General features: G+C 36.5%; 46 protein-coding genes and 1 other RNA gene (1 of these 47 running past the window's edge). 25 read left to right on the top strand and 22 right to left on the bottom strand.

What is annotated here, in order from left to right; all coding sequences use genetic code 11:
• Nucleotides 1–81 precede the first annotated feature (81 nt).
• On the top strand, nt 82–513 hold the full coding sequence (gene tnpA / locus I6U49_RS08770) for an IS200/IS605 family transposase (protein WP_150314237.1): 432 nt from the start codon (nt 82–84) through the stop codon (nt 511–513).
• Nucleotides 514–526: 13 nt separating this feature from the next.
• On the opposite strand, the gene I6U49_RS08775 is transcribed toward tnpA, so the two are convergent.
• From I6U49_RS08775 to I6U49_RS08785, 3 genes are read right to left on the bottom strand one after another with little or no spacing between them, the layout of a single operon-like run.
• Nucleotides 527–3,109 carry a M16 family metallopeptidase gene (locus tag I6U49_RS08775; RefSeq protein WP_198628396.1) on the bottom strand — a complete coding sequence of 861 codons (2,583 nt, stop codon included), beginning with the start codon at nt 3,107–3,109 and terminating at the stop codon, nt 527–529.
• A gap of 9 nt (nt 3,110–3,118) precedes the next feature.
• Entirely contained in the window at nt 3,119–4,522 is a 1,404-nt protein-coding gene (locus I6U49_RS08780; RefSeq protein ID WP_198628397.1) for a RagB/SusD family nutrient uptake outer membrane protein, read from the bottom strand.
• Between the two features lie 9 nt (nt 4,523–4,531).
• The gene (locus I6U49_RS08785) at nt 4,532–7,525 is read right to left on the bottom strand and encodes a SusC/RagA family TonB-linked outer membrane protein (protein ID WP_198628398.1); all 2,994 of its coding nucleotides are present in this window, start codon (nt 7,523–7,525) and stop codon (nt 4,532–4,534) included.
• Nucleotides 7,526–8,725: 1,200 nt separating this feature from the next.
• Here I6U49_RS08785 and I6U49_RS08790 point away from each other — a divergent pair.
• Nucleotides 8,726–9,988, top strand: a complete 1,263-nt coding sequence (locus tag I6U49_RS08790; protein WP_198628399.1) for a MutS-related protein — start codon at nt 8,726–8,728, stop codon at nt 9,986–9,988.
• A gap of 324 nt (nt 9,989–10,312) precedes the next feature.
• On the opposite strand, the gene I6U49_RS08795 is transcribed toward I6U49_RS08790, so the two are convergent.
• On the bottom strand, nt 10,313–11,572 hold the full coding sequence (locus I6U49_RS08795; protein ID WP_198628400.1) for a site-specific integrase: 1,260 nt from the start codon (nt 11,570–11,572) through the stop codon (nt 10,313–10,315).
• A gap of 248 nt (nt 11,573–11,820) precedes the next feature.
• Nucleotides 11,821–12,223, bottom strand: a transfer-messenger RNA (tmRNA) gene (ssrA, locus tag I6U49_RS08800).
• A gap of 121 nt (nt 12,224–12,344) precedes the next feature.
• Between ssrA and I6U49_RS08805 the strand changes: the two genes are divergently transcribed.
• Nucleotides 12,345–13,571 (top strand): NAD(P)-dependent oxidoreductase, encoded by a 1,227-nt coding sequence (locus tag I6U49_RS08805; protein ID WP_198628401.1) that lies wholly within the window; start codon nt 12,345–12,347, stop codon nt 13,569–13,571.
• A 53-nt stretch (nt 13,572–13,624) separates the two neighbouring features.
• Here the strand turns inward: I6U49_RS08805 and I6U49_RS16990 are convergent, their stop codons facing one another.
• The 5 genes from I6U49_RS16990 to I6U49_RS08825 form a co-directional block, all read right to left on the bottom strand.
• Entirely contained in the window at nt 13,625–14,074 is a 450-nt protein-coding gene (locus tag I6U49_RS16990; protein ID WP_232804679.1) for a hypothetical protein, read from the bottom strand.
• Between the two features lie 83 nt (nt 14,075–14,157).
• Nucleotides 14,158–14,334 carry a hypothetical protein gene (locus I6U49_RS16995; protein WP_232804680.1) on the bottom strand — a complete coding sequence of 59 codons (177 nt, stop codon included), beginning with the start codon at nt 14,332–14,334 and terminating at the stop codon, nt 14,158–14,160.
• Nucleotides 14,335–14,366: 32 nt separating this feature from the next.
• Complete coding sequence (locus tag I6U49_RS08815; RefSeq protein WP_198628402.1) at nt 14,367–14,651, bottom strand: hypothetical protein; 285 nt, start codon at nt 14,649–14,651, stop codon at nt 14,367–14,369.
• Nucleotides 14,652–14,720: 69 nt separating this feature from the next.
• Entirely contained in the window at nt 14,721–15,029 is a 309-nt protein-coding gene (locus I6U49_RS08820) for a winged helix-turn-helix domain-containing protein (protein WP_193712185.1), read from the bottom strand.
• The gene (locus tag I6U49_RS08825) at nt 15,026–15,658 is read right to left on the bottom strand and encodes a hypothetical protein (protein WP_198628403.1); all 633 of its coding nucleotides are present in this window, start codon (nt 15,656–15,658) and stop codon (nt 15,026–15,028) included. The genes I6U49_RS08820 and I6U49_RS08825 overlap by 4 nt, the downstream gene beginning before the upstream one ends.
• Before the next feature lie 119 nt (nt 15,659–15,777).
• On the opposite strand from I6U49_RS08825, the gene I6U49_RS08830 reads away from it, so the two are divergent.
• Nucleotides 15,778–16,608, top strand: coding sequence for an endonuclease/exonuclease/phosphatase family protein (locus I6U49_RS08830; RefSeq protein ID WP_198628404.1), 831 nt, complete (start codon nt 15,778–15,780; stop codon nt 16,606–16,608).
• A gap of 188 nt (nt 16,609–16,796) precedes the next feature.
• Here I6U49_RS08830 and I6U49_RS08835 read toward each other — a convergent pair whose 3' ends face one another.
• From I6U49_RS08835 to kdsA, 4 genes are all read right to left on the bottom strand, one after another.
• On the bottom strand, nt 16,797–17,654 hold the full coding sequence (locus tag I6U49_RS08835) for a universal stress protein (protein WP_193712188.1): 858 nt from the start codon (nt 17,652–17,654) through the stop codon (nt 16,797–16,799).
• A gap of 12 nt (nt 17,655–17,666) precedes the next feature.
• A complete protein-coding gene (locus I6U49_RS08840) occupies nt 17,667–19,292 on the bottom strand; it encodes a BCCT family transporter (protein ID WP_198628405.1) in 1,626 nt (541 codons plus the stop codon).
• Nucleotides 19,293–19,315: 23 nt separating this feature from the next.
• Nucleotides 19,316–20,470 (bottom strand): hypothetical protein, encoded by a 1,155-nt coding sequence (locus I6U49_RS08845; RefSeq protein WP_232804681.1) that lies wholly within the window; start codon nt 20,468–20,470, stop codon nt 19,316–19,318.
• A 313-nt stretch (nt 20,471–20,783) separates the two neighbouring features.
• Complete coding sequence (gene kdsA / locus I6U49_RS08850) at nt 20,784–21,602, bottom strand: 3-deoxy-8-phosphooctulonate synthase (protein ID WP_198628406.1); 819 nt, start codon at nt 21,600–21,602, stop codon at nt 20,784–20,786.
• Nucleotides 21,603–21,748: 146 nt separating this feature from the next.
• On the opposite strand from kdsA, the gene I6U49_RS08855 reads away from it, so the two are divergent.
• From I6U49_RS08855 to I6U49_RS08865, 3 genes are all read left to right on the top strand, one after another.
• Complete coding sequence (locus I6U49_RS08855) at nt 21,749–22,234, top strand: DinB family protein (RefSeq protein ID WP_198628407.1); 486 nt, start codon at nt 21,749–21,751, stop codon at nt 22,232–22,234.
• Nucleotides 22,235–22,607: 373 nt separating this feature from the next.
• On the top strand, nt 22,608–24,407 hold the full coding sequence (typA, locus tag I6U49_RS08860; RefSeq protein WP_193712192.1) for a translational GTPase TypA: 1,800 nt from the start codon (nt 22,608–22,610) through the stop codon (nt 24,405–24,407).
• 145 nt (nt 24,408–24,552) lie between these two features.
• A complete protein-coding gene (locus I6U49_RS08865) occupies nt 24,553–24,813 on the top strand; it encodes a YgjV family protein (RefSeq protein WP_193712193.1) in 261 nt (86 codons plus the stop codon).
• Between the two features lie 124 nt (nt 24,814–24,937).
• Here I6U49_RS08865 and I6U49_RS08870 read toward each other — a convergent pair whose 3' ends face one another.
• Entirely contained in the window at nt 24,938–25,621 is a 684-nt protein-coding gene (locus I6U49_RS08870; protein WP_193712194.1) for a cell division ATP-binding protein FtsE, read from the bottom strand.
• 160 nt (nt 25,622–25,781) lie between these two features.
• On the opposite strand from I6U49_RS08870, the gene I6U49_RS08875 reads away from it, so the two are divergent.
• The 5 genes from I6U49_RS08875 to I6U49_RS08895 all read left to right on the top strand — a co-directional run bounded on the left by I6U49_RS08875 (nt 25,782) and on the right by I6U49_RS08895 (nt 34,781).
• Nucleotides 25,782–28,799 carry a tetratricopeptide repeat protein gene (locus I6U49_RS08875; RefSeq protein WP_198628408.1) on the top strand — a complete coding sequence of 1,006 codons (3,018 nt, stop codon included), beginning with the start codon at nt 25,782–25,784 and terminating at the stop codon, nt 28,797–28,799.
• Between the two features lie 40 nt (nt 28,800–28,839).
• Entirely contained in the window at nt 28,840–30,564 is a 1,725-nt protein-coding gene (locus I6U49_RS08880) for a TonB-dependent receptor (RefSeq protein WP_317191856.1), read from the top strand.
• 398 nt (nt 30,565–30,962) lie between these two features.
• Entirely contained in the window at nt 30,963–32,090 is a 1,128-nt protein-coding gene (locus I6U49_RS08885; protein ID WP_198628410.1) for a hypothetical protein, read from the top strand.
• Nucleotides 32,091–32,168: 78 nt separating this feature from the next.
• Nucleotides 32,169–33,797, top strand: a complete 1,629-nt coding sequence (locus tag I6U49_RS08890) for an amidohydrolase (RefSeq protein ID WP_198628411.1) — start codon at nt 32,169–32,171, stop codon at nt 33,795–33,797.
• Between the two features lie 51 nt (nt 33,798–33,848).
• Nucleotides 33,849–34,781, top strand: coding sequence for a peptidylprolyl isomerase (locus tag I6U49_RS08895; RefSeq protein WP_198628412.1), 933 nt, complete (start codon nt 33,849–33,851; stop codon nt 34,779–34,781).
• A gap of 249 nt (nt 34,782–35,030) precedes the next feature.
• Here the strand turns inward: I6U49_RS08895 and I6U49_RS08900 are convergent, their stop codons facing one another.
• Together I6U49_RS08900 and I6U49_RS08905 are read right to left on the bottom strand one after the other, a co-directional pair.
• Entirely contained in the window at nt 35,031–35,672 is a 642-nt protein-coding gene (locus I6U49_RS08900) for a peroxiredoxin (RefSeq protein ID WP_198628413.1), read from the bottom strand.
• Nucleotides 35,673–35,799: 127 nt separating this feature from the next.
• A complete protein-coding gene (locus I6U49_RS08905; protein WP_198628414.1) occupies nt 35,800–36,369 on the bottom strand; it encodes a thioredoxin family protein in 570 nt (189 codons plus the stop codon).
• A 170-nt stretch (nt 36,370–36,539) separates the two neighbouring features.
• Here I6U49_RS08905 and I6U49_RS08910 point away from each other — a divergent pair, with 170 nt between their 5' ends.
• Nucleotides 36,540–36,875 carry a tRNA-binding protein gene (locus I6U49_RS08910; RefSeq protein ID WP_198628415.1) on the top strand — a complete coding sequence of 112 codons (336 nt, stop codon included), beginning with the start codon at nt 36,540–36,542 and terminating at the stop codon, nt 36,873–36,875.
• A 357-nt stretch (nt 36,876–37,232) separates the two neighbouring features.
• On the opposite strand, the gene I6U49_RS08915 is transcribed toward I6U49_RS08910, so the two are convergent.
• From I6U49_RS08915 to I6U49_RS08925, 3 genes are all read right to left on the bottom strand, one after another.
• Nucleotides 37,233–39,755 (bottom strand): M14 family zinc carboxypeptidase, encoded by a 2,523-nt coding sequence (locus I6U49_RS08915; RefSeq protein ID WP_198628416.1) that lies wholly within the window; start codon nt 39,753–39,755, stop codon nt 37,233–37,235.
• An 82-nt stretch (nt 39,756–39,837) separates the two neighbouring features.
• Nucleotides 39,838–40,218 carry a PUR family DNA/RNA-binding protein gene (locus tag I6U49_RS08920; protein WP_193712204.1) on the bottom strand — a complete coding sequence of 127 codons (381 nt, stop codon included), beginning with the start codon at nt 40,216–40,218 and terminating at the stop codon, nt 39,838–39,840.
• Nucleotides 40,219–40,293: 75 nt separating this feature from the next.
• The gene (locus I6U49_RS08925) at nt 40,294–42,051 is read right to left on the bottom strand and encodes an ABC transporter ATP-binding protein (protein WP_198628417.1); all 1,758 of its coding nucleotides are present in this window, start codon (nt 42,049–42,051) and stop codon (nt 40,294–40,296) included.
• Between the two features lie 135 nt (nt 42,052–42,186).
• Here I6U49_RS08925 and I6U49_RS08930 point away from each other — a divergent pair, with 135 nt between their 5' ends.
• From I6U49_RS08930 to yajC, 4 genes are all read left to right on the top strand, one after another.
• Complete coding sequence (locus I6U49_RS08930; RefSeq protein ID WP_198628418.1) at nt 42,187–43,290, top strand: Glu/Leu/Phe/Val family dehydrogenase; 1,104 nt, start codon at nt 42,187–42,189, stop codon at nt 43,288–43,290.
• Nucleotides 43,291–43,372: 82 nt separating this feature from the next.
• Complete coding sequence (gene nusB / locus I6U49_RS08935) at nt 43,373–44,317, top strand: transcription antitermination factor NusB (RefSeq protein WP_198628419.1); 945 nt, start codon at nt 43,373–43,375, stop codon at nt 44,315–44,317.
• 48 nt (nt 44,318–44,365) lie between these two features.
• Nucleotides 44,366–44,830, top strand: coding sequence for a DUF1573 domain-containing protein (locus tag I6U49_RS08940; protein WP_198628420.1), 465 nt, complete (start codon nt 44,366–44,368; stop codon nt 44,828–44,830).
• A 3-nt stretch (nt 44,831–44,833) separates the two neighbouring features.
• The gene (gene yajC, locus I6U49_RS08945) at nt 44,834–45,160 is read left to right on the top strand and encodes a preprotein translocase subunit YajC (protein WP_193712209.1); all 327 of its coding nucleotides are present in this window, start codon (nt 44,834–44,836) and stop codon (nt 45,158–45,160) included.
• 183 nt (nt 45,161–45,343) lie between these two features.
• On the opposite strand, the gene I6U49_RS08950 is transcribed toward yajC, so the two are convergent.
• Both I6U49_RS08950 and pepT read right to left on the bottom strand, forming a co-directional pair.
• Entirely contained in the window at nt 45,344–45,937 is a 594-nt protein-coding gene (locus I6U49_RS08950) for a YdeI/OmpD-associated family protein (RefSeq protein ID WP_198628421.1), read from the bottom strand.
• A 128-nt stretch (nt 45,938–46,065) separates the two neighbouring features.
• Nucleotides 46,066–47,307, bottom strand: a complete 1,242-nt coding sequence (gene pepT, locus I6U49_RS08955; RefSeq protein WP_198628422.1) for a peptidase T — start codon at nt 47,305–47,307, stop codon at nt 46,066–46,068.
• Nucleotides 47,308–47,405: 98 nt separating this feature from the next.
• On the opposite strand from pepT, the gene ggt reads away from it, so the two are divergent.
• The 8 genes from ggt to I6U49_RS08995 form a co-directional block, all read left to right on the top strand.
• Complete coding sequence (gene ggt / locus I6U49_RS08960) at nt 47,406–49,106, top strand: gamma-glutamyltransferase (RefSeq protein WP_198628423.1); 1,701 nt, start codon at nt 47,406–47,408, stop codon at nt 49,104–49,106.
• A 70-nt stretch (nt 49,107–49,176) separates the two neighbouring features.
• Entirely contained in the window at nt 49,177–50,202 is a 1,026-nt protein-coding gene (locus I6U49_RS08965; protein WP_198628424.1) for a quinone-dependent dihydroorotate dehydrogenase, read from the top strand.
• Nucleotides 50,203–50,212: 10 nt separating this feature from the next.
• On the top strand, nt 50,213–50,827 hold the full coding sequence (locus I6U49_RS08970; RefSeq protein WP_198628425.1) for a LysE family translocator: 615 nt from the start codon (nt 50,213–50,215) through the stop codon (nt 50,825–50,827).
• A 121-nt stretch (nt 50,828–50,948) separates the two neighbouring features.
• Complete coding sequence (locus I6U49_RS08975) at nt 50,949–51,812, top strand: hydroxymethylglutaryl-CoA lyase (RefSeq protein ID WP_198628426.1); 864 nt, start codon at nt 50,949–50,951, stop codon at nt 51,810–51,812.
• A gap of 129 nt (nt 51,813–51,941) precedes the next feature.
• Nucleotides 51,942–53,144 carry a DUF4856 domain-containing protein gene (locus tag I6U49_RS08980; RefSeq protein WP_198628427.1) on the top strand — a complete coding sequence of 401 codons (1,203 nt, stop codon included), beginning with the start codon at nt 51,942–51,944 and terminating at the stop codon, nt 53,142–53,144.
• 60 nt (nt 53,145–53,204) lie between these two features.
• Nucleotides 53,205–54,317 (top strand): imelysin family protein, encoded by a 1,113-nt coding sequence (locus I6U49_RS08985; RefSeq protein ID WP_198628428.1) that lies wholly within the window; start codon nt 53,205–53,207, stop codon nt 54,315–54,317.
• A 3-nt stretch (nt 54,318–54,320) separates the two neighbouring features.
• Nucleotides 54,321–55,685: an HTTM domain-containing protein gene (locus I6U49_RS08990; protein WP_198628429.1), complete on the top strand. Its 1,365-nt coding sequence runs from the start codon at nt 54,321–54,323 to the stop codon at nt 55,683–55,685.
• On the top strand, nt 55,666–57,671 hold the 5' portion of the coding sequence (locus I6U49_RS08995) for a TonB-dependent receptor (RefSeq protein ID WP_198628430.1). 427 nt of this gene lie beyond the right edge of the window; the window shows 2,006 of its 2,433 coding nt (coding positions 1–2,006); the start codon lies at nt 55,666–55,668; its stop codon lies off the right edge, out of view. The genes I6U49_RS08990 and I6U49_RS08995 overlap by 20 nt, the downstream gene beginning before the upstream one ends.

Here is a 57,671-nt window from a genome sequence, read left to right on the forward strand (position 1 = left end):
ATTGGTCTCAAAAAAGGGATTTAAACCCTGCAATTTTATTGCAGTACTTTAGTAGTGCGAAAAAATCTATATTTTGGTACTATGAGTTATCAAAGAAAAGGCTCTCATACGGTAAGTTATTTAACGTGCCATATTGTTTGGGTTACAAAATATCGGTACAAGGTACTTCGAGGAGATGTTCAAACTCGTTGTCGTGAACTTTTAATCCAAATATGTGAAGCTGAAGGTATAGAGATACTGAAAGGAGTAGTGAGTTCGGATCACGTTCATATGCACATTGAATATACTCCAAAATTGAATGTAAGTAGCATATTGAAAAAACTCAAAGGACGAACTTCAAGGAAACTTCAACAAGAGTTTCCAAAACTGAAAGAGCGTTATTGGGGGCAACATTTTTGGGCAAGCGGTTATGGAGTTTGGAGTACTGGGAATATTACGGATAAAATGGTCAATGAATATTTGGAACATCACCGTCGAGATTCGAGTGATAATTCCAATTTTATATTGGAATAGTAAAAGGGGACTTTCAGTCCCCAGTATTAATAAACCTCTGCACTTTTAGTGCAGAGTTGTTTAGTTTATAAAGCCTGGAGGTTTCATTATAGCTTCCCCCTGCCCCGGTGGTGTAAATAGAATAACCTTTATCAAAACGTAAGTTCCAAACTAAGTTATCGATTACTGCCCCCAAAGCTTCCACTTTTAATTTTTCATTCCAATCTGCTTCCTGAACCCTTATAAGGTGTTGGGGTATATACATGGAATTTTCCTTTTTATAATTTTCTGGAAAATAAAATTCCGTATATACAGGGCCTATAGGTAAATTCCCATATGCTCTAATATATTTGTCCTCAGTTTGCACTTTTTCTCGGGTAGGTAGATTTCCCAAGTACTTATTAATTACAGGTAAATATTTTTCAATGGAAAAATTACCAGTTAGAATAAATGTGAAATCATTTGCATTATTATAGAGCTGTTTATAAATAGATAGTACCTTTTGTATATTAATTTTTTCAATGCCTTTAAATTGTTCTGTACCAAAAGAAGCTCCGGAGTAATCATTAATAATTTTTTTGATATTATTTGTTAAATCTTCGTATTTTAAATCACCATGTTGATTTTCATACCGTTTTCGTTCATTTAGCTTCCAGTCCTCAAAGGCTTCTTTGCTTGTATTCGGATTAGTGAATAATAAATATACAACCTGCAACATTGCTTCCAAATCTTCAGGTTTGCCATTTATTTCAATACCTGTTTCTTGGTTTTTAATGTATGGCTTGATGCCGTACCACCATAAACTATTCCCTGAAGTATACCGTTGAAATTCAAATTTATTCAAACTGCCTATACCACTATTTTTTATGATTCCCGGTGCATGAATAGCTGAAAAGTAATCTTCATCAGGAACGTTTAGAGCACCATTAGAATTGAAGCCTTTTAGTAAAATTTTTTTCTGATGAGGCCCTGCCGAGGGCTCAAAAGAATGTAAAACTAAACTTAGCCCATTTTTCAGTTTAAATTCGCGTACCTGCCTATTTGAAATTTTAATTTCCATATATTGATTTTCACCAAGCTGTTTTACTTCATTAGAATCCATTATAAATTCGGGAATTACAGAAGGAGAATATGGGCTAACCGGCTTTTGGTAGGTTTCTTTAATCCAGGTTCTTACCTTATTTTCTGTGAAAGATAGTGCCTTGTGAACTGGTGGAGCCGCTATACCGATATCTTCGGGCATTTCTAGGGGCAGGGATTTTAGGAAGCTATTAAACTCATTAATTGTAAAATCCGCCAACCACTTTTTCTCCTGTTCAATTTGATCGCGTGTAAATAATTTTCCATCGATAAAATGTTCTTCAATTCCACTTAACCAGAATGAAATTTGACCATTCTGCAGGTTATCCAGGTTATCCAAATGTTGGTTTTTAATTTTTTCAAATTCAGACATTAAAACTCCTTTCTTATTTAATTGACTGACAGTGCTGACGGTATTAATTATTGCTTCCTTTTCCTGATTATTCTCTGATTGAATTATAACTCTGATCGCAGATGGATTCTGTGCCTTCCTAATGGTATGTTCTGTTCTTATTTTATAGAAGTTATTGTACTTATTTGTACGTTCACGAAGTCTGTTATTCAAAATATCGATAAATATCGATAATTTTCTCCCTCTCATAACCCCATTGAAGTTATGGTTATTTTTGGAAGAAACCGGATCTCGGTAAAGCATTTCAATATCTACTTTGTCGATTTCCGAAATACCATCAGGTACTTTTTCAACATTTACAAAATGGGGTTCACTATTAAAATAGATAGAGTCACAATGGGGTGACTTCGTTTTATTTAAACTAGGATTTATATCAGCAAATGATGTTTTAATTTTGGTTTCCAAACTATCTAAATCGTTGATATTACCTACAGCCACTATTGCCATTAATTCCGGCTTGTACCAATCACGATAAAAGCGCCGTACGATTTCCGGTTTGAAATATTTATGATGTTTAAAAAAGTTGGAGTAATCCTGATTACAGGGAACCAGCCTACTCATTATCATATTGGTATTAAGCACTTTTCCGGCATTATCACTACTTCTAGTTATAGCTTCTTGAATCAATACACCTCTTTCCTCATCTATATCCGTTGTTGTTAATCGTAATCCCTGGGCGATATCCTTAAACCAAAGTAGCCCAGTCTCCAAAGTAGGATTACTATTGGCCGGGGCATTAAATTTATATATAGTTTTATCTGTACCTGTTGTGCCATTAATATTAAACTTAGTAATATTCCCTTTCAAAAAATTATCCAAATAAAAATGTATACCATTTGGGAAATGTTCGCTTGATTTAAAGGCCATATGTTCAAGAAAATGGGCAATATTTAATTGATCTTTATCCTGGTTATTTACACCCGCTTTGACAAGAAGTCTCAATTGTATTTCAGATTTTGCTTTCGGTAAATCTTTGATATAATAAGTCAGGCCACTTTTAAGCTTTCCGTGTCGAATGGAAGCATCCAAAGGTGGATCATCTGTTAAATGTTGTGATTTCTGTGCTTTTAAAGGCAGAATAATGAACAATAAAAGGACTAAAGTTATCTTTGATATTATTTTCATACTTAAAGTTTAATAACCGGGATTTTGAGTTAAATTTGGATTTTTCATTAGTTCTTGCGCCGGTATAGGATAATAGATGTCTGTATTTTCCCAATCTTCGGATGATGGAGGAAGAAAATAGTCTGCTTTATTTGTCCTTTTTAAATCCAGCCAGCGATGTCCCCATTCAGTAAATAATTCTTTTCTTCGTTCTTCCAGGATAGTATCAAGCAATTCTTCTTTACTTAACTCCTCATTATTTGCCGATAGTATAGGTAATCCTGCTCGTACTCTTAGAACATCTAAATCCGCTAATGCACCTGCGAAATTATTTTTCATAACCCTAGCTTCAGAGCGTATCAGATATTGCTCTGCAAGTCTTAAAACCATAGAGAACTCCAGTATCTCATTTATACTTCTCCGGTCTTTATATTTATTGACAAAATAATTTTGGGTGTCTTCATTAAAGCCTATCCAATCGTGTAATCTTTGATCCCTTTCCACAAAAGAATTTACAAGCTCCTCGGTAAGCGCAACTTTTGTAATGCCGGGTGCAATGGAGAGAAAAAGAAAGATACTACCTTCATTAGTGAACCCTAGGGGGCCACCCCTTCCTTCTGGGGTTATTTGCCAAATGGCTTCCTTGCTGTTAGCAAGAAATACCTGATTTGGATCGCTAATAATTTCATATTGCTGGGTGTTTGAAATTACTTCGCTACTGGCCAAATCTGCCTCCTCCCAATTTTCCTTATATAGGTGAACCCTAGCTAATAGTGCTAAAGCGCATGATCGATTTACACCCGTACGATCTCCATGCCTGTAATTGTCATCGAGTAAATCTCGCGATGTATTGAGATCCGTAATTATTTGTTGGTAAATGTCCTCTTCAGAATTTCGAGTTGCAAGAGAGTTTTCTCTATAATCGGTAGAAAGAATTAGGGGAATTTCCCCGTATAAATTCACTAAATAAAAGTAAGTAAAAGCCCTAACGAATTTGGCTTCCCCTTCTAGGCTGGTTTTTATTCCCTCGCTTAAATTGTCAGAGGCTTCAAGTCCTTCAAGAATTGAATTTGTCATATAAATAATACTATAAGCGCTGGACCACAGCGCCAGATTTCTGCTATTGTTTGGTTGGATATTATTTTCAGAATATTCTCTAAGGTTAAGGTCATTTTCCCTTATTGTCTTTAAATTATCGGAAGAAAGACCGGAAAGAACCGTTACACTATTTTCCCATCCGCCACTGAAAGCAGCGCGAAACAATTCGTTATAAATTCCGCTCATTGCACTTGCGGCTGTCTCATCGCTATTGAAAACTGCCTCACTTACAATTTTATTTTCTGGAGCATCTACCTCCAGAAATTCTTCGCACGACAAGAATGAAATACTTGCCAGAATTAATAGTCCTAATATGATATATATAGTTTTTGTCATGATTGCTGATTAAAGGTTAATTTGCACACCTGCGGTTATTGTTCTTAGCGCAGTAAACGAAGTCCCCCTTGCCGGGGCTTCCGGATCCATTCCTTTATAGGGAGATAAAGTGAATAGGTTTTGACCCGTTAAAAAAAGCCTCCCTGTTTGTAAGCCTATCTTTTCTAGAAATCTTGATGGAATTGAATATGTCAGGTTCAAAGTTTTTAAGCGTAAAAAAGAGGCATTTTCAATTGGAAATGTAGAATTTAGAGCATCGCTATAGGCACGAGAAGCTTCAATCGATCTTGATATTTGTTGGAATCTATTATTTGAGTCAAAAGATTGATAAACATCGCTCCTTTGATTTTCCAGGCTACCGGCATTAAACATTGCTAACATTCCTTCTTGCTTTACGAACTCCCATAGAAATTGTAGGGAGAAGTTTTTAAAGCTTATAACATTATCAAGGCCCCCAAAAAACTCCCGACCTCTATTCCAGGCAATCATTCTGTCCTGGTAATCTAAGGCATCGTCATTATTAACGTCTGTAAATTGATACAGCCCGGTTTCAGGATTAATTCCATCATAATCATATAGAAGGGAAATATTCAGGGGTTCACCTACTCGGTAAGTATTGGCATAGGAAGATTCTTCAATGTTTGGGTAACTCACTAACTCATTACGAGGGATTGTAAAATTCAGTGATGTTCGCCAACTAAAATTTTCTTTTTGAATATTATAGCTTGATAATTCTACCTCCCAGCCTGTATTTTGAGCCGTCGCGGGTAAATTAGCCTGAACCGATGTGAATCCAGTTATTGCAGGTAATGAGAATCCTACAAGTTGGCTGGATGATCTATTACGGTACCAACTTACTGCTAGGTTTAACTGGTCTTCAAATAAACCCAATTCAATAGCAGCCTCCAGTTTTTTATTTACTTCCCAGGAATATTCAGGATTAGATAGTTGATTTGGATATAGCCCACCAGGTCCAAGAGTTGATTCGTATGCATCAAAATACCCATAGTCGCCAATTTGGTCATTTCCAGTTGTACCGTAACTACCCCTAAGTTTACCAAAAGATAAAAATGGTATAGAGCTCTTAATAAATTCTTCTTCTGAAAATATCCAGGCACTTCCTATGGCTCCAAAATTGGCTATTCTGTTTCCGGGTCCAAATCTAGAGGATCCGTCCCTTCTACCAGTGAGATTCAAGTAATATTTTTTGTCCCAGTTAAGGCCTAAACGAGCAAAAATGGCGTTATAGCGATAATCAGCGTTCGAGTTAGACGTCGCAATAATATCTTCAGCAGCATTTAAATTGCCCATTAGCGATTCTGAGACATAACCTTCACCCTGTAGGGCAATATTTTTTCGTTCACTTTGCTGAAAAGTAGAGCCTAGAATTATATCTATTTCTCCTTTTCCTATTGAATTCCGATAATTTATTTGTGGCTCTACAATCCAGGAGTTTCTTTTTATAAAAAGATGGTTAGATCTGTTTGCTATATTTCCTCTTGTTGCTGGACTAAATGAACGTTTTGGCCTTTTTACCAATTCGTCACTGCGGAAATTAGTATACCCAAAATTAGATTTTAAGCGTAAACCTTTTAAAATTTCATAGGAAACCACCAGGTTTGAATTTAGGTTTTGAGCCTGTGTTCGGCTGGTATTGTAAAAGCCGCTCAAAGGATTCTCCAATCCAACTTCAGCCCAATCACTCCAATTTAAAGTGTTGTTTTCATTAAATAACGATGGAGCATTTGGGGGGAGTGTGAATGCATTAGCAGTTAAATTTAAATAACCCACTAAATTGTTTAAATCTACACCATAATTTAAGGAGAGATCAAGATTTAATTTATTGTTATCTGAAGTATGGCTCACGTGAGCCCCGGCAGTTACCTTTTTGTAATCGTAATCTCCTATGAACACTGTGCCCTGCGAGTGATATGAGCCACTTAAGCGAAATGCTGTGTTCTCATTACCGCCATTGGCATTTAAGTTTACATCAGTAACCTGGGCAGTCCTTCCAAAAAAAATGTCTTGCCAGTCGGTATATCGATCCTGGTCCCAAATCAAGAGATCGTATGCATTATCCTCAGTAGGTTCTAAACCATCATTTACAAATGCCCTTCTTCTTATTTGCAGATACTCTTCTGTATTTAATAAATCGATACGATTGGAAACAGTTGAAGCACCTGTATATACCCGTGCTTGTAATTCCGTTTTTCCTTGCTTTCCTTTTTTAGTGGTAATTAAAACTACACCATTTGCACCCCGGGAGCCATAAATAGCTGTAGCATCCGCATCTTTTAGCACTTCAATGCTCTCTATATTGGAAAGGTTTAAGGTGTTGAGTGGGTCAATTCCGCCAAAAGTGAGGTTGCTGTTGCTTTCTAAGGGAGTAGAATTTATAGGGACACCATCAATTATATAAAGCGGAAAATTTCCTTCTTCCCGTAAGCTGTTAGTTCCCCTAATTCTGATGGTGGATGCATTACCGGGCAAATTACCATTAGGCGTAATCTCAACACCTGCCATTCTACCGGCCAAGGCCTGTATAGGACTTACCACCGGCTGCTGTTCTATCTCCTTAGCTGTAACTCTTGAAATATTCCCTGTGCTTTCCCGTTCTGTAGTATTATAATATCCAGCATTAATTTTTACTTCGCCAAGGGCAGAGATATCCTCCTCTAATTGAATGCTAATTTCTTCGTTGTTATCTACCGGGATTTCTACTGTTTTATAGCCTATATAGGAAAAAACCAAAGTCCCATTGGCAGGAGCAGAGATACTGTATTCGCCATCCAGGTTAGTTACGGTTCCTCTATTAGTATTTTTAACTGTTACAGTTACCCCCGGAATAGGAAGGCCGTTTTCATCTTGTACTACACCAAAGATTGCTTGCTGCAAGGGCAGGGGAGTAGTGGTTGCTGCATGAGCAGACTTTGATAGGAAGAAGAGTATCCCGCCTATAATAATTAGGGCCACCCATTTAAGGCGCGAGTAATTATTTTTCATAATTTTACGTGTGATTTAAATGAAACATTGTTTTATTTAAGCTTAGGCCTTCCCCACGCAGACGCCAATCTTAAGGGGAAGGACACTAGGCTTAATTCAAATAGCCCCAGTACATTTATTAAAAAATACAGGAGTTTTTCCGGCTCCCTTTAGCCGAAATGAAAACCTATTACTAATTTTCCCAAAGCCCTTTTAGGACTTTTCCCAACCCACGCTGTAAAAAAAATAGGGTATCACAGCACCCACGGGATTGTGAAAATTTTTACCTGTCCCGCAACAAGCTTAAGATTGGACATAAGATTAGACCACCAAAACAAATTATTTTGGGATTGCGAGACTTGAAAAATTGTAGAAGATCACTTTGAAAATTATGAAGAGAAACAACGCAGTTCGAACTAAAAAATAGACGTGGAACTCAACTTATTGTATAGGAGGTACTGGCGGTACCTTTACCACAAATAAGTGAGCCCACGCCGTTTTATGAGCGTGAGCATGATCACTTATCATCCCGTGGTAATATTAAAACGCCAGTTTTCCTATACGAGATTCAAAGCGTATGCTTCTATATTTTTTAGAAGTAAACGCAAATATAATATCACTCAAATATATATAAAAATTTTTAAGTGCGTACGATCGTGCGCAATTATTTTTCAAAGTTCTTTTTCTTTTGTCATATGGCTGGTATAAATTATATTATTTGTGATTTTATAAGTAGGGAGTGGATACAGCCATGGCTTGATCAGAAACGATCGCAACGTTCTTTCGCTGATAAATGTAACGTGGAAGAAGGAATCATAAGAAAAATTAGAGGAAAAACAGAATATCGTATTCCGGTGGAAACTCTCGAAAAAATTTGTGATGGTCAAGGAATTTCCCTTCATACTTTTTTCAAGAAATTGGGGAAATAATTATTTGATTTTGAAAAATAAATAAGCTTAACTAGCTGGTTTAATAATTATTTGTTAGAAGTAATCTTGGTATACCTCAATTTCAATTAGAAGAATCTATAGTTGCAATTGATTACTTATCTTCTAATTAAACTGACTACCCCTTTATTTACGGTTTTCCGTATTTTTCTATTATTTTAATGTTTTATATTAGCGAAACCTGAGTTTATCCCGGTATTCTTTTTAATAAATGGTTATTTTAGGTGGGATATAACGAATTACCTGCAAGCTGAAAAAAGACAACGAATAGAAAATGAACAACATTAAAGACCTAAACATAGAAAAGGAGATTTTACCGTTGTTCGACTATTCTATGAATATGTTTTCAAGAAACAAAATCCTTGAAATTCTTGAAAAACCACTACAATCAACTACGGACATAATTGAACGTCAGAATATCCTAAAAGGATTCTCTGAAAATGAGAAAATATTAAAGGACTATTCGTATACCATTTTGTACTTAAACGAAGTACATTTCTTCCTCAATGATGAAAAAATCGAAGACCTCTCAAAGAAGAAACTGAAATACAAGCTGTTTGCTTCTAAACAAGAGAAAACAAGATACACAAGTAAGCTGAATCAATTAATTTTGTTTTTCCATCGTTTAGAATCCAAATATTTTACAAGATTAAGTTTAGAAGCTTTCCCAAAAGATTATGCTTCAAACATTAAACGGATTTTGCAGTTTCTATCAAATTTTGAACTTCATAAGTTTGAGCATATAATTCGGGAAAAAAGGTTAAAAGTCAACCACGTAATCGAATTAACAGAAAAAATTAATGAGCTAAAAAGAAAAGAATTGATAAGGCCTTTTTGGGAGGATTTTTTTCTGTTCGAATCATATCTATCTATTAGTTTCGGAATAACAAAAAACAATTTCGTATATCCAATTTTTATAGATAACAGTATTAAACTGCAAGATTTTTATCATCCATTATTGGAAAATCCTGTCAAAAACAACCTCGAAACCAATAGCAATGTAATTGTATTAAACGGACCAAATATGTCCGGGAAATCAACTTTTCTTAAAGCTGTCGGACTTTGTATGTATTTTGGTCATTTAGGAATTGGCATACCTGCATCTGAAGGTGAAATCCCATTTTGTAATTATTTTTCCATTGAAATAAACAGAAGGGATGATATTTTAAATGGATACAGTCATTTTATGACCGAAGTGATGAACCTTAAAAACGTAGTCCAGCAAGCAACTAATGGAAAAGAATGCTTCGCAGTTTTTGACGAACTTTTTAGCGGTACAAATGTGGAAGATGGTTTTGAAATTTGCAAAACGACAATAAACGGATTAAGTAAATTCAATAATTCCTATTTTTTTATATCAACTCACATTCAAGAACTAAAAAATGTTTCAAATGGACAGATTGAGAATTATTATATTGATTGTGAATTGATTGAAGATATACCAACTTTTACTTATCAACTAAAAAAAGGTTGGTCAGACATAAAAGTTGGTCGGATTTTATTTGAAAAAGAAGGATTGAACAAATTGTTGAATTAAAAAAGCCAGCAGGTAACATCGGCTTTAAGTTATTGCTTGTTCTCGCCTTACTTCTGAAAATCCTCACGTATTTTCAGTTTGGTGTGTACTTGGAAAGTTAAGTGCTAACCCACGCAACTACTCATAACCGAGACATTGTGTACAATATTAATTACGAAAAATGAATATAAATTTAAATGATGCTATTCCTAATATCATTTATAGATATAGAGAAGCGGATAATGAAGAGCATTTAAGAATTATCAAAAAACAAGAATTGTTTTTAGCTCCACTGTAAGCTTCCCCAATTTAAGCCCTAGCTAAATTCAACCTACAATTTGATTTTTATTTTTGCTGATTCTTGTGGGAGGTAGATTTCTCCGCTTCTTTTTCTTCGAGCTTAAGTTTCAATGCCTTCATATCATCACTAATTTTTCGATCTACGATCTTCGCATAATGTTGGGTGGTGCGAAGATCCTGATGACCTAACATTTTGCTTACAGACTCAATTGGTACCCCATTGGTTAAGGTGATAGTGGTGGCGAAAGTATGCCGGGCCAGGTGAGTGGTAAGGGGTTTCTTTATGCCACATAGCGCAGCGATTTCTTTTAAAAAGGCATTGGATTTTTGATTGCTTAATACAGGTAAAACATACTTGCCGGCCTTTACTTCCGGATGGTCTTTATAACGATCTAAAATTTCTTCTGCAATTGGAAGTAGAGGTATGCTACTTAAAGATTTCGTTTTGGTTCTTTTTATTCGAATCCATTTGCCACCGTCTATTCCCTTGGTGATATCCGCACTGCTTAATTTTTTGACATCAGAATAAGCCAGGCCTGTATAACAACTAAAAACAAACATATCTCTAACCAGTTTTAAGCGATCCAGATGGAGAGTTTTATCGATTAGTGTTTGTACTTCTTCCTCATTAAGATACTCTCGTTCTACTGTTTCAAACTGTACTTTATAATTATAAAAAGGATCTTTGTCCATCCACTGATTAGCTAGGGCAATACGAATGATTTTTTTAAAATTGTTCACATATTTCAAAGCAGAATTGTGGTTGCATTCTCGTTTGGTTTTTAAAAAGTATTCAAATTTAGAGATGAAGTTGTGATTAATATCATTCATAGCATACTCGTTGCTCTTAAATTCTTCGTTGATGAACTGTTCAACATGATTATAACAAGTCCAATAACGCTTTGCGGTACTTTTAGAAATACTTTTACCTGAAAGTCGATCCATTTGTTCATTATGCTCTTTAAATGCTTCCAGGGTCATTTTAGGCTTCTTTTTATTTACTCCCTTGAATTCATCTAGAATATTTTTCGAGGAAACAGTTTTATTATTTTCAACCAGATTCTGATGTATATTTTTGATCCTATTTCTAAGAACATTGATGTAGTTATTGAGTTCAATGGCCTCAGGACTTTTTCCTAAGGCTTTTTCCGATTTAGAACTCCATTTTCTAGGGTCGATTTTGCGGTTAATACTTAAAGCAGATCTCTTGTTATTTACAGATATTCGTAAATAAATATCGCTCTCAGCTGATTTATTGCTTCTGCTTTTTCTAAGGTAAAAACTAAGTTGATAAGAGGTACTCATATTTTTGGTCTTAAAGTTGACCATTAATGTAGTCAAAAAAGGAGTGCAAACTTAAACTTTAATATTTTGTAAAGATTTGATATTTAGGGTTTTTGGGTGTTTCTGGTTACCAATTTTCCTTTAAATAATTGGTCACCAGATTGGTAACCAGAAATGTGGAATTATTTGATATTAAACGATATCCTTAAAAATGAAAAACCCCGTAAATCCTAGGATCTCGGGGTTTTTGATTGAGTTTGATACTCAAAAAGTGGAGTCGGAGGGGTTCGAACCCTCGTCCAAACAAGCAATTAAATTGCCTTCTACACGCTTAGTTTTCACTTAAATTGTCGGGAAAAAGTCTGGCCGAAAACTACCTAACTTCTTCCGTATCCTCAATTAAATTTCAGAACTGCATCAAGACACTACAGTTCCTATATTTACTTTATCGGTGCCCCTAGTGCGAATGCCGTAAATCAAGGCCTTCGCGGGACATCTTGGCTCCCTACCTTGTAGGGACTAAGCAAAACCTACTATAATTCGGTTACGCAGCCAAGGCGTAGTTATCTTCGCCGTTTAAAAAAGTGTGAAATATGAGATTTACGAGCTATATCCCAGCGCTCGACGTGCTTACAACTCAATTAGACTCGCTGTCAAAACCAAGTCGACCCCATATGTAAAGAACATTGTCATTTAAAACTTAAGTATAACCAAACTTAAGGCTTGCAAAGATACAATTTTAAATTCATATCTTTGAATTACACATACAAAAGGAACAAAACCCATACCAGAAATGATAAAATTTGTACTGATTAAAGAAGAAAAAACACCGCCAGATCGCCGAGTTGTTTTTTCGCCAAACAAGTTAAAAGAAGTCGTGAATAGGTTTCCGGAAGCCAGTTTTAAAGTGCAAAGTTCAAGTATTCGGGTGTTTAGCGATCAGGAGTATCGCGACGCGGGTTTTGAAGTTTCCGATGATGTTTCAGATTGTGATGTGTTGCTTGGTGTTAAAGAAGTTCCGCTACCGGCGCTAATTCCGAATAAAAAATACTTTTTCTTTTCCCATACCATTAAAAAACAAGCCTATAACCGCGATTTGCTTCGGGAAATTCTTACTAATAATATAGAATTATACGATCATGAAGTAGTGGTAAACCAGGAGGGACACAGGCTTATTGGTTTTGGGCGCTATGCAGGGCTTGTAGGTACTTATAATGGATTTAGAGGAATTGGCTTAAAGGAAAATTTATATACTTTACCCAAAGTAGAATCCCTGACAGATCTTGATGCCATGTTGGCAGAATTGAATAATATCAAGGTTCCGCCCATCAAGATAGTATTAACTGGCGCAGGAAAGGTAGCTCGCGGAGCCAAAGAGGTTTTAGATCATTTAAAAATCAGGGAACTGGAGGTAGATGCTTTTCTTGAGTTTAACGGAAAAGATCCGGTGTATTGTAATATAGATGTATTGGATTATAATAAGCGAAAGGACGAAACCAAAGGCAGTCAAGCCGAATTTTTTAAAGATCCTTCTGGCTATGAGTCTAATTTTATGCGTTTCGCAAGGTGTAGTGATTTCTTTATATCGGGACATTTTTATGGAGATGGGGCGCCTGTGTTTTTTACTGCGGAAAATGCAAAATTAAAAAACTTTCGTATAAAATATATAGCAGATATTTCTTGCGATATCAAGGGGCCTATTGCCAGCACTATTAGGCCTTCAACCATTGCAGAGCCTTTTTATGGTTATAATGCAAAGAATGAAATTGAAACAGATTTTAGGGAAAGCGACAGTATTTTGGTAATGGCGGTAGATAATCTACCTTGTGAATTGCCAAAAGATGCCAGTGAAGGTTTTGGGGATATGTTTATGGAACATGTAATCCCGGCTTTTTTTAATAATGATAAAAATGCTGTTTTACAACGGGCACGTATTACGCAAAATGGGAAATTAACTCCTAGATTTAGCTATTTGCAGGATTTTGTTGATGGTAAACTAAAACCTAACGAGTATGCTTAACAGTTATAATTGAAGAATTTTTCAGTAGTATGTTTTCCTATTTTGAATAGGTTTTAAATATTCTTATAGTCTAAAGATTTAATTTTTTGTCTATAGGTGCCCGGTAGAATAAGCCATTTAAAGAAAACATCCAGGGATATAATTTTACCAATTTTGTAAATAGGAAGTACGGGGCTTAGCAGCGAATTTTTTTTCAAATGTAAATACTTACGAACTTTGTTAGGAGTGATAAGGCTTTGTGTTTCCAATAATAGCCTGTACCGAGCAATTCCCAAGTGATGCCTGTATTGTTTATAAAGGTCTTTGGTGTAGATACTATATTGCAGGTTTTGATGAAGATGATTCTCTCTCATAATTTCAAACTCTTCAAAATCTTTAGGAAGATCTACTAAATTCATTCGTTTTCCAAGCCGTAAAAAGACATCAAAGACTTCTTGTTTTTCAAAATATTTAAGCTTGCGTTCCAGGATTTCAAAAGATCTTATAGAATAATCTATTAACATAAATAATACATCGCGATAGGCCCAATCGGGAATGCGTTTTCCCCGGTTAGTTTCAACTAATTGATGTATTTCACTTATGCTATCTATAGCTTTAAAAGCCTTCCCAATGGGTCATTGGGTAAGCGGCCCGTAAAATATAGCCAGTCTACCGCTTTATTAAGCGCAAACTCGGCCGAGGCACCGGCGAAAATTAAGAGAATTGTGTCGCTTTTACCCCAAATTTCTCGTACAATAGAATTTTTCTCTACAAAATACTGCATTATTCGATTTCAGAATATTTTATACCAGATCATTAGCTGCCTGCAAAAGGAGTTCCAAAAATACCCACAGCTAATTCTGCCCAAATTAATAGAAATACAATTAGAATAATGGCACTAAGTATAAATCGGTTTCGCCTGGCAGAAACTTTTACAAAAGCCATATTAATTGCCAGGCCTGTAAGCAGCAGTAAAATGCCCATGATAACAAAATCTGAAGCCGTCCAAACCACTTCGTTGTTAAACTGCATTGCGATAAAGGGAATTAATAAAAGGACGCCCACTATAAATACAGTAATTAAAATTCGGTTAGTTTTCATAAAAAGAGTTTTTAATTATTAGTTATTTATGTGCTTTGAAATTCAAAGTGAATTCATAAAAAAAGAGTGTTATATTTTTCCGCCGTTTGGGCTCAATAATTTTTCAATGGCATTAATATGTTTTTTAAAATCCTTCCTTCCGGCAGGGGTAATGCTATATCTTGTATTTGGTTTTCTATTTATAAAAGATTTTTCAACTCTTATGTAATCTTTCTTTTCCAAAGCTTTTATATGGCTTGCAATATTACCGTCGGTAACCCCCAATAATTCTTTTAAGCTCGTAAAATCGGCATAATCATTTACCATTAGAACACTCATAATTCCCAGGCGCACCCTATGATCAAAAGCTTTGTTGATATTGTTGATTATATTTTTCATTCGGCGTTTTTCCTGTCATACTTTTTGTACACCCAGATACCATAAACAATATGAAAAAGTCCAAAACCTGTGGTCCAAAAATATAAACCATAACTTAAAAACTGTGTGGCAATAAGTCCCAGTATTGCCTGGATATATCCTAAACTTTTTATATCAATTGCAGCATATTTATCGGCGTGAATAAGTGCCAATCCATAGAAAATAAGCATCCCTGGAGCTATTAGGCCAATAAGGCTATATTGCAATAGCACCAGGCAAAATAAGCCTCCGACCGTTAAAGGCGCAAAAAAATTGATAAGCAAACGTTTACTGGTACTGTTCCAGGCATTTTCAGAAAGTTTTTTGGCTTTTTTAATGCTGAGTAAAATAGCGGTTCCAATAGCCAGAACAAGAACTGCCAGGGCTATAAAAAATAACTGCGTCAATGCTTGTGAATTTATTGAATTAGGACTTAGCAAGGCTATTACTGCATGGTGTTTCCATAATAAAACCTGGGCAATGACTGCTCCAATAAGAGCATATATGCCGGCAAATACTCCCGCAAGCCCACTTAGAGAGCCAAAGCGGGAAGACCTACTCATCATAAACTTAATGTCGGATAAATCTTTTAGATACTTTTTATTTTCCATTTTAAAGTACTTTGAAAAACAAAGTAAATAAAAAAATATTATTATTTATACATTTAGGGGAAATTTAAACTGAAATCGGAAACAATTGTTTTCGGAACTTTGTAAAAACAATTCTTTATATGCGTATCTTTTTTAGTCTTTTTATCCTGCTGCTTAGCCTGAAGCTTTCAGCCCAGGAACTGGAAGTAATGTCTTACAATATTAAATATGCCAATGAAAATGATGGTGAAAACTCATGGTCTCAGCGCAAAGAGCATATTACCAACCAGATAAAGTTTTACAAACCCGACATTATGGGGGTTCAGGAAGCTTTGCTGGGGCAGTTAAAGCATTTTCAAACTGAAATAGATACTTATAAATATGTTGGAGTAGGACGGGACGATGGTAGGGAGGCCGGAGAGTTTAGTGCCATTTTTTATAATAGCGAAGCTTTTGAAGTTGTGGAAGAGGATACTTTTTGGCTTTCAGAAACACCACAAAAAATATCTGTGGGTTGGGATGCTTCTATGGAGCGTATATGTACGTTTGCTAAATTTAAAGAGCTCAATTCAGGTAAAAACTTTTGGGTTTTTAATACACATTTTGACCATATTGGGAAAAAAGCAAGGGAAAATAGTGCGAAGCTTATTTGGGAGAAAATTTCAGCTTTAAATAAAGAAGGCCTGCCTGTTATTTTAATGGGAGATCTTAACCTGGAGCCGCAAAGCAGTGCAATTCAATTTTTATCAGAAAAGATGAACGACACCAGGGTAGTGGCAGCGCTTCGTTTTGGTCCAGAAGGTACTTTTAATGCTTATAATTTTAAAGAAGCAGTAACACGTAGAATAGATTATATCTTTACTTCAAAAGATAATATTTACGTAAAGAAATACGCCGTTTTAAGCGATTCCAAAGATTTAAAATACCCCTCAGATCATTTGCCGGTTTTTGTGGTATTAGAAATTAAATGAATTAAAAAAGGAGTTCCTTGTGCTGGCATTATTCTGGAATATATTTCTTAATCAAATTTAAAAGATTGCAACTCAAAAAAATACCTCGTGGTAGGGCACGAGGTATTACTTTGTATGTTACTAACAGTTACCTGGCATTAAACTTTGTTTAGTACCTAAGAATTTTTCCGTAGCACTATTTATCACCTTTATTTAGAAATCCATAATGGAATTTCTGGCCTTTCTCCAAAAAGTTCTTCGGTTACACTTCCTACTAAAAGATTTGAAATATTATTACTTCCTTTATCGGCAACAATTAAAATATCAACCTTATTCTTTTTTGCGAATTCCAGTAAATTGCTGGCTATACTAGAATCCCTTCCGGGGATAATAAGTGAATTTATTCCCTCTTTATTTGTTAGTTTACTTAGAAATTTTTCACTTTTTTGTTTGATATGTTTTTCAATTTTAGGCTCCATGGATTCCTTAGGAATATATGGTGAAAACTGCACCGGCACCGAATAAACATGGGCAGCAGTTATAGGCGATGATGTTGCTTCCCGAAGCATTTGTGCTATGTTGAATATCTTTTTAGACTCCCGGGAAAAATCTGTTCCTACCCAAATATTGTTTACTTGCGCAGAAAAATCTCTTGGAATGGACAAAATATCACACTTAAGCAGCCTAAGGAGTTTGCTGCTAACTATTCCTGTGCCTTTTGTTTTCTTTTTATTTCCAACAATAACCAAATCAATATAATATTTATTGGTAATATAATTGATTAGGGATTCAGTATAGGGGTCTTCAGAAATGAGGACTTCCCAATCTACTTTGCTGGTAAATAGGCTTTCTACTTTTTCATTAAGTTCATCCCCAATAATTTCATCGAGATTAATATCTTTTAATTGTTCCTGAAATAATGCGGTTATTTCGTACTTTTTTATGTTATGCACAAAATATACCTTTTCAACCTTTAAAGTCTCTGCCAGAAACGCGGCGTATTTGATAAGGGTATTATCAATATCTGAAAGGTCTAAGGCAACCAGAATATTATTGAATTTCTCCATAATGCCTGTTTTTTAATGTTGTTCTTTGTTTTTATCTAAATTTCTTTTCTTCACAATCTCATTTACAATTTCTTCGTAGTTTTCCATCTCTTTTTGCTCTTTCTTTTCCTGCAGTTCTAAATGATCTTCTTTTAAACCTTTGTAAAGTGAATAGCACATTACCAGCAGAATAAAGGCAAAGGGGAGCCCTGTTACAATGGTGGCTGTTTGTAATGCCTGTAAACCACCGCCTATAAGTAAAACAGCGGCTACAGTACCTTCGGTCACGGCCCAAAATACACGTTGGCCTTTTGGGGCGTCTATTTTCCCTCCCGAAGTTAAACTATCAATTACCAATGAACCGGAGTCGGAAGAGGTAATAAAGAAACCTGCAATAAGAATAACGGCTACCACATTTATTACCATAGAAAGGGGGTAATCTTCAAAAAATACAAATAGAGCTGTGGCTATATCATCGTTAACGGCGTTTACAATGTTCATGTCACCACCTATGGCATCTTGTATTGCTACACTTCCAAAAGCCGACATCCAGAAGAATGTTACCAGGGAGGGAACAAGTAAAACACCTAATATAAACTCTCTTATGGTTCTTCCTTTAGAGATACGGGCAATAAACATTCCCACAAATGGAGACCATCCAATCCACCAGCCCCAATAGAAAACAGTCGAGTCATTTTGCCAGGAAGTATTGGTAAAGGTTTCGCTCCAGGTAGAAATTTCAATAAAATTATATAAATAGCTGCCTGTATTTTCAACAAAAGATCTAAATATAAAAATGGTAGGGCCTAATATGAGTGCCAGACCTAATAAAATTAAAGCTACACGCATATTCCATTCGCTTAAAAACTTTACTCCTTTATCTACACCTAGTACTACAGAAACCGTAGCTACCAGGGTAATTCCTGCAATTAAAATCACTTGAGTGGTAATCCCGCTGGGAATATTAAAAACATAAGCTAAACCTGAAGCAATTTGTTCTACTCCAAAACCAAGCGAAGTGGCCAGTCCAAAAAGAGTTGCCAAAACAGCAAAAATATCTATAGTATCACCTATTTTTCCGTAAATTTTATCGCCTAAAAAAGGGTAAAAGATAGAGCGAATAGTTAACGGTAATCCTCTTGTATAGGTGAAGTATGCCAGGGCAAGACCTACCAGGGCATAAGCTCCCCAGGCGTGAAAACCCCAGTGTAAAAATGTAAAGTTCATTGCTTCTTTAGCCGCGGCAACAGTACCGGCAGCTTCTCTTGGCGGTTCTGTAAAGTGCATAATGGGTTCTCCTACACTAAAAAATAGTAAGCCAATTCCCATTCCGGCACTAAATAACATAGCAAACCAGGATAGCACTTTAAATTCTGGTTTGGCTTTTTGTCCACCTATGCGCATCTTTCCAAAAGGACTAATTGCGAGATAGAAGAGGAAAATTAAAAATAAATTTACGCATAGTATAAAAAACCAGTCGGCATTATTAGCCACGGTATTTTGGATGTTGGTAAAAGCACTTTCGGCTTTCTTTTCAAATACCAGGGTTAAAACTATACTTGCAATAATGATAAAAGAGGAAATAAAGAAAACGGGTCCGTTTACTTCTAATCCAAAGATTGATTTTTTTTCATCGCTTCTTGTAACTTTTTTAGCCATATAATTGGTTTTCAGAAATTAAATTAAAAATAGTAGCCTATATTTATATTGAATCTTGCTTCCCATTTAGCATCGGAAACGCCTGCTGCAAAATCATCTACAAAATCGCCTCCCAACCAGGAATGGTTATAACCTGCTGCATAATCAATATAGGTATAAACCTGGCCGGCGGTAACCAAAACACCCGTAACGTTCATATAGGAATCGGTAAAATTCTTATGATGTTTTTGCATATACCCAAAATCATTATAGAATTCCAGGTTTGAAATAGGGCCCAGGTTAACAGGTACATTTCTTGAAATTGCCAGGGAATACAGGTTAAAATCGGCGGCAACCTGGTATGGAGCGCCGTAAGCTCCAAAAGCCAGGGCATCTCTACTTTCTCCTTCAGCGTTTTCGGGATTATGTGACGCTGTTAGTGCCTGTGCTTTTAAATTCCATCGATTTTGCGTTATCTCATAATGCGCAGCCAGGCCATAATGGTTTCCTGTTTTTTTGGTGTCTAAATTATAAAGACCGCCATATTGCCCCGAAACTCCCAGTCGGTTTGCTGCTTTCTCGCCAAATTTGTAAACAAATTTTCCGTTAAATTGGTTTATTTCCTTGTTTCTTCCTACAACATCATAAGAATAGCGGCTGGTAGAAGATTCGGTATTACTTCCAAATTGTAATTCTTCTGCACCTTTAAAGAATGCTAAATGATATTCATATTTTTTACCGGCGTGAATATATTTTACACCCATATCGTGGTCATCCTCAAGGCCTACATAATAGGTGAGATTAAAAAACCAATTGTGGGAGTTATATTGTTGAATGCCAAATGGTACCTGGGTTAACCCAATTTGTATTTCGTCTAAATCGTTAAATTTATAACCCATCCAGCCTTGTTTCATCACACCACCTCCAAAAGCATCTGAATACAAACGATATTCAGCATTTAGATAAATTCCTTTATACTTTGCATTAAAATTTATTCTGAATATATCATATCCAAAATCTCCACCGCGAGCTTTTTGGCCAGATTTCCAGGAAGATAGGTTGTAATTGTATCGTAGGGCACCACCCACAGAAATTTCGGGTTCTTCCTGCGCAGATAAAGGAGCTATTATAAAAAAACAAAAAATAGCTAATACTGAATTGGAAGAGAAGAAACTCTCTAACATTCGTTGGGTTTTCATTAAGGTTATTTTTGCTTGGTTTGGCATCAAATTAACTTAAATTAAAATGAAAACTCCTAATAACCAATTAGATTAACTTTTATTTAATTTAATAAAAGTACAGTTAAGATAGCTATGGGTTTTGTTTAACCAATCATCGCTACTTAATCTTTCGGGGCTTGCCTTAGAGGATTTATTTGTAAAAGAAAGACTTATATTCCAAATTGAAGGTTGGAAATCATTTTATAATATATCTTATGGCTTTATTACTATAACAAGCCGGGAAAGTTGTTTTAATAATTTTTATAGCAAATAAATTCCGGCAAATTTTAGATTATAATTTATTGACCGTCTTCCTTATAGCTACCAGGTTACTTAAAAGTTTTTCCAGGTGTTTAAGATCTAACATGTTGGCACCGTCGCTTTTAGCATTGGCAGGATCAAAATGAGTCTCAATAAATAAGCCGTCTACATTATTTACCACTCCTGCGCGGGCAATGGTTTCAATCATATCCGGTCTTCCACCGGTAACGCCACTGCTTTGGTTGGGTTGTTGTAAAGAATGGGTAACATCTAAAACAGTAGGAGCAAACTCTCGCATGGTGGGGATTCCCCTAAAATCTACGATCATATCCTGGTAGCCAAACATGGTTCCGCGGTCGGTAATCATAACCTGTTCATTATTGCAGTCGGTAACTTTTGTTGCCGCGTGCTTCATACTTTCAGGACTCATAAATTGCCCTTTTTTCAAATTGACTACTTTTCCGGTTTCTGCAGCGGCCACAACCAAATCTGTTTGCCTTACCAGAAAAGCCGGAATTTGAAGCACATCTACATATTCGGCAGCTAATTTCGCATCACTAATCTCGTGAATATCAGTGATAGTTGGGATTTGAAAAGTTTCAGAAACTTTTCGTAAAATTTTTAAAGCTTTTTCATCGCCAATTCCGGTAAAACTATCAATTCTGCTGCGGTTTGCCTTTTTAAAAGATCCTTTAAAAACGTAAGGAATTTCCAGCTTATCAGTAATTTTCACCACCTTTTCGGCAATTCTTAGTGCCATTTCTTCGCCTTCTATGGCGCATGGCCCGGCAAGTAAAAAGAAATTATTGGAGTCTATATGTTTTAACTGCGGGATTTTGTCAAGTTTCATAAAAAAAGAATTGGTTTTGCAAATATAGTGGAATTAAGCGGTAGGAGCAATTCAAAAAATACGCGTTTTCCCGAGTGAATTTAATTGACTGAACTTGAACTAAAAACGAATTTTTATTGTAATTTTCTATGTTAATTTTTTAAACTATGGAACTTCAAAACATCCTTATATCAGAGCTGCAGCACGAAGTGGTGCTTACCGAGAAATTTTTAAAAAGAATACCTGAAGATAAGATGGGTTGGCGACCACATAAAAAGTCTATGTCTATAAGGCAACTTGCCAATCACCTTGCTGAAATTCCCAGTTGGATTACCGGAACTATGGAAATGGACGATATGGATTTGTCAGGCTACAAAGCTCCAGATTTTGGGACTGTAGAAGAAATTCTAGAAGTTTTGCAAAATAATACTGCAGAAGCTGAAGCCTCTTTACGTAAACCGGACAAAGAATACGAAAAGAATTGGAAAATGATTCAGGATGGGAAAGTTTTAATGGATATGCCAAAATATAGTGTGCTAAGAATGATGGTGTTTAACCAATTGCCCCACCACCGAGCGCAATTAGGGGTGTATTTTAGACTTTTAGATATTCCCGTGCCGGCTACCTATGGCCCATCGGCTGATGAAAGTTAAAGACTGGTTTTAAACCCTGTACTTTCAGAAAAAAAATGGCTGGTATTAGGGAATAATTTAGTAATTGTTACACAACCAGGCGTTTCCTGTTAAATGCAATAATAATGGTGTCTGTCACCGTTTTCTTTATTTACCAGAGACCCGAAGAACCTCTATTGGCTATAGGTTTTGGGACAATTTCTGTGATCTATTTTGCCTTTTTCTTTTGCAGAAAAATGAAAGCCAATTCCTAATTATAGGATACCTGTTTTTAAATGAAGCTTTGATTTACAGTTGGTTTGCTATTAAATATTTTATTTGAATAAGTGGTGTAAGTTAATTATATCTTTAAAAATTGCCGTACATTTGCAGCCTTAAAAAATTAGGCGCTTATATGACAGCTATCAAAAACATCGCGATTATCGCACACGTAGACCATGGTAAAACTACCCTGGTAGACAAAATTATGTACCACTGCCGTTTATTTCGGGAAAATCAAAATACAGGAGATCTTATTCTTGATAATAACGATCAGGAAAGGGAGCGTGGTATTACCATTACTTCTAAAAACGTATCTGTAGTTTATAAAGACACTAAAATTAATATTATTGATACTCCCGGTCACGCCGATTTTGGTGGAGAAGTAGAGCGGGTTTTGAATATGGCCGATGGGGTTTTACTTTTAGTAGATGCTTTTGAAGGCCCAATGCCACAAACACGTTTTGTTTTACAAAAAGCTATTGATTTAGGTTTAAAACCTTGTGTGGTGGTGAATAAAGTAGATAAGCCTAATTGTACGCCAGATGAGGTACACGAAAAGGTTTTTGATTTAATGTTTGAATTGGGGGCTGAAGAATGGCAGCTTGATTTTCCAGCGGTTTATGGTTCTGCCTTAAACAATTGGATGAGCAACGATCCAAATGATAAAACAGAAAATATAGAGCCACTTCTTGATATGGTTTTGGAACATATTCCATCACCGAAGATCGAGGAAGGAACACCCCAAATGCTTATTACTTCTTTAGACTTTTCTTCTTTTACCGGAAGAATTGCTATTGGAAGATTGCAAAGAGGAGAATTAAAAGAAGGAATGCAGGTTTCGCTTGTAAAGCGTGACGGTAGCCTTAAAAAAACAAAAATTAAAGAACTATTTACTTTTGAAGGTCTTGGCCGTAAAAAAGTAGAAGCAGTTCAACCAGGTGATATTTGTGCTTTGGTTGGTCTGGAAGGATTTGAAATTGGTGACACTGTTGCTGATTTTGAGAACCCTGAAGGTCTTGAATCTATTGCTATCGATGAGCCTACAATGAGTATGCTTTTTACCATTAACGATTCGCCTTTCTTTGGGAAAGATGGGAAATTTGTAACTTCAAGACATATTAAAGAAAGACTTACCAAGGAGTTAGAAAAAAATCTTGCATTAAGAGTCGAGGAAACCGATAGTGCCGATAAGTTTTTGGTTTATGGACGTGGGGTAATGCACCTTTCGGTTTTAATAGAAACTATGAGAAGGGAAGGTTATGAGCTTCAAATTGGTCAGCCACAGGTTATTATCAAAGAAATTGATGGTGAGAAATGTGAGCCTATAGAAGAGTTAACTATAGATTTACCTGAAGAAGTTTCAGGGAAAGCTGTAGAGATGGTAACCACAAGAAAGGGCGAAATGCTTAGCATGGAAACCCGTGGCGAACGAATGATTATTCAGTTTATGATTCCATCTAGAGGAATTATAGGTTTGCGTAACCAATTGCTTACTGCTACTGCGGGTGAGGCAATTATGGCACATAGGTTTAAAGAATATCAACCATTAAAAGGTGGAATTCCAGAACGTCTTAATGGTTCTTTAATTTCTATGGAACGCGGAAAAGCAATTCCTTATTCTATAGATAAACTTCAGGATAGAGGTAAGTTTTTCGTAGATCCGGGAGAAGAAATTTATGAAGGGCAGGTAATTGGTGAGAACTCCCGCCAGGATGATATGGCTGTGAATATTACCAAAACCAAGAAACTTTCCAATGTGCGCTCTGCCGGTGCAGACGATAAAGCGAAGATTGTTCCTGCAAGAAAGTTTTCTTTAGAAGAAGCTTTAGAATATATTCAAAAAGATGAGTATGTAGAAGTAACTCCCAGTCATTTAAGATTGCGTAAAATTTATCTTACCGAAAACGAACGTAAGAGAAACAAAATAGTATAATTATCTGGTAGTAAAGAGTTTGTTTAAAAATTTTCAATAATCGTTATTCTAAATTTAATACCTTAGAAGCTGAAACATGCCCACCTGAAAGCTTGGGCAGGTTCAGGTTGACGTTTAAAGAACTTTTAAACAAACTCTTTTTTATATGGAATTTTTAGGGATTAGTCTTACAGAGTGGATTGGTTATCTTTCTTCCTTTTTTATTGCTATTTCTTTCTTTATGAAAAATATCATAAAGCTTAGAATTATAAATACACTGGGCTGTATTTTATTTGTTATCTATGGAATTTTAATAAAATCCTGGCCTGTAATTATTGCCAATGGTATAATTGTTTTTGTAAACTTTTATTACCTCGTTATAGATAGAAGGCCGGAAAGGCTTAAAGAAGATGAGGTGAAACCTTAATCGCCTACTTTTGTAACGTAGAATTTAAGATTTTTTAAAATTGCTCTATTTATTATTTATGGAGCCTTTCTTAATTAGGGTTTAATAGAACATCAATATATTCCCTCTCTGATTTTAGGTAAGCTTAAACCGATTTTTGAACCACTTCAAAAACGCGCTGTCCATCACATTTTAAAGTCTTGGAAGGATATTTTAATAGTAGCGCATAATCATGCGTGGCCATAAGAATAGTTTTTCCGTTTTTGCTTATATCCTGAAGTACCTCCATTACTTCCACCGAGGTTTGCGGATCGAGGTTCCCGGTAGGTTCATCGGCAAGAATAAGCTCGGGATCATTTAAAAGCGCTCGAGCAATAGCTACTCGCTGCTGCTCGCCTCCAGATAACTGATAAGGATATTTAAAGCCTTTAGATTTCATTCCTACTTTATCCAAAACTTCATCTATTTTATGATCCATAGCTTTTTTGTCTTTCCAGCCGGTGGCCTTCAGAACAAAAAGCAGGTTGTCTTTTACATTTCTATCGGTTAAAAGCTTGAAATCCTGAAAAACCACACCCAGTTTTCTTCTAAGAAAAGGAATATCTTTTTCTTTAAGTGTTCGCAAATTAAAATCAACAATATTCCCTTCACCTTCGGTAAGTGGTAAATCTCCGTAAAGTGTTTTCATAAAACTACTTTTCCCTGTACCGGTCTTACCAATAAGGTAAACGAAATCACCTTTATTGATTTCTACATCAACTTCAGATAAAATTAGGCTTTCACGCTGATAAATGGCAGCATTTTTTAATTCCAGGACGGTATTAGACATAAAAATCTAGGCTTTGTTTGGGTTAAAAATATAGGTAAATATACATTTTTCAAAAGCTGCCGGTTCACTTTTTTTTACATTAACATAATTATCACTTTATATGGGCGTTAATAAAGGAAGGTTTAAATTATCTTTGAATCATCAACTTAAATATTTATAAATGACACCTAACAAAATTTTACTGTTTGTTGTTTTAGTATGCTTCTCTTTTAACGGCATTTCTCAGCGATCGGCCAATTATACGCACGATCTGGCCGAATTCAATAAAGCACTTGAATTGTACAATAATCAGCAGTTTCTGGCAGCTCAAAATTTATTCGATGAAGTTAAAGAGCAAACAGAAGATGAAAAAATTGAAGGGGATTGTGCTTATTACATTGCTAATGCAGCCGTTCGCTTAAACCAACCGGGAGCCGATAGGTTAATGGAACGTTTTGTAAGTAGGTATCCTACCAGTACAAAGACCAATTCTGCTTATCGCGATGTTGCCGATTATTATTTCCAAACCGGAAAATATTCCCTGGCCCGTAAATGGTACAATAAAGTTGATGAAAATAGTATGAGCCGTGCCGAAAAGCAGCGCTTCTACTTTAATAATGGCTATGCTTACTTTAGAGCTAAACAATACGACCAGGCTCGTAAATATCTAGAAAGGGTGAGAGACTCTAAAGAATTTGGCTCCCAGGCTAAATATTACCTGGGCTATATGGCCTATGAGGGCGATGATTATGAAGAAGCCAATAAAAATTTTGAAGCTGTAAGTGGCAACGATAGGTATAGTGAAGACCTTTCTTATTTCCAGGCCGACATGAACTTTAAACTGGGTAAGTTTGAAGAAGCTATAAAATTGGCAAATGCACAATTACAAAGCTCTAATCGTATAGAACGCTCTCAACTTAATAAAATAATTGGCGAGAGTTATTTCAATTTAGAACAATATGAACAAGCCTTACCTTACTTAAAAGAATATGATGGGGAAAGAGGAAGGTGGAATAATACCGATTATTATCAATTGGGCTATGCTTATTATAAACAGGGCGATTATGAAAATGCCATCTCTGAATTCAATAAAATTATAGATGGAAAAAATAAAATTGCCCAAAATGCATATTATCACCTGGCGCAGTCTTATTTAGAATCCAATCAAAAACAGCAGGCTTTAAATGCTTTTAAAAATGCCAGCGAGATGAATTTTAACCCGCAAATTCAGGAAGATGCGTATATGAATTACGGTAAACTGAGTTACGAGATTGGGAATAGCTACGAAAGTCCGTCACAGGTATTGATTAATTATATAGAAAAATATCCCGAGTCTGAGAATAGACAGGCTATGGAAAGCTTGCTGATTGATTCTTTCCTTACTTCGGGCAATTTTGAAGAAGCCATGCGTTTGTTGGAGAACAACCGTAACTTTAGCGATAAGCAGGCCTACCAGAAAGTTGCTTACTACTATGGTCTTCAGCTTTATGAAGAAAGCGATTATGAAAATGCTATCTTAAATTTTGAAAAAGCACTTTCTGAACCCAGGGACCAAAAAATAACAGCCAAAGCTACTTTTTGGAAGGCTGAAAGTGAATACAACATCAATAGAATTGACGATGCCATTCTTGGATATCGCGAATTTTCAGGGATGAGTGCTGCAAGAGGAACAGAAGAATTGAACAACCTTGATTATAACCTTGGTTATGCCTACTTTAAAAAGAATGAATACGCGCGAGCTATAGAATTCTTTAAGCGTTATGCTGAAAATAGTTCTAATGAGGTAGCCCGTAGAAATGATGCTTTATTGCGTTTGGGAGATACTTATTTTGTAAGCAGCCAGTATTGGCCGGCAATTGAAGCCTACGATAAGGCACTTTCGTTGAGTGGAACTAACGATTATGCTGCTTTCCAAAAAGCTATGAGTTATGGGTTTATAGATAGAAGAGATACTAAAATTTCTGAACTTAAAAACTTTATAAATCAATATTCACGTTCTTCTTACAGAGATGACGCTATGTATGAATTGGGAAACACCTATGTTTCAGCAAATAATACCAGCCAGGCTTTATCGGCTTACGATAGGCTTATTAGGGAAGTTCCTAAAAGTGCTTTTGTGCCTAAAGCCATGTTGCGACAGGCCTTAATTCATTATAATTCCGATAATGGAAACCGGGCTTTAGAAAGGCTAAAGACAGTAGTACAGAATTATCCGAATACACCCGAAGCTATGCAAGCAGTATCTACTGCAAGAATGGTGTACGTAGATCTTGGGCGTACAGATGAATATGCAAACTGGGTACAGAATATAGATTTTGTGGAAGTAACCGATGCCGATTTGGATAACACTACCTACGAGTCGGCCGAAAATCAATATTTCAATAATGAGTATGACAGGGCAATTAGCGGTTTTGAAAACTACCTGCAACGTTTCCCTAACGGAATTCATTCCATAAATGCTAATTTTTACTTGGGTCAGTTATATTTCCGAAACGGAAATAAAGCGAAGGCAGCAACAAATTATAGAGTTGTAGCCGATAAACCTAAGAATGAATTTACCGAGCAGGCTCTTTCAAGATTATCTGAAATCTTGCTTGAAAATGAAAATTACCGTGAAGCCGTTGGTTATTTAGAGAAGCTAGAAAAACAAGCCAGTTCTGAACAGAATATAATTTTTGCTCAATCAAACCTGATGAAATCCTATTTGGAATTAGACCAGCCTGGGAAAGCGGCAAATTACGCCGACAAAGTTTTGGCTAATTCAGAGTCAGATTCAGAGGCCCGTAATGATGCCAGGGTAATTGTGGCCCGTGCGGCATTTGCGTCTGGTAATATGAGTAAAGCCAAAAGCGCGTATGCCGAAGTACAAAAAACGGCTAAAGGGGAACTGGCGGCTGAAGCTTTATATTATGATGCCTATTTTAAAAATGAAAGCGGTAACTACGAAGCTTCTAACGCTGCGATTCAAATTTTAGCCAAAGATTTTTCGGGTTATAAACGCTGGGGAGCTAAAGGTTTGGTATTAATGGCCGATAACTTCTACGAGTTAAACGACACCTACCAGGCTACCTATATTTTGGAAAATGTAATTAAAAACTTCCAAAACTATCCTGAAATTGTACAGGAAGCAAAGCAGGAGCTAGCCAGAATAAAGACAGAAGCGGCCAAAACCAATTCTTCGGTAGAAGCAAACAACTAATTCAACTTTCAATCTAACATTTAAGAATTTCTATATGCAAATGATTTCAATAAAAAAGAGCCTTATCCTAAGTATGTTTTTAATTGGCGGGGTTCTTTTTGCTCAGGATCCTATAGATAGTGAAACCGTAACTGTAGTAAAACCCTATACACCTACGGTAAAAGACGCTAATAAGATAAAGCAAACCCCAAGTAGGTCAGATTCTGTTAGAACCCAAAAGAGACCGGTGAAATACAGTATTTTCTCGGTACCTGTAGCCTCAACTTTTACACCTGCCAAAGGTCGTGCAACCACCTTAAAAAGAGAAAGAAGAATTAAGGTGTACGATAATTATGCAAGCCTTGGCTTTGGAAATTATGGTAATTTATTAGCTGAATTCTACAGCAACCTGGAAGTAAACCGCAGCGATAATTTTGGGGTTTATGTAAGCCATAATTCATCCCAGGGCGGTATTAAGGATGTTATTTTAGATGATAAGTTTTATGATACCGAGCTAAACTTAAGCTATAACTCTAAAAATCGTGATTTGGGCTGGAAAACTGAAATTGGTGGCCGTCACCAACTTTTTAATTGGTATGGTTTGCCGCAAAATGAAGATTTTAGCAACGACGAATTAAATGCTATAGATCCATCTCAAAATTATTTTTCTGTATATGCTGGTGGGGAAATAGAACTTTATGATTCATTTTTTGATAATGCAAGTGCAAAGTTTAGACATACCGGAGATTCTTATTCAACTTCAGAAAATCATTTTAACGCCAGCGGTAACTTTGAGGTAAATATCGCCGATGAACTTATAACCACTAATATTTATACAGATATAGTGCAGGGAGAGATGGGGGAACAATTTCTGGCTTCTGAAAACTATAATTACGCTTTTATGAATTTTGGTATTAATCCGAGCTTATTAATCTTAAGGGACGACCTTACTTTAGATCTTGGCGTGGCTTTCTTTTATAGCCAGGATGTAGAAAATAGCGATGGCAATTTCTATATCTATCCAAAAATTACTGCAAGCTACAGGCTTGGTGGCGACTATTTTACCCCTTACGCGGGTCTTGAAGGTGGTTTGCAACAAAATACATACTTTAAATTTGTACAGGAGAACCCCTATGTTTCCCCAAGTTTGGAAGTAAAGCCAACCGATAATGAGTATAATGCCTATGTTGGCGCTAAAGGAAAATTAAGCAATGCTGTTTCTTATAATTTCAAAACCGGGTATCAGTCGCAGTTTAATAAGGCTTTGTTTAAGCGCAATCCGCAGGCCAATACCCTAATTACCGAAAACTATGCCTTCGGAAATTCTTTTGAAGTGGTTTATGATGATGTAAACACCCTATCGGTTGCCGGAGAGCTTAATGTTGATGTAAACCAAAACTTTAGACTGGGAATTAATGCCGAATATTTTAATTATAATACAGATGATGAGGCTGAAGCCTGGAACCTACCCGATTTTAAAGCTTCTTTAAATGCCGATTATCAAATTAGTGAGAAGTGGTTTGCCGGTGCTAATTTATTTTATGTGGGAGAACGTTACGACCAGGAACGTGTAGTTGCAATAACTACCGGAGAACCATCTTTAAATACCATTAGCCTGGACAGTTATTTTGATGTAAATGCAAATTTAGGTTACCGTTTTAATGATAGACTGTCGGTATTTGTGAAAGGAAGTAATTTATTGAATAACGATTACCAGCGCTGGACCAACTTTAGGGTTCAGGGATTACAATTGCTTGCCGGGGCTACATATAAGTTTGACTTTTAAAGATTAAATTTTTTGATTAACTATTTAAGTGGCTGTTTAAAAGGTTTTAAAATCGTCTCTTTTAAATTATTTTCAGTGCTTTTCTCAATTAAAATTGGGGTCTAACATCTTGCTGATTAAAATTGTGTTAGAAACTGAAAATGAGTTTATTTTTAATGAGAACAAACTTTTTAAACAGCCACTTTTTTGTGCTTATATAGGTTGTATGTTACCAATATTTTTTTAAGTGATTTTGAATCAGTATTTTTAAATTTATTTTTATTAAAGATTCCTTAACAATAACACAACATTGGAAATTCAAAATTAAGCGTAGAACTAATTAATATTGTACCCAATTTTAAGGAAAAACAATTTATCCCTTAAATTATAATTTTTTACAAATTTAAAAGAGCTAATTAATGGCAAAAGGTAAAAAGTTTCAACGAAGTGACCGTTCCCGTCCATATTTGAATATTCTGGATTATATGGTGCAGGAAAAAGCCTTCCTTGCAATAGTAATTGTTGGTATAATTATGGCCGGAATATTTACCGGTAACCAAACAGCAGCAATGTGGCTTGGTTTTTTCTTTGCAGCCTATGCCACTGTTGCAAATGATAGTATCCAATCTCTTGGGACATTTATTGAGAGTAACAAAGCCAAGCGTTGGTGGATTTTGTGGTTGTATGTAGGCTTCATTTTTTTGGGTGTAGTTAGTTTTAGCTGGTTTTATTTTGATGGGGATGTAACCTATCAACGGCTTTTAAAACCAGATGGTAGTTCTCCTTACCCACATCCGGAATCCTTTAGTTTTTTTCAGATTATAGCACCACTGGTACTGCTTATTTTAACCAGGTTAAAAATGCCGGTTTCTACTACATTCCTTATTTTAAGTGTATTTAGTGCTGATACTTCGGGTATTACATCGGTAGTATGGAAGAGTTGGACAGGTTATATAATGGCGTTTGTACTTTCATTCTTAGTATGGTACCTATCCTATAACTTTATTAAAAAATATTTTAAGAGCCGTAAATTCAATAATAGCTGGACTGCCGTTCAATGGCTTGTAAGTGGTACGCTTTGGGGAGTTTGGGTAATGCAGGATGGTGCTAATATAGCGGTATTCCTTCCTCGTAGTCTAGATACTTTCCAGTTTATAGTGTTCGCTCTTACTATTTTTGGAGGTTTAGGCCTGTTGTTTTACTTAAGGGGAGACAAAATCCAGGAAGTAGTTAGTGAGAAATCTAGAATCTCAGATATTCGGGCAGCAACTCTGGTAGATTTAACTTATGTAATTCTACTTATCTATAAACTATTTATTAGTACGGTACCTATGAGTACTACCTGGGTATTCCTTGGTATTATTGGAGGTAGGGAAATAGCCATAAGCCTGGCTAGAAACAAAAAAGGTAAAAAGCACCGTAAGAAGGCCGGTAAGATGATCTTTAAAGATTTCTCTTACGCTATGATTGGGTTATTCGTTTCGGTAGCACTTGCAGCTGCAGCTAATAAAAGTATACGAGATCAAATTATTAATGCAATATTCTAAATTTGCACAAGTAAATAATTCAACAAAATGCGCCTTTACCGGGCGCATTTTTTATTTTTATATAAAATTATAATCTAGATGAAAAATATATTAATTGCTTGCTTTCTGGGCTTTGCTTTGATTTCGTGTAATTCTAAAAATAAAGCAGAAGTGGATCTCATGGTTTTTAATGCTGAAGTTTATACCGTAGACGAAAATTTCAATACTGCTGAAGCTTTTGTGATAAAAGACGGGAAATTTGTTGAGGTAGGAAATGCTGATGAACTTCAGGAAAAATACAATAGCGCCGAGAAACTTGATGCGGGAGGAAAAAGCGTTTTTCCCGGTTTTATAGATGGACATGCCCATTTTTACGGATTAGGCTTACAGCAACAACGGGTAGATCTGTCAGGCACCAAAAGTTTTGAGGAGGTGGTACAGCGCATTGTTGATTTTCAAAATAAAAGAGATGTTCCATTTATAACCGGTAGGGGATGGGACCAGAACGACTGGGAGAGAAAAGAATTTCCGAACAAAGATACTTTAGATGAATTATTTCCAGATACCCCAATAGCCCTAACCAGAATAGATGGCCACGCACTTTTGGCCAACCAGGCTGCATTAGATAAAGCCGGAATTACAACAGAGACTTCTTTTAATGGTGGGGATATTGAACAAAAAAACGGAAAATTAACCGGTATTATTGTAGATAATCCTATGCAGCTTATTGCTGAAGCACAGCCTGAACCTTCTACAAAAGAACGGGTAAATGCTTTGCTAGATGCTCAGAGGCTATCTTTCAAGTATGGCTTAACCACAGTTGTAGATGCCGGAATTGATAAAGAAATTATAGAGCTCATGGATAGCCTTCATAAAGACGAAAGTCTTAAAATAAGGCTATACGCAATGATTAGTAATACTAAAGAAAACCTGGATCACTATCTAGATAAAGACCCTATTAAAACCGAAAGGCTACATGTGCGTTCAGTAAAATTTTATGGCGATGGTGCACTGGGTTCAAGAGGTGCTGCTTTAAAGGAAGAATATAGTGACCGTGCCGGGCATTTTGGAGCCTTGCTCTCGCCTGTTGAAGATTTTAAAGCAACTGCAGAGCGGGTAGCAAATTCAAAATTTCAACTGAACACTCACGCTATTGGCGATTCAGCCAACTATATGGTTTTGGAAACTTACGATAAACTTTTAGCCAACGATAAAGACCGTAGATGGAGAGTAGAACACGCGCAGGTAATTGATGAAGAAGATTTTAAATATTTCAGTAAAAATGTTATTCCTTCGGTTCAGCCTACACACGCAACCAGCGATATGTATTGGGCAGAAGATCGTTTAGGGGATAAAAGAATACAAGGTGCTTATGCCTATAAGAAGTTATTAGACCAGGCTGGAATTATTGCCCTGGGAACCGACTTTCCGGTTGAAGAGGTAAGCCCTTTTCTAACTTTTTATGCAGCGGTAGCAAGACAGGATACTAATAATTTTCCCCAGGAAGGTTTTATGAAAGAACAGGCCTTATCTCGTGAAGAAACCTTAAAAGGAATGACCATTTGGGCGGCCTATGCGAATTTTGAAGAAGAAGAAAAAGGAAGTATAGAAGCCGGTAAATTTGCCGATTTTATAATTTTAGATAAAGATATTATGAAAGTTGAGCAATCTGAAATTCCCGGAATTAAAGTTTTGGAAACTTATGTAAATGGGGAGCAGGTATATTAAAACCATTAAACGAAAAATAGATATCTTTGTGAATCGAAAAAATATAAGAAAATGAACGACGGATTATACGCTAAATTTTATACCACTAAAGGTCAGATTTTAGTTGAATTGGAATATGAAAAAGTACCCGGTACAGTTGGGAATTTTGTAGGGCTTGCTGAAGGTAAGCTTGAAAATGACGCCTTCCCACAGGGGAAACCTTATTATAACGGACTTAAATTTCATAGGGTGATTCCTAATTTTATGATTCAGGGGGGAGACCCACAGGGTACCGGTGTAGGTGGTCCCGGTTATAAGTTTGAGGATGAAATTCATCCCGAGCTAAAACACGATGCCCCTGGAAAACTATCTATGGCCAATGCCGGTCCCGGAACTAACGGAAGCCAGTTTTTTATTACACATACCGAAACCGCCTGGTTAGACGGAAAACATACTGTTTTTGGTAGTGTGGTTCAGGGCCAGGATATTGTAGACAGCATTCAGCAAGGTGATGAAATAGAAAAGTTAGAGATTATTAGAGCCGGAGAGAAAGCAGAAAGCTTTAATGCAGTAGAGTCTTTTAGGCAATTTAATGGGGCTAAAGCAGAAAGAGAAGCAGCAGCAAAGAAAAGAGAAGAAGAATTACTGGGAGAAATATCACAAGGCTTTAAAACCACAGAAAGCGGACTTCGCTATAAAATTGAGAAAAAGGGAGAAGGAGCAAAACCTGAAAAAGGACAAACTGTTTCTGTACACTACAAAGGAATGTTGACTGATGGAAGCGTTTTTGATTCTTCCTATAAAAGAAATCAGCCGCTGGAATTTCCTGTGGGAATGGGCCACGTGATTAGTGGTTGGGACGAAGGTATTTTGCTTTTAAATGTAGGAGACCAGGCCCGCTTTGTGATTCCATCGCATTTGGCGTATGGAGAGCGTGGTGCGGGTGGTGTAATTCCACCAAATGCAGCATTGGTTTTTGATGTGGAGCTTGTAGCGGTAAAGTAAAAGCCCCCTAACCCCCGAAGGGTAATTTAATGATAAAAAATACCTCACAAGTTTCAGAGACCTGTGAGGTATTTTTTTAAGAATGAGTCTAAAAAGCTTGTTTTCGTCAAGCTGAAATTATTCAGACTTTATCCCGCATTAACTTCGGGATTCTAACATGAATAGATTGTCAATATCTTAGATCTCCGAATAAATTTCGGAGCAGGCTCTGAAACAAGTTCAGGATGACGGGCTTAATAGAAGTTCGTTTTATTTAGAATCCGGCTGTGGCGTCATTCTAAGATATGGTTTTACTTCTTTAAAACCTTTAGGGAACATCTCTTTGGCATCTTCGTTAGATACAGAAGGACTAATTACTACATCTTCCCCGTGTTTCCAGTTGGCTGGAGTGGCTACTTTTTGGTAGGCGGTAAGTTGCAGCGAATCTATTACCCTTAATAATTCATCAAAATTTCTACCGGTACTTGCCGGGTAAGTAATCATTAGCTTAATGGTTTTATCTGGTCCAATAACATACACCGAACGTACGGTTAGCGTATCATCGGCTTTTGGATGAATCATCCCGTAAAGGTTGGAAACCTTCTTATCTTCATCGGCGATAATTGGAAAGTTTACCGTGGTATTTTGGGTTTCATTTATATCATCTATCCAGCCTTTATGAGACTCCAGGCCATCTACACTTAATGCCATCACCTTTGTGTTGCGTTTTTCAAACTCATCTTTATATTTTGCAACGGTGCCAAGTTCGGTGGTACAAACCGGGGTGTAATCTGCCGGGTGTGAGAATAAAATCCCCCAACTATCTCCTAAATAATCATAAAAGTTGATTTTTCCTTCCGAAGTTTCAGCATCAAAATTTGGTGCTTTATCCCCTAGTTTTAACTCGCTCATAGTTTTGTTTTTTAGTGATTAGAACTATAAAATTAAAGAATTTTTATTCTAAACAACCTATTAAGTCAATAGGTTTTACTTGGTTTAAGATAAGATTAACTGATAACGCTTATAATAGATTTAGGAATTAAGATTCTAGTGTATATTTCCATTTAATGTTGCATCCAATGCTCGGTTTTTGGTTTTGCGATACTTTTTTATTGGCAAGAACGGCATCCATAGCATCGCGAAGATGCCTGCCATTAACCGGAATGCCATTTCCCGGTCTTGAATCGTCTAATTGGCCGCGGTAGATTAACTTTAATTCATCGTCAAAAAGATAAAAATCGGGTGTGCAGGAGGCTTTATAAGCTCTGGCCACTTCCTGCGATTCGTCGTAAAGGTATGGGAAAGAATATTGATGTTTTCTTGCTACCTCGTTCATATTATCAGGATGGTCTGCCGGATAGTTTTCTACATCGTTGCTCATAATCGCGGCAAAACCAAAACCCAAAACTCGGTAGTCTCCGGCAAGTCTAACTATTTCTTCATTTACGTGCTTCACAAATGGACAGTGGTTGCTTATAAACATAATTAAAGTCCCTTTGATGCCTCTAATATCTTCGAGTGAATATCTATTGCTTGTTATTACATCTACAAGATTAAAATTTGGAGCCGGTGTTCCTAAAGGAATCATATTTGACGCAGTTCTGGCCATAATGTTTTATAAGTTTACTCGATAATCGAGATTTTTCCTAATAGTTATTGGAACTCCGAGGCTTTCCCCGAAGTCAAAAAAATCTTTTCATTTAATTCCTCATTGGCTTACCATGAGGTAATTCACTTCTGAATATAGTGTTTTTTTCTATTTTTGTTGAAAAATACCATATGGAAATTTCCTGGAAGGATTTTGAAAAAGTTGAAATGCGAGTTGGAACAATCACTGAAGTTTCAGATTTTCCCGAAGCCAGAAATCCTGCTTATAAAATGCTTATTGATTTTGGTGAAGATATTGGCCAGAGAAAGACTTCGGCTCAAATTACCAAACGCTATAAAAAAGAAGAACTATTAAACCGCCAAATTGTGGCGGTAGTTAATTTTCCAAAGAAACAAATCGCAAATATTATGAGTGAATGCCTTGTGTTGGGAGCAGTAGGAAAAGAAAATGATATCGTACTACTAAACGCCGATTTTAAGGTTGAAAATGGACTTCGGATAGGTTAATCATTATTCTATTTTCTCGTATTTACTGCCACAAGCTTCAATACAGGCCGGGCTACATTGATAAAAAAAAAGCTGTTTTCATTTAGTTTATAAGTGAGGCTAATTTTTAAATCTGCGCAATGTGGGCTAATCGTTTTGTTGTAAACATTATAAGAAGCCTCATTAATAGCTTCACCATAACAGAAACTGGTGGTAGGTTTCTATCTTTATAGAGTTTTAGGAGTTCGCGGTTTTATATAGGTTGCCCGGAGATGTCTAAAAAAATACCGGGATTTGCCAGTTTTATCTAATTATTGGCATTTCCCGGTAATTTTGCTTTCTAAAACCTTAGGGCTCTCTATGTGATATAACTAAAATTTACATCTCGTCGCCAAAAAAGATAGCATTCATTAAAAGTTTATTGGTACCATACCAGAAAGCGCGAAAGTTCGTATTATCGGTAAATAGTATTACATTTCCGCGACCCATTCCAGTATGTTTAAAAGGAACTGTACCGGCAATATCTTCTAAGCGCGGATCACTAATATATCCACTTAGCAAAGGATTTTCCGTGTACCGGATAGGATTGTTGTAACTTTGCTTATCGGCTTCTACAAAAATTGTAGTATTTCTAAACAAGGCAAGTTTATCATTGGTATAACCGAAATTTACCGGATGTGAGCGATCTATCTTTGCTTCAAAAATAGCACCTCCAATACCCTGTGCACCTCTAAAATCTCTTTGTTCCTCAAAGCTAATATCCCTGGCTACCAGGCTGTCTTTTTTGATTTCCAGGTCCATAAAATCTTCCTTTTCAAAAAAGCGCGCGGCATTGCGGTAACCAATTAAAGTTCCGCCGTCACGAACCCAGTCTTTAAGTTTTTCTATGTCTCTTTTTTCCAGAGCACTTCCGCGGGAATTGGGCAAAATTATATCGGTATAACGACTTAAATCTGTACGCGAAAATCTCCTGGTGTCCAGTTTGGTGATTTTCATATCGTAGCGCTGGTCAAATAAATGCCAAATTTCACCGGCATCATAAGGAGTGATTCCGTCGCCCACAATTAAAGCTACTTTTGCAGGTTCAAGGGCTTCAAACTGGTTGCTTCCCAGATTTATTCCTTCGGTTAAACCAGTGTTTATAGCATCAATTTGAACATTCGACTTTTCTACTACATTTTGTAGAAATTGATACATCTTATCTGCATCCAACTTTTGATTTTGAACCGGGATTAGAATGGTGCCGTAATCGTACTCCCTATCGGCTAAAGAAAAAGCTTGCATTCCCACTTTTGCTCGAAGCCCTTCTTCAAGAATCATATTGAGGGCTTTAGGAGAATAATAATCGTGCCACTGCATTACATAAGCGTAATTGCTTTTCTCTAAAGTTTCAATTTTTGGTGCGGAAAGTTCTTTTATTTCTTCTCCCGCATGTTTTAGTTTAACATCCTCAGCAAAATCCAGGTTAAAGGCCAGGGGCAGGGTCCATGCCGAAACATCATAAAATAAACTATCTTCAAATTCGGTACGGCGTTCAAACATTGCCTTTACAAGTCTGTGTTGGCGCTGATTTTTTGGGACCACATAAGCTGAATGTTTTTTGAAATTCTTTCCTTCTGCTTCGAAATCTTCTTTTAAGCTATGAATTTCAACCTGATGTTTTTTAAGTATTTTCGCCAGTTCGTAAGCTGAAGCAGCATCTTTTTCACTTCCAAAAACATAAGCACCATCTTTGGCAGAGTTACGGGCGTTTTTATAGAAATTACGCTGATAGTTAAGGATTTTTTCACGCATATTTTTAGCAGCTTCTAAAGTAGAAAGTGCTGCAGTAAACTGGTTGCGTATGGTGAAGGGAAAGGTTAAAATACCATTGTCGGTTTCCTGGGCGTGGCCACGAGAACTTCCCTGTTCAAAAAGAATTCCAATACTTCCGTTAATATCGGGGAAGGTAGAACCTTTTCCGTAGTAAAAATCGTCGTAATTTTCTTCGGTATAATAAAAAGAGCCTAGCTCGTCGAAAGCCTCGGCATGGTAGTTTCCTATTTCTTTAGTGAGTTCCTGGTTAATTTCTGGGGTTAACGGGTGGGTTCTTGAAGGAATTCCCGGCTGAAAGAAAAAGCTGGAATTAGAACCCATTTCGTGATGATCGGTCAAAATATTGGGCATCCATTTATGGAATGTTGCTATACGCGCCTGAGATTCGGGCAATTGTACCGGTAACCAATCGCGGTTCATATCAAACCAATAATGATTGGTTCTACCGCCCGGCCAAACTTCGCTATACTCTCTATCTTGTGGATCTGGATTTATATTTTCACTTTTATTGGTGTTGGCCCAATACGCAAAGCGCTGCAGCCCATCTGGATTAAATGAAGGATCAAATAAAATTATAGTATTGTTCAACAAATCTTTTACTTCTTCACTTTCGGCAGCAGCGAGGTAATAAGCTGCTAAGAGAGCAGCGTTAGAGCCGCTGGCCTCGTTTCCGTGAATAGAAAAACCCTGGTTTACCACTATAGGCATTTCTGCTACATTTAGCGAAGAGGCATTCTCTTGCGTTAATGCCAGGTGTTCTTTGCGAATCTCTTCTAAATTTTCGTGATTTTCTGGAGAAGTTATGGTGAGTAATATAAGTGGGCGACCTTCATAAGTTTCGCCGCGATTTTCAATAGTTATTCTTGGTGACACACGGGCAAGCTCACGCATATAATTTAAGAGTAAATCGTGTGTAACATGCCATTCCCCGGGAATGTATCCAATTATATCCTGAGGTTTTGGTATGTCGTCGTTATAGTTTATATCCTGGGGCAAATAATAATCCAGGCCAAGCTCTTTATTTTCTTGTTGGGCAAACGAGTTTAAACAAATACAGAAAATTAGAAAGGGTAGAAATTTTTGCATATTTTTTTTTATTTGGGATATAAATATAAAAAAACCGTCCTGATTATCTCGGGACGGTTTATAAAATCTTAAAAGCAATAATTTAAATGTCGTCAAAACTTACATCGGTAAATTTCTTTGGTGTATTGTTTTCCTGACTTTCATCTTCAGAAGTTTCATACTCCTTTTTGAAATCTTTTTGATGACGCTCGCTAATTACCTCTTCTCCTTTTTCATTCAAGATAAAATCTGTCATCTCTTGAAGAATTTCGTGGAAACCGGCAAAATCTTCTTTGTAAAGGTAAATTTTGTGTTTCTTGTAGAAGAAAGAACCATCATCGTTAGTAAATTTTTTACTTTCGGTAATTGTTAGGTAATAATCGTTTGCACGTGTTGCCCTAACATCAAAAAAGTAAGTTCTTCTTCCGGCTCTCAGCACTTTAGAGAATATTTCTTCTTTCTCCATCATTCCCTTGTCACTCATAAAATAGATTCTTTAAATATTTTGGTTTAGTACTGCTCAAAAATCTAAAAATTTTTAACATCTAGCAAAAAAATTTCACATTTCTTTTTCATTTAACTGTTTTGCATATAATTCTTTATAATAGCCTGGCTGGTTTAATAATTGGGAATGAGTGCCTTGTTGTACAATAGCACCGTCTTCCAGAATAATTATTTTATCAGCGTTTTTGGCCGAAGAAATTCTGTGGCTTACAATTATGGTAGTTTTATCTTTTGAAATTTTAAAGAGATTATTTAAAATAGCTTCTTCGGTTTCGGTATCTACCGCCGAGAGGCAATCGTCAAATAATAAAATTTTTGGGTCGTGAATTATAGCACGGGCAATAGAAACTCGTTGTTTTTGACCTCCAGAAAGGGTGATGCCACGTTCGCCAAGAACTGTTTCGTAAGCTTTGCTGAACCCAAGAATATTTTTATGTACCGAGGCATTCTTTGCAGCTTCAAATATCTCCTGGTCGGTAGCATTTGTTTTCCCGAATTTGATGTTGCTTTTAATAGAGTCGCTAAATAAAAATGCATCTTGTGGTACGTAGCCAATACTAGTCCTTAGGCTATCCAGGTTAAGCTCTTCTATATTTTTACCATCTATACAAATTCCCCCCTTTTCTACATCGTATAGCCTACCAATAAGTTCCAGAATTGTAGATTTTCCGGCACCGGTTTTTCCTATAATGGCCAGGGTCTCACCGCTATTAATTTCAAATGAAACATTTTTAAGGGCCGTAATATTGGTGTCATCATAGGTGAAACTTACATTTTTAAAAGCAATACTACCGTGAATTTCATCGGGTGTGTCTTTTTTATTTACAATTTCTGGTTTTTCTTTTAAAAATTCGTTGATACGCTCCTGGGATGCATCAGCTTGTTGTACTAAAGAAGTTACCCAACCTATAGAGGCAATGGGCCATGTAAGCATATTTACATATAGCAGAAACTCTACAATAACCCCAATATTTTCAATTTCCCCATTTATATATTGGTTACCGCCAATGTAAATAACCAGTACATTGCTAATTCCTATTAATAAAACCATTAGCGGAAAAAAGAAAGCCTGTACCTTAACAAGGTCAATGTTTTTATCACGACTCCCGTTGGCAAGATTTACAAAGTCGTGGTTTATTTGCTTTTCCATCCCGTAAGATTTTATAACGGCAATTCCGCTAAAGCTTTCCTGGGTAAAAGTATTTAACCTGGAAAGGTACTGCTGTACTACAGTGCTTCGCTTGTGAATTGCCACACTAATTTTATAGATAGAAAACGCCAAAACAGGAAGGGGTGCCACCGTAAATAAGGTAAGTTTTGGGGCTGCCTGAATCATAAAAATTAAGACCACCACAGTAGATGTAAAAGTGGTTACCGTATACATAATTGCCGGGCCAAGATATAATCTTACTTTGCTAACATCTTCGCTAATACGGTTCATTAAATCTCCGGTGCGATTTTTCTTATAAAAATTAAGAGAAAGCTCCTGGTAATGTTTATAGATTTCGTTTTTTAAATCAAACTCAATATCCCTTGAGACCACAATAAATGTTTGTCTCATTAAAAAAGTAAGAAATGCAGCAATTAGGGTAGCTCCAATTATTAATGCTATATTCATGGCAAGTTCGGTTTTAAGTACCTCGAGTGTACTTATCTCACCATTAATAAATTGTTCTATAGCATCTGTAGAATCGCCAATTAGAGGAATATAATATAGTGCGAAAATACGGGCCACTATGGTTATTACCAGGCCTATCAATAGTTTCCACTTATATTTTACAAAATATTTATTGAGATGCTTAAGGTTCTTCATGTAAGAATAAAAAGATAAATTTTAAGAATATGTTATTTTAACACGTTTTAAAAGTCTGTTTGTTGAAATATTCTTTATTTTTGCATAGTGATTTTCAGAAAAATGAAAATACTAAATTAAAAAATGTAACAAGTTATGCAAGTTGATGTTCTAAACGCAAATGAACTAAAGAAGTCTGCACCAGTATTCGGTCAACTTTCTTTTGATAACCACGAACAAGTAGTTTTTTGCAACGACAAAGATACAGGTTTAAAGGCAATTATTGGTATTCATAACACGGTTTTAGGACCTGCACTGGGTGGTACCAGAATGTGGGACTACAGTAGTGAATGGGAGGCCTTGAATGATGTTTTGCGCCTTTCGCGTGGAATGACTTTTAAAAGTGCAATTACAGGACTTAATCTTGGTGGAGGAAAGGCTGTTATAATTGGTGATGCCAGGACCCAAAAAACACCTGAACTAATGAGAAGTTTTGGGCGTTTTGTAGATTCTCTTAGCGGAAAATATATCACTGCAGAAGATGTGGGAATGGAAACTGCCGATATGGATACTGTGCGTGAAGTTACTAAATATGTAACCGGGATTTCTGAAGACAAAGGCGGTGCCGGTAATCCATCTCCAATCACGGCCTATGGTGTTTTTATGGGACTGAAAGCGGCTGTAAAGCATAAGTTTGGTAGTGACGACCTGGAAGGGAAATCGGTATTGGTTCAGGGAATAGGTCACGTGGGTGAAACTCTTGTAGAGCATTTAACCCAGGATGGAGCCAGGGTTTTTATTAGTGATATTAATGAAGAACGACTTGAAGCTGTAAAAAATAAGTACGGAGCAGTAATTTTTGAAGGTTCTGATGTCTATGCTGCCGATGTAGATATCTATGCACCTTGTGCCCTGGGAGCAACCATTAACGATGATACGGTAAAGCGTATTAATGCAAAGGTTATTGCCGGTGCAGCTAACAACCAATTAGCCGATGAACTTACACACGGTAAGGTTCTTAGGGAAAGAGGAATTGTTTATGCCCCAGATTTTCTTATTAATGCCGGAGGTATTATAAATGTGTATGCAGAACTTGAAAATTACGGGAAGCAAGAAATTATGCGAAAAACAGAGAATATTTATAACACTACTTTAGAAATTCTAAGTAAAGCCGATAAGGAAGATATGACCTCTCACTTTGCAGCACTTAAAATTGCACAACAACGAATTGATGATAGAAAAAAACAAAATTTGAAGTAATCAATTTCAAAAGTTTGGTATTTTTGCAAGGCGAAAGAATATTCTTTCGCCTTTTCTAATTCTAAAAAGTTCTTTTACAATTATGTTGACAAGAAGACATATTCGGGTTAAAGTAATGCAATCACTCTACGCCTTTAACCAAAGCCAAAACAACAACCTGGGGACCGAGGAAAAATTCCTCCTTAAAAGTATGGAAGAGATGTACGATCTCTTTCTGGTGCAGCTAAGCCTCATTGAAGAGTTAAAAGGCCAGGCCGAAAACTTTTTAGAAAAATCCCAACAGAAATACCTTGCTACCAGTGAGGAGAAAGATCCCAATAAAAAATTCGTTTCCAATGCTATTTTTAATATTTTCCAGAATAACGAGAGTTTACAGGACGCACTGGAGTCAAGAAAAATAACCCATTGGAAAAGGGATGATGATTATGTGCAGATTATTTGGGAGGCTTTAAAAAATAGCGATATTTATAAAAGCTATATGGAAACCCGTGAGTCGAGTTTTAAAGAAGATAAAGAGTTTATAATTGCCGTTTTTAAAGAGATTATTGCTCCCAACGAAAAACTTTACGACTATCTTGAAGACGCTAAACTTACCTGGATAGACGATTTGCCAATTGTAAATACCGCAGTATTAAAATTTCTTCAGAAATTAAAACCTCATTCTGCCGAAAGTTTAAAACTGGATAAGCTTTATAAAAATGAAGAGGATAAAGATTTTGCGAAAGATTTATTTAGAAAAACCTATCTAAATGATGATGTGTTAGCAAAAGAAATGTTGGGAAAAACCCCAAACTGGGATAAAGACCGAATTGCAGAAATTGATATGATACTTATGAAAATGGCAATTTGTGAATTTCTTAAATTCCCTTCAATTCCGGTAAAAGTAACCATTAATGAATATTTAGAACTTGCCAAAGAATACAGTACTCCAAAGAGTAGTATTTTTATAAATGGCGTTTTAGATAAGTTATCTAAAGAGTATAGGGAACACAATAAATTAAATAAAGTAGGGCGAGGTCTTATGTAATGAAGAAAATTTCTTAATTTTAAAAATTAAATTATAAAGTTCATGATTATGAAAAATGGAATCTTAATGTTGGCTGCAGTAGGGGCGCTGCTTTTTACTTCGTGTAAAGACAACAACAATAACGCCTCGGAAAAAGTAAAAGCGGAAAATGTAGAAAGTGCTGCAGAACGCGATGCACAGGCTACCGTATATCCAAAGATGGAGTTTGAAACTTCAGAGCATGATTTTGGTACTATTCCACAGGGTAAAAATGTAGAGCATACCTTTACATTTACCAATACCGGGCAGGCGCCATTGGTAATTACAAATGCAAGAAGTACTTGCGGTTGTACCGTTCCATCTTACACCAAAGATCCAATTCAACCGGGAGAAACCGGAGAAATGTTGGTGAAATTTAATGGCTCTGGAAAAGGTCAGGTAACAAAAACAGTAACGGTAACTGCCAATACAGAAGCCGGTACAGAGCGTCTTAAAATTAAAGCCTTTGTAGAAACCAAAGAAAACGCTAGCTAATAAATGGATCAATTAACCCAATTTGCCCCAATAATTTTAATGTTTTTAGTGGTGTATTTTTTTATGATACGTCCACAAATGAAAAAAGCTAAACAAGAACGCAACTTTGCTTCCGAATTAAAACGCGGAGACCGTATAGTCACTAAAAGTGGAATGCACGGTAAAGTTGTGGATTTTAGCGAAAAAAACAATGCGGTGATTATAGAAACCGGAGCAGGAAAAATAACTTTTGATCGCTCTTCCATATCTATGGAAATGAGTAAAAAACTTAACGAAACAGCCAAGCCGGAAAAAGAAAGCAAGGCAAAAGCCGTTAAGGAGAAGAAATAATTTTCTGTTATAATTTAGAATAGAAAATCCCCAGCGTTAAAGCCTGGGGATTTTTATTTTTAGGGAGATTTAAGAATTGTAAAAAAATACGTCATTCTAAACTCGTTTCAGAATCTAACATTTTAGAACCTGAAACAAGTTGAGGTTGACGTAAAAATAAATTTTTTAAATATTCTTTCTCTATTAGCAATTTTTGTATTTATCATGAAGTCCTTCACCATTCTTAATCATTGGTTTAATCTTTTCCAGTCGGGATCTTTTTGTAGCTTCCCTTTTTGCTTCAGCAATATAATTAGCATATTCCCTTTGTTTGCCTTTAGTTAATTGCAGAAAAGATTTTTCTAAACCTTTATCAGCTTTAAAAGCATCTTTTAATTCTGGTGGTAGTAGTAACTTTTTTAAAACAACCGGTTTTATCTCTTTTCCTTCCCGCTGGTTTTGGATAGCTTCTGCTATATATTTCTGAAGAATTTCGGGTCTTATTTTATCTTCTTTTCTAAATCTTATTTGTCTTAGAGCTTTGGTTTTGCCTTCCTGAGCGTTATAGAGTAGCGCGGTATTCTCTTTTAACAAGGCTCCATTAAAAAACCAAAGGGCACAATGATTTTTAAATGCTGCCATGCCAACCACATTTTTGCCGTTAAGCGTGTAAACCGGTGTTCCCCATTTTATACATTCCTCAAGTTCTGTATCTTGCAATACTGCTCTTAAAGCCTGTAGCTCTTTTTCCCAGGAATTATGGGTTTTAATATATTCATCTACCGATTTTACAGCCATTTTCCTTTTGCTTGAATATGGTTTTACTCGATAATCGAGATTTATCCCGATAGTTATCGGAAATCCGGGGCTAGCCTTGAAATAAAAATCTTTTTATGTAATGTCTCTTTGTTTTGCCAAAAGCTAATTTACTTATATTTTTCTGAAGTTATTTCTGCAATTTTTACGATTACTTCAGTAGCTTTTTGCATACTTTCTACCGGTACATATTCGTATTTTCCGTGAAAGTTATGGCCGCCGGCAAAAATATTAGGGCAGGGTAATCCCATATAACTTAGTTGAGATCCATCGGTGCCACCGCGAATTGGTTTTAAAATGGGTTCAACATTTACTGCTTTCATGGCTTCTTTGGCAATGTCTACAATATGCATTACCGGTTCAATTTTTTCCCGCATATTAAAATATTGATCGGTGATCTCTACCGAAATACAATCATTTTCATATTGTGAGCATATTTCTGAAGCCAAATCCTGCATCATCTCTTTTCTGGCATTAAAATGCCCTAAATCATGATCTCTAATTATATATTCCAGTTGGGTTTCTTCTACATCTCCTTTTATATTGCTAAGATGAAAAAATCCCTGTCTATCTTCGGTATGTTCGGGTGTTTCCAGTCTTGGTAAAGAATTAATAAAGTCTACCGCAATATACTGGCTGTTTACCATCTTATCTTTGGCATAACCGGGGTGTACGCTTTTTCCATGTACTTTAACTACGGCCCTGGCGGCATTAAAATTTTCATATTCCAATTCTCCTATTTGGCTCCCGTCCATGGTATATGCCCATTCAGCACCAAATTTTTGCACATCAAATTTGTGGGCACCGCGACCAATTTCTTCATCAGGGGTAAAACCTACCCGGATTTTTCCATGGGGAATTTCAGGATTATCCAATAAATATTGCATCGCGGTCATTATTTCTGTAATCCCGGCCTTATCGTCGGCACTTAAAAGACTGGTGCCATCGGTGGTAATTAGAGTTTGACCTTTATACTGTTTTAAATCATCAAAATATTCGGGAGAAAGAATAATGTTTTTCTCTTTGTTTAAAATAATATCCCTTCCGTCATAATTCTCAATAATTTGCGGTTTTATATTGGTAGCGTTAAAATCGGGGGAAGTATCAAAATGAGAAATGAAACCAATAACCGGAACTTTATGCGCAACATTAGCAGGTAGCGTGGCCATCACATAGGCGTTATCGTCTATACTAACTTCGGTCATACCCATTTCCTGCAGCTCTTCTTTCAGCTTTTTAGCTAACTCCCATTGCTTTTGACTGCTGGGGGTAGTCTGGCTTTCGGGATCACTTTGGGTATCTATGGTGATATAGCTAATAAATCTATCTATAATCCGCTGTTTGTTAATCATTTGGTTTCAACTTTTATTATTCAGAATTTTAAGAGTATTTTGTAAGCTCATCTCTTCTAAGCAAATATAATTAACGTGAATAGCTATTCCTTGCACTTATGAAAAAACTATTATTCCTTTTCGTTATTTTAATCCTTTCTTCCTGTATAAAATCTAAAAACCTTGTTGAGGATAATTTTGGTGAAAAAACTGTAATAGCCGATTCTGCCATGGTGGTTTCGGCCAGGGCAGAGGCTTCCAATATTGGTTTGGAAGTTCTAAAAAATGGTGGGAATGCTTTTGATGCTATGTTAGCTACCGAAATGGCACTCGCGGTTAGCTTTCCTTTTGCCGGAAATTTAGGCGGCGGCGGATTTATGGTTTATAGAAAAGCAAACGGCGAAACAGGATCTTTAGATTTTAGGGAGAAAGCGCCATTAGCGGCTTCTAAAACAATGTACCTGGATAAAGATGGAAATGTACTATCAGAAAAAAGTATGTACGGCTCACTTGCCGTTGGCGTTCCCGGTACAATTGCCGGAATTTTTGCAGCTCACGAAAAGTTTGGAACCTTACCCATAAACGAAATTTTAGAACCCGTAGTTGCTTTGGCTAAAAACGGATTTGTAGTTACCGAAAAACAAAGTAAAACTCTGGCTCATTACAGCGAATTGTTCTTACGGGAAAATAAGGGTACTATTTTATTTGCTAAACCTTACAGGCCGGGAGATACCATTAAAAACCCTCAACTTGCGAAAACCCTGGAGCGAATAATTACTAATGGAAGAGAGGAATTTTATACCGGTGAAACCGGCAGGAAAATGATCGCTTATCTCCGGGAAAGAGGTGGTGTTATGAGTATGGAAGATTTGCAGAAGTATCAGGCGCATTGGCGGGAGCCCGTAACAGTAGACTATAAAGACCTAAAAATTATATCTATGCCACCACCCTCAAGTGGTGGAATTGTTTTAGGGCAAATTTTAAAAATGTTGGAAACTTTTCCTTTAGCTGAATATGGTCATAATTCGCTAAAAACTATCCAGGTGGTCACCGAAGCCGAACGTAGAGCTTATGCCGATAGAAGTTTTTACCTGGGAGATCCCGATTTTGTGGATATTCCAGTAGATACTTTATTGAGTGACGCATATCTTTCAGGGAGAATGCAGAATTTTAGTTTTGACCAGGCCACACCTTCCTCCAGTATTGGTTATGGTGAAATTCCCGGATACGAAAGCGACGAAACCACACATTATTCTATAGTAGATAAATATGGGAATGCCGTAGCTGTAACCACTACTTTAAACGGAGCCTATGGCTCTAAAATGTATATTGAGGAACTTGGTTTTTTTCTTAATAATGAAATGAACGATTTTAGCGCAAAACCTGGAGTTCCCGATATGTTTGGGCTTGTGGGAGCCGAAGCAAATGCTATAGCGCCACAAAAACGAATGCTAAGTTCTATGACGCCCAGTATTGTTGAAAAAAATGGAGAATTATTTATGGTTTTGGGATCACCGGGTGGTTCTACCATAATTACCTCGGTTTTGCAAACTATTCTTAATGTAAAGGAATTTAAAATGAATATGCAGGAAGCTGTAGACGCACCTCGTTTTCATCATCAATGGTTGCCCGATAAGGTGCTTTTTGAGCCCAATGCATTTGAAGCCAGTTTGTTAGATTCTTTAAGGTTGAAAGCTTATCATATAGATGAAAATGAATCTCGAATTATAGGAAAAGTAGATGCGATTAAAATATTGCCCAATGGCCGTTTGGAAGCTGGTGCCGATAGGAGGGGAGATGATACGGCAAAAGGGTATTGATACTTAAAATAATCGATTTGGACTTTTTGGGCTGTGTAAATTAGTCTATTTTTGTGAAAACCCAGTTATAATGTATAAATCGCTTTTACGCCCTTTCCTTTTTAGGTTTGATCCTGAATGGGTGCATCATTTCACTTTTAACACTTTAAAGAAATTCGGTAAAACTTCCATTTTTAAAAGCCTGGTAAAAAAGAAGTTCCAGGTAGAAGATTCGAGATTGGAACGAGAGGTTTTCGGACTTAAATTTAAGAATCCGGTGGGGCTTGCCGCTGGTTTTGATAAAGATGCAAAGCTTTTTCAGGAGCTATCAGATTTAGGCTTTGGGTTTATTGAAATAGGCACTGTTACCCCAAAAGCGCAACCCGGTAACGAGAAAAAACGCCTCTTTAGGTTAAAAGAAGATAATGCTATTATTAACCGAATGGGCTTTAATAATGATGGGGTAGAAGCAGCTGTTGCCCGACTTAAGAAGAATAAAAATGTACTTATTGGCGGGAATATTGGGAAAAACAAGATTACTGCAAACGAAAATGCCGTAGAAGATTACAAGATTTGCTTTGAAGCGCTTTACGATTATGTAAACTATTTTGTGGTAAATGTGAGTTCTCCAAATACCCCTAATTTAAGGGAGTTACAGGATAAAGAGCCGCTTACTAATTTGTTGAATACTCTGCAAAATTTAAATGCCGCAAAGCCTAAGCAAAAGCCTATTTTGCTAAAAATAGCTCCCGACCTTACCGATGCGCAGTTACTGGACATTATAGAAATTGTAAAAGAAACAAAAATCGCAGGGGTAATCGCAACCAATACAACCATTTCCCGTGAAGGCTTAAAATCTGAAAATAAGTTAGAAACCGGCGGACTTAGCGGAAAGCCTTTAACAAACCGGGCTACTGAAGTGATTCGTTTTCTTTCTGAAAAAAGCAATAAAGCCTTTCCTATTATTGGAGTAGGGGGTATACATACCGCCGAAGATGCATTGGAGAAACTTGATGCCGGTGCTAGTTTAGTTCAATTATATACCGGTTTTATTTACGAAGGCCCGGCTTTAATAAAAAGAATTAATGAGGCATTGCTAAATAGAAGTAGGGAGTAAGCTATTTTAAATGATAGACCAGCTCATTCCTTTTTTAACCGCTTCGGCAATTTTAACCATCTCACCGGGCCCCGATATTATCTATGTGATGGTTCAGGGAATAGCCAATGGTAAAAAGCATGGTTTTGTCACAGCCCTGGGGCTGGCCACGGGTATTATTGTTCACACCAGTCTGGTGGCTTTTGGGGTATCGGCGATTATTAAAAGTTCAGATTCACTCTTTTTAATTATTAAATTGCTGGGTACTAGTTATTTGCTATATTTGGCCTGGTTGGTTTTTAGGAGCGACCCTAAAATTGCTTATTCTTCAAAAGGAATTCAAAAGAAATCTTTGTTGTCGCTTTTCAAACAGGGATTTATAATGAATGTGCTAAACCCAAAAGTGACCATATTTTTTCTGGCCTTTTTTCCCGGTTTTCTTTGGGATCCGGAAGGAAATACCGTGGTTCAATTCTATATTTTAGGCTTGTTTTTTATGGGTATTACAATTCTTATCTTTGGAAGTGTAGCTTTATTAGCCGGGAAAATCTCTACTTACTTAAAAAAGCATACACACTCTGCCCTTGTTCTAAAATGGTTGCAGATTGTGGTTTTTATAGGAATAGCAACTTTTATACTGATCTAGTTGTATAAAATTAGACTTAAAGGAAAATTAGAAGTTATACTTTTTTACTAGTAGGATGCTAATAAAATGAATTAATATGCATTGGTTTTTAGATATTCCTTAAAATACTATCTTTGATGATATGGATAAAATCAAGCTTATTGAGTGTCCGCGGGACGCTATGCAGGGAATAAAAATCTTTATTCCTACTGAAAAAAAAGTACAGTATATTCAGTCTTTATTGCGTTGCGGCTTTGATACCATAGATTTTGGAAGCTTTGTGTCTCCTAAGGCTATTCCGCAAATGGTAGATACGGCTGAAGTTTTATCTAAATTAGATCTTTCTACCACAAAAAGTAAACTGCTTGCTATTGTAGCAAATACCCGGGGAGCAAAGGATGCTTCAGCGCATCCTGAAATTGATTATTTGGGCTATCCTTTTTCAATTTCCGAAAACTTCCAAATGCGTAATACCCATAAAACCATTGGTGAATCTGTAGATATTTTGGGCGAGATTCTTGAAATTGCAGAAAAATCGAATAAAAAAGTAGTAGCATATCTTTCTATGGGCTTTGGAAATCCTTATGGCGATCCCTGGGATGTGGAGATTGTGGGGGAGTGGACAAAAAAGTTATCGGATATGGGAGTAAAGATTCTTTCTTTATCAGATACTATTGGAAGTTCTACTCCGGAAATCATTAAATACCTATTCTCAAATCTAATTCCTGAATATCCCGAAATAGAATTTGGTGCCCACCTTCATACCATACCTTCCAAATGGCACGAAAAAATTGATGCTGCCTACCAGGCAGGCTGTAGAAGGTTTGATGGAGCAATTCAGGGCTTTGGGGGCTGCCCTATGGCAAAAGATGAGCTTACCGGTAATATGCCATCAGAGAAAATGCTTTCTTATTTCAACTCTAAAAAGCTGGACTCAAATATTAAAATGACCAGCTTTGAATCTGCTTATAACGAAGCTTCTAAAATCTTTAATGCTTATCATTAATAGTCTTTATTTAAATTTTGCAGTTGATTAATAAAACCTATTTAAAATTAATCTAAATAAACTTGTTCTAACAAAATTCTGTTTTTATATTTGCTGCTCAATAATTTTAATCAGTCTAAATAAAGTAATATGAAAAAGCTGTTCTTATCAGCAATCTTAGGTGGGTTAACGCTTACCTCTTGTTCATCTGACGATGATGTTTCACCAGAAAACCCAAAGTTGGAGGTCCCTGAAACCTATACTTTTGAAAGAGATGCTAATTCTAGCGTAAGTTACTCAGGTCAAACTACAAGGCTGCAAATGACTTCCGAAATATTGGCTAAGTTTACCGATTTTGAAAATGGAAGCGAAACACTTTTGCTTGATATGTTTGTAAATGAAAATGCTCCTTTTGAGAATGCAAGCCTTAATGAATCCTCCAAAAGTATAAAATCTAAAGTAGCGGCTTCCAAATTGTATTTTTCAGCAAATACAGTAGAAAGTGCCGAGATTAAAGGTGACTTTGATTCTTATATTTCTGAGCAATTTACAGCAGTAAAAGCTAATAAAGAAGTTTTGGCCGATACCGGTAAAGCGGGCCAAATAGCCCAGGGGACTAAGGTTCGGTATGTTAATGAAAAAGGTTTGGAAATGAACCAGGCTTTTGCAAAAGGCCTTATTGGAGGGCTGTTGGCCGATCAAATTTTAAATAACTATCTGTCTCGGGAAGTTTTGGATGAAGGCGATAATCGTGCTAATAATGATGCCGGTATGCTTGAAGAAGGTAAAAATTACACCACCATGGAGCATAAGTGGGATGAGGCTTACGGGTACCTTTACGGAGATCCTTCTATTCCACAACAAGATCCCAATTCGGTTTTAAATGAAAGTGATGATGCCCTTTTGTTTAAATATATGGGGAGTGTAAATGACGATAGTGATTTTGAAGGTATAGCCGAAGAAACTTTTGAAGCTTTTAAAACGGGTAGGGCAGCTATTGTTGCCGGAGATTACCAGGCTCGTGATGCCCAGGTAAAAATTATTCGTGAGAATATTTCTAAAATTATTGCTGTAAAGACAGTATATTATCTACAGGCAGGTAAAGAGCAAATGGCTGAGGGGCAAACCGGAGCTGCATTTCATTCGCTTTCTGAAGCTTATGGATTTATTTATAGTCTTAGGTTTACCCATAACCCGGAAACAGGTGCACCCTATATTTCTGCCGATAATGTTGAAAATTATTTAGGACAGTTAATGAGTGGGGATGGTTTTTGGGAAGTGACACCAGAGACTTTAGATACTATTTCTGAAGAAGTTGCTGCTGCCTTCGATTTTACGGTAGCAGAAGCATAATTAAAAAACTTTACCGGAGCTGAACTATTTTTTCTGCTCCGGTTTTTAATATTTATAGCTATGACTAAGATTTCAAAATTTTTATTGATCGCAATGTTAGCATTTGCCGTTGCTTGCAGTACAGATGATGGTGAGGGTGGCGATTCTACCGGTTCAGATAATTTTGACAGGGGCAAAATGCTGGCCAATTGGGCCGATAATATAATTGTGCCTTCTTTTGTGGCTTTTCAAGAGGAGACACAAAAGCTGGAAGATATAGCTAAGGCTTTTGCAGAAACTCCAAATCTTGCGGTATTAAAAACGCTTAGGGCTCAATATAAGGTAGCTTATCAGGAGTTTCAAACGGTGGAGATGTTTCAAATTGGAAAAGCTGAAGAATTAGGTTACAGAAATTTCCTAAATACATACCCAACCAAAACAGAAAATATTGAATCTAAAATAGCTTCCGGAAGTTATAATCTTGAATTGCCTTCAAGTTATGCAGAACAAGGTTTTCCTGCTTTAGATTACTTGTTGTACAGCTACGGAACGGCAGAAGAGACCCTGGGGGCTTTAACTGCAAATCCAGAATCTATCAATTATATACTGTCTGTGGCCGAACATATCAATACCTTAACTGCTGAGGTTACAACTTCCTGGCAAGGTGATTACAGAGATACCTTTGTAAATAATACCAGTTCTTCAAGTACCGGTTCGGTAGATAGATTTACCAACGATTATGTAATGTATTATGAAAAAATACTAAGATCTGGAAAAATTGGTTATCCTGCCGGTGCTTTTACCGGTTCACCTTCACCAGGAAATGTTGAAGGGCTTTATGCCGGAGATATTTCGAAGAATTTATACCTGCAGGCGCTGGATAGCTTTGAAGATTTTTACTATGGGGTTCAGCTTAACGGGGGTGAAAATGGACCAAGTTATTTCCAGTATTTAAAATATATGGAAGATAAAACAGATTCAGAGAGTTTAACGGCTTCTATATCAGATCAGTTTTCGGCCATTAGAAATCAAAGCTCAGACCTGGATGATAATCTTAGGTTACAGGTAGAAACCGATAATTCTAAGATGTTAGCGGCTCATGATGAGCTTCAAAAGCTGGTAATCCTCTTAAAAGTAGATATGATGCAAACGCTTTCAATTAGCGTAGATTATGTAGATTCAGACGGTGATTAATTGATGCAAACCGTGCTAAGTAAATATCTAAAAAAATCAACGGAAGCCGCCCCTTTGGCGGTTTTTCGTTTGTTTTTTGGTCTTATGATGTTTGCCAGTATAGTACGTTTTTGGCTAAATGGCTGGATAGAAAAATTATATATCACACCAAAATTCTTCTTTTCTTATTACGGGTTTGAATGGGTTAAACCTTTGGGAGAATATACTTATCTAATTTTTATACTTTGTGGTATTGCGGCTTTAATGGTTGCCGTAGGTTATAAATATCGTTTGGCTATTATATTGTTTTTCCTAAGCTTTACCTATATAGAGCTTATGGATAAAACTACTTATCTTAATCATTATTACTTTATTAGTATTCTTAGTTTTTTAATGATTTTTTTACCCGCTAATGTCTATTTCTCTATAGATGCCCGGCAAAATCCCGCCAAAGCTTTTCAAAAAATACCACAGTGGTGCATAGATGTAATTAAATTATTGCTGGGAATTGTGTATTTCTATGCTGGCCTGGCAAAAATTAATTCCGATTGGCTTTTTAGGGCCATGCCTTTAAAAATATGGTTGCCATCAAAATATGATCTTCCTTTCCTGGGCAATCTTATGCAACAGGAATGGGTGCATTATGCTTTTAGCTGGAGTGGAATGTTATACGATCTTTCAATTCCTTTTTTGTTGCTTTACAAAAGAACCCGCTTTGTAGCATTTTTAATGGTGATCGTTTTCCATGTCCTTACACGTGTGCTTTTCCCAATAGGCATGTTTCCATTTATTATGATTGTTAGCGCATTGATCTTTTTTAGTCCGAAAATCCATCATGGTATATTAGGTTTAATATCAAAGTGGTTTAGTATATCGAAACAAAAATTTGACAATCTAAAGACCTACCAGTTTTTAGGGGTAAAGAAAAACCTAAGTCTGGGCGTGATTACAGTCTTTTTTATTATTCAGCTTTTATTCCCGTGGCGATATTTACTGTATCCGGGCGAACTGTTTTGGACAGAAGAGGGCTTTAGGTTTTCCTGGCGGGTAATGCTTATGGAAAAAGCCGGCTATGCTCAGTTTAAAGTGGTAAACGCTGAGACTGGAAAGCGATTTTATGTAGATAATTCAGATTTTCTTACACCCTTTCAGGAGAAACAAATGTCTTTTCAGCCCGATTTTATTCTTGAATATGCTCATTTTTTAGCCGATCATTTTACTAAAGATGGTCATGAAAATATTGAAATCTACGTAGAAAATTATGTGGCGCTTAACGGAAGAAAGAGCACTCCCTATATAGACCCGCAGGTTAATTTGCTTAATTTCGCGGACTCTTTTAAACATAAAACATTCATTTTACCATTTAAGGATGAAATTAAAGGTCTTTAGTATATTAGTTTTTTTAGTGTCGTTTGGCTATGCCCAGCATAGTCTTAGCGGGAAGGTGATTTCTACTGAAACAGGGGCGCCCATACCAAATGCCGAAGTTTGGAATAGAACAACATCTGATGTAGTGGTTACCGATGAAAATGGAAACTTCGAAATTACCGGGATTAGTCAGGGCACCTATAATTTTGCTGTTTTTAGTTACGAATATGCCATCCTGGAACAGCAAATAAGCATAAATGGAGATCTTGTAATGGAGTTTAGCCTCTCGCCATTAGCCGAAAGTCTCAGCGAGGTGATGATTACCAATAGAAGAGAGCAATTATTTGCTTTAAGAAAGCTTAGAAAGGTAGAAGGAACTGCTATCTATGCCGGTAAAAAAAGTGAAGTGGTTCTTATGGATAAAGTTTCCGGAAATCTCGCCGCCAATAATGCCAGGGAGATTTATAACCAGGTGGTTGGTTTAAATATTTATGATAATGGCGATGCAGGGCTTCAATTAAATATTGGTGGGCGCGGCCTTGACCCTAACCGAACCCAGAATTTCAACACCCGGCAAAATGGTTACGATATCTCGGCCGACGTGTTGGGATATCCCGAGAGTTATTATACCCCACCGCCTGAGGCGCTAAGGGAAATTCAAGTAGTGCGAGGTGCAGCTTCCTTACAATATGGGACACAATTTGGCGGTCTCATTAATTTCAAATTTAAAAAGCCTCCGCGCGATAAAAAAATAGAATTGGTTTCAAGGCAGTCGGTAGGTTCTTATAACCTTTTTACTAGTTTTAATAGTTTGGCAGGTACTATTGGTAAGTTTAGCTACTACACTTATTACAACCACAAAACCGGAGAAGGTTTTAGGCCTAATTCAGAATATACCTCTAATAATTTCTTTTCTCATTTTGGATGGGATTTTAGCGATAAAACCAGGCTTAGTTTTGAGTATACTTATTTAGATTATATAGCCCAGCAACCTGGCGGCCTCACCGATGCACAGTTTTATGAAGACCCTACATTTAGCAATAGGGAGCGAAACTGGTTTGATGTAAACTGGAATTTATATGCGCTAAAATTTAAACATCGCTTTTCTAATAGAACAGACTTTAGTTTAAACCTGTTTGGGTTGGATGCATCGCGTAAAGCCGTTGGTTTTAGGGAAAACCGTGTCTCGCAACCTGATGATCTTTCGGCACCAAGGGAATTATTGGTAGACAATTTTTCTAATTGGGGTGCAGAGGCCAGGTTATTAAGCAGGTATAATTTATTTGATGGGGAATCGGTTTTTTTAATTGGAAGTAAATATTACGATGCCAATAATTTTCAAAAACAAGGTCCGGGAACAGTTTCGGCTAAGCCTGAATTTACTTTTACCAATAATGAATACCCAAATTACCCAAGGCAATCTGAGTACAAATTTCCAAATAAAAACCTTGCCATTTTTGGAGAAAATATCTTTAATCTTACCAATAAATTGTCGGTTACACCCGGTTTTAGGTTAGAGTATATAAATACAAAGGCCAATGGTTTTTATAAAGAAATAGTGTTAGACCTGGCCGATAATCCTTTAATTAATAGAACCAAAGAAGAGGATAAAGACCTGGAAAGAAGCTTTGTGTTATTAGGAATTGGAGCCAGCTATAACCTGGATTCATCTAATGAATTATATGCTAATTTTTCCCAAAATTACAGGTCGGTTACCTTTAGCGATATTAGAATTGTAAATCCGAGTTTTGTGGTAGATCCAAATATTTCAGAAGAACGCGGCTTTACCTCAGATTTTGGAATTAGGGGGAATTTAAAAAACTTCCTGTCTTACGACGCCAGTATATTTGGTTTATGGTATAGAGATAGGATCGGGGAAGTTTTGGGAGTTGAAGATGGCTTTATAGTTAGAAGGCGTGGAAATATTGGAGATGCGTTTATTTATGGTTTAGAAACTTTTGCCGACTGGAACATTAAGAATACTTTTTTTGAACAAGCTAAGAATTA

It is taken from the genome of Salegentibacter maritimus (assembly GCF_016236915.1).
Taxonomy (GTDB): domain Bacteria; phylum Bacteroidota; class Bacteroidia; order Flavobacteriales; family Flavobacteriaceae; genus Salegentibacter; species Salegentibacter maritimus.

Excerpts from the sequence above, each read along its gene's own strand:
- I6U49_RS08940 (WP_198628420.1), top strand. The coding sequence starts at position 44,366 with ATGAAAAATGGAATCTTAATGTTGGCTGCAGTAGGGGCGCTGCTTTTT.
- I6U49_RS08775 (WP_198628396.1), bottom strand. The coding sequence starts at position 3,109 with ATGAAAATAATATCAAAGATAACTTTAGTCCTTTTATTGTTCATTATT.
- I6U49_RS08910 (WP_198628415.1), top strand. The coding sequence starts at position 36,540 with ATGGAAATTTCCTGGAAGGATTTTGAAAAAGTTGAAATGCGAGTTGGA.
- I6U49_RS08790 (WP_198628399.1), top strand. The coding sequence starts at position 8,726 with ATGAACAACATTAAAGACCTAAACATAGAAAAGGAGATTTTACCGTTG.
- I6U49_RS08925 (WP_198628417.1), bottom strand. The coding sequence starts at position 42,051 with ATGAAGAACCTTAAGCATCTCAATAAATATTTTGTAAAATATAAGTGG.
- I6U49_RS08975 (WP_198628426.1), top strand. The coding sequence starts at position 50,949 with ATGGATAAAATCAAGCTTATTGAGTGTCCGCGGGACGCTATGCAGGGA.
- I6U49_RS08830 (WP_198628404.1), top strand. The coding sequence starts at position 15,778 with ATGCGTATCTTTTTTAGTCTTTTTATCCTGCTGCTTAGCCTGAAGCTT.
- I6U49_RS08825 (WP_198628403.1), bottom strand. The coding sequence starts at position 15,658 with ATGGAAAATAAAAAGTATCTAAAAGATTTATCCGACATTAAGTTTATG.
- I6U49_RS08820 (WP_193712185.1), bottom strand. The coding sequence starts at position 15,029 with ATGAAAAATATAATCAACAATATCAACAAAGCTTTTGATCATAGGGTG.
- I6U49_RS08930 (WP_198628418.1), top strand. The coding sequence starts at position 42,187 with ATGCAAGTTGATGTTCTAAACGCAAATGAACTAAAGAAGTCTGCACCA.
- I6U49_RS08920 (WP_193712204.1), bottom strand. The coding sequence starts at position 40,218 with ATGAGTGACAAGGGAATGATGGAGAAAGAAGAAATATTCTCTAAAGTG.
- I6U49_RS08835 (WP_193712188.1), bottom strand. The coding sequence starts at position 17,654 with ATGGAGAAATTCAATAATATTCTGGTTGCCTTAGACCTTTCAGATATT.
- pepT (WP_198628422.1), bottom strand. The coding sequence starts at position 47,307 with ATGATTAACAAACAGCGGATTATAGATAGATTTATTAGCTATATCACC.
- kdsA (WP_198628406.1), bottom strand. The coding sequence starts at position 21,602 with ATGAAACTTGACAAAATCCCGCAGTTAAAACATATAGACTCCAATAAT.
- I6U49_RS08845 (WP_232804681.1), bottom strand. The coding sequence starts at position 20,470 with ATGAAAACCCAACGAATGTTAGAGAGTTTCTTCTCTTCCAATTCAGTA.
- I6U49_RS08890 (WP_198628411.1), top strand. The coding sequence starts at position 32,169 with ATGAAAAATATATTAATTGCTTGCTTTCTGGGCTTTGCTTTGATTTCG.
- I6U49_RS08840 (WP_198628405.1), bottom strand. The coding sequence starts at position 19,292 with ATGGCTAAAAAAGTTACAAGAAGCGATGAAAAAAAATCAATCTTTGGA.
- I6U49_RS08950 (WP_198628421.1), bottom strand. The coding sequence starts at position 45,937 with ATGGCTGTAAAATCGGTAGATGAATATATTAAAACCCATAATTCCTGG.
- I6U49_RS08915 (WP_198628416.1), bottom strand. The coding sequence starts at position 39,755 with ATGCAAAAATTTCTACCCTTTCTAATTTTCTGTATTTGTTTAAACTCG.
- I6U49_RS08865 (WP_193712193.1), top strand. The coding sequence starts at position 24,553 with ATGGAATTTTTAGGGATTAGTCTTACAGAGTGGATTGGTTATCTTTCT.
- tnpA (WP_150314237.1), top strand. The coding sequence starts at position 82 with ATGAGTTATCAAAGAAAAGGCTCTCATACGGTAAGTTATTTAACGTGC.
- I6U49_RS08855 (WP_198628407.1), top strand. The coding sequence starts at position 21,749 with ATGGAACTTCAAAACATCCTTATATCAGAGCTGCAGCACGAAGTGGTG.
- I6U49_RS08785 (WP_198628398.1), bottom strand. The coding sequence starts at position 7,525 with ATGAAAAATAATTACTCGCGCCTTAAATGGGTGGCCCTAATTATTATA.
- I6U49_RS08900 (WP_198628413.1), bottom strand. The coding sequence starts at position 35,672 with ATGAGCGAGTTAAAACTAGGGGATAAAGCACCAAATTTTGATGCTGAA.
- I6U49_RS08895 (WP_198628412.1), top strand. The coding sequence starts at position 33,849 with ATGAACGACGGATTATACGCTAAATTTTATACCACTAAAGGTCAGATT.
- ggt (WP_198628423.1), top strand. The coding sequence starts at position 47,406 with ATGAAAAAACTATTATTCCTTTTCGTTATTTTAATCCTTTCTTCCTGT.
- yajC (WP_193712209.1), top strand. The coding sequence starts at position 44,834 with ATGGATCAATTAACCCAATTTGCCCCAATAATTTTAATGTTTTTAGTG.
- I6U49_RS08965 (WP_198628424.1), top strand. The coding sequence starts at position 49,177 with ATGTATAAATCGCTTTTACGCCCTTTCCTTTTTAGGTTTGATCCTGAA.
- I6U49_RS08780 (WP_198628397.1), bottom strand. The coding sequence starts at position 4,522 with ATGACAAAAACTATATATATCATATTAGGACTATTAATTCTGGCAAGT.
- I6U49_RS08970 (WP_198628425.1), top strand. The coding sequence starts at position 50,213 with ATGATAGACCAGCTCATTCCTTTTTTAACCGCTTCGGCAATTTTAACC.
- I6U49_RS08815 (WP_198628402.1), bottom strand. The coding sequence starts at position 14,651 with ATGAAAACTAACCGAATTTTAATTACTGTATTTATAGTGGGCGTCCTT.
- I6U49_RS08880 (WP_317191856.1), top strand. The coding sequence starts at position 28,840 with ATGATTTCAATAAAAAAGAGCCTTATCCTAAGTATGTTTTTAATTGGC.
- I6U49_RS08805 (WP_198628401.1), top strand. The coding sequence starts at position 12,345 with ATGATAAAATTTGTACTGATTAAAGAAGAAAAAACACCGCCAGATCGC.
- I6U49_RS08885 (WP_198628410.1), top strand. The coding sequence starts at position 30,963 with ATGGCAAAAGGTAAAAAGTTTCAACGAAGTGACCGTTCCCGTCCATAT.
- I6U49_RS08990 (WP_198628429.1), top strand. The coding sequence starts at position 54,321 with ATGCAAACCGTGCTAAGTAAATATCTAAAAAAATCAACGGAAGCCGCC.
- I6U49_RS16990 (WP_232804679.1), bottom strand. The coding sequence starts at position 14,074 with ATGTTAATAGATTATTCTATAAGATCTTTTGAAATCCTGGAACGCAAG.
- I6U49_RS16995 (WP_232804680.1), bottom strand. The coding sequence starts at position 14,334 with ATGCAGTATTTTGTAGAGAAAAATTCTATTGTACGAGAAATTTGGGGT.
- I6U49_RS08905 (WP_198628414.1), bottom strand. The coding sequence starts at position 36,369 with ATGGCCAGAACTGCGTCAAATATGATTCCTTTAGGAACACCGGCTCCA.
- nusB (WP_198628419.1), top strand. The coding sequence starts at position 43,373 with ATGTTGACAAGAAGACATATTCGGGTTAAAGTAATGCAATCACTCTAC.
- I6U49_RS08985 (WP_198628428.1), top strand. The coding sequence starts at position 53,205 with ATGACTAAGATTTCAAAATTTTTATTGATCGCAATGTTAGCATTTGCC.
- I6U49_RS08980 (WP_198628427.1), top strand. The coding sequence starts at position 51,942 with ATGAAAAAGCTGTTCTTATCAGCAATCTTAGGTGGGTTAACGCTTACC.
- I6U49_RS08870 (WP_193712194.1), bottom strand. The coding sequence starts at position 25,621 with ATGTCTAATACCGTCCTGGAATTAAAAAATGCTGCCATTTATCAGCGT.
- I6U49_RS08875 (WP_198628408.1), top strand. The coding sequence starts at position 25,782 with ATGACACCTAACAAAATTTTACTGTTTGTTGTTTTAGTATGCTTCTCT.
- typA (WP_193712192.1), top strand. The coding sequence starts at position 22,608 with ATGACAGCTATCAAAAACATCGCGATTATCGCACACGTAGACCATGGT.
- I6U49_RS08795 (WP_198628400.1), bottom strand. The coding sequence starts at position 11,572 with ATGAGTACCTCTTATCAACTTAGTTTTTACCTTAGAAAAAGCAGAAGC.